The 55,822-nt window shown below is 62.0% G+C and carries 54 protein-coding genes, 4 tRNA genes and 1 pseudogene (2 of these 59 only partly in view); 34 read left to right on the forward strand and 25 right to left on the reverse strand.

Annotated elements, in window-relative coordinates:
• Positions 1-62, forward strand: the final stretch of a protein-coding gene (locus tag SLW75_RS23625; protein WP_410935672.1) for a LysR family transcriptional regulator. The gene continues 838 nt to the left of window position 1, outside the view; 62 of the gene's 900 nt are visible here — the last part of the coding sequence; its start codon lies beyond the left edge, outside the window; its stop codon occupies positions 60-62.
• 32 nt (positions 63-94) lie between these two features.
• Here the strand turns inward: SLW75_RS23625 and SLW75_RS23630 are convergent, their stop codons facing one another.
• On the reverse strand, positions 95-1,000 hold the full coding sequence (locus tag SLW75_RS23630) for a LysR family transcriptional regulator (protein ID WP_410935601.1): 906 nt from the start codon (positions 998-1,000) through the stop codon (positions 95-97).
• Positions 1,001-1,211: 211 nt separating this feature from the next.
• On the opposite strand from SLW75_RS23630, the gene SLW75_RS23635 reads away from it, so the two are divergent.
• From SLW75_RS23635 to SLW75_RS23645, 3 genes are all read left to right on the forward strand, one after another.
• Complete coding sequence (locus SLW75_RS23635) at positions 1,212-1,820, forward strand: cysteine dioxygenase (RefSeq protein ID WP_410935602.1); 609 nt, start codon at positions 1,212-1,214, stop codon at positions 1,818-1,820.
• Positions 1,817-3,397, forward strand: a complete 1,581-nt coding sequence (locus SLW75_RS23640) for a rhodanese-related sulfurtransferase (RefSeq protein WP_410935603.1) — start codon at positions 1,817-1,819, stop codon at positions 3,395-3,397. The genes SLW75_RS23635 and SLW75_RS23640 overlap by 4 nt, the downstream gene beginning before the upstream one ends.
• 305 nt (positions 3,398-3,702) lie before the next feature.
• Entirely contained in the window at positions 3,703-4,725 is a 1,023-nt protein-coding gene (locus SLW75_RS23645) for an ABC transporter substrate-binding protein (RefSeq protein WP_410935604.1), read from the forward strand.
• A 121-nt stretch (positions 4,726-4,846) separates the two neighbouring features.
• Here SLW75_RS23645 and SLW75_RS23650 read toward each other — a convergent pair.
• The 4 genes from SLW75_RS23650 to SLW75_RS23665 form a co-directional block, all read right to left on the reverse strand.
• Positions 4,847-4,922, reverse strand: a tRNA-Gly gene (locus tag SLW75_RS23650).
• Between the two features lie 3 nt (positions 4,923-4,925).
• Positions 4,926-5,001 (reverse strand) — tRNA-Glu (locus SLW75_RS23655).
• A 102-nt stretch (positions 5,002-5,103) separates the two neighbouring features.
• Positions 5,104-5,179, reverse strand: a tRNA-Gly gene (locus tag SLW75_RS23660).
• Positions 5,180-5,181: 2 nt separating this feature from the next.
• Positions 5,182-5,257 (reverse strand) — tRNA-Glu (locus SLW75_RS23665).
• 264 nt (positions 5,258-5,521) lie between these two features.
• Between SLW75_RS23665 and SLW75_RS23670 the strand changes: the two genes are divergently transcribed.
• The gene (locus SLW75_RS23670) at positions 5,522-6,295 is read left to right on the forward strand and encodes a hypothetical protein (RefSeq protein ID WP_065993078.1); all 774 of its coding nucleotides are present in this window, start codon (positions 5,522-5,524) and stop codon (positions 6,293-6,295) included.
• 48 nt (positions 6,296-6,343) lie between these two features.
• On the opposite strand, the gene SLW75_RS23675 is transcribed toward SLW75_RS23670, so the two are convergent.
• On the reverse strand, positions 6,344-6,826 hold the full coding sequence (locus SLW75_RS23675; protein ID WP_065993077.1) for a GAF domain-containing protein: 483 nt from the start codon (positions 6,824-6,826) through the stop codon (positions 6,344-6,346).
• Positions 6,823-7,716, reverse strand: coding sequence for an ATP-binding protein (locus tag SLW75_RS23680; RefSeq protein ID WP_065993074.1), 894 nt, complete (start codon positions 7,714-7,716; stop codon positions 6,823-6,825). Before SLW75_RS23680 ends, SLW75_RS23675 begins: the two co-directional genes overlap by 4 nt.
• 87 nt (positions 7,717-7,803) lie before the next feature.
• Here SLW75_RS23680 and SLW75_RS23685 point away from each other — a divergent pair, with 87 nt between their 5' ends.
• Positions 7,804-10,122 carry a response regulator gene (locus SLW75_RS23685; protein WP_410935673.1) on the forward strand — a complete coding sequence of 773 codons (2,319 nt, stop codon included), beginning with the start codon at positions 7,804-7,806 and terminating at the stop codon, positions 10,120-10,122.
• 12 nt (positions 10,123-10,134) lie between these two features.
• On the opposite strand, the gene SLW75_RS23690 is transcribed toward SLW75_RS23685, so the two are convergent.
• A complete protein-coding gene (locus SLW75_RS23690) occupies positions 10,135-10,635 on the reverse strand; it encodes a glutathione peroxidase (RefSeq protein ID WP_065993071.1) in 501 nt (166 codons plus the stop codon).
• A gap of 84 nt (positions 10,636-10,719) precedes the next feature.
• Positions 10,720-11,118, reverse strand: a complete 399-nt coding sequence (gene msrB, locus SLW75_RS23695) for a peptide-methionine (R)-S-oxide reductase MsrB (RefSeq protein WP_065993070.1) — start codon at positions 11,116-11,118, stop codon at positions 10,720-10,722.
• A gap of 192 nt (positions 11,119-11,310) precedes the next feature.
• On the opposite strand from msrB, the gene SLW75_RS23700 reads away from it, so the two are divergent.
• Positions 11,311-12,522, forward strand: a complete 1,212-nt coding sequence (locus SLW75_RS23700; RefSeq protein WP_065993069.1) for a pyridoxal phosphate-dependent aminotransferase — start codon at positions 11,311-11,313, stop codon at positions 12,520-12,522.
• 268 nt (positions 12,523-12,790) lie between these two features.
• Positions 12,791-13,678: a protease HtpX gene (gene htpX / locus SLW75_RS23705; protein WP_037011815.1), complete on the forward strand. Its 888-nt coding sequence runs from the start codon at positions 12,791-12,793 to the stop codon at positions 13,676-13,678.
• A 74-nt stretch (positions 13,679-13,752) separates the two neighbouring features.
• On the opposite strand, the gene SLW75_RS23710 is transcribed toward htpX, so the two are convergent.
• A complete protein-coding gene (locus tag SLW75_RS23710; RefSeq protein ID WP_410935605.1) occupies positions 13,753-14,409 on the reverse strand; it encodes a thiopurine S-methyltransferase in 657 nt (218 codons plus the stop codon).
• A 105-nt stretch (positions 14,410-14,514) separates the two neighbouring features.
• Here SLW75_RS23710 and SLW75_RS23715 point away from each other — a divergent pair, with 105 nt between their 5' ends.
• Both SLW75_RS23715 and SLW75_RS23720 read left to right on the forward strand, forming a co-directional pair.
• On the forward strand, positions 14,515-15,282 hold the full coding sequence (locus SLW75_RS23715) for a DODA-type extradiol aromatic ring-opening family dioxygenase (protein WP_410935606.1): 768 nt from the start codon (positions 14,515-14,517) through the stop codon (positions 15,280-15,282).
• A gap of 315 nt (positions 15,283-15,597) precedes the next feature.
• Positions 15,598-15,702: pseudogene (locus SLW75_RS23720) on the forward strand (dioxygenase); the annotation flags it as partial.
• Between the two features lie 415 nt (positions 15,703-16,117).
• Here the strand turns inward: SLW75_RS23720 and SLW75_RS23725 are convergent.
• On the reverse strand, positions 16,118-17,794 hold the full coding sequence (locus SLW75_RS23725) for a DEAD/DEAH box helicase (protein ID WP_065993064.1): 1,677 nt from the start codon (positions 17,792-17,794) through the stop codon (positions 16,118-16,120).
• Positions 17,795-18,209: 415 nt separating this feature from the next.
• On the opposite strand from SLW75_RS23725, the gene SLW75_RS23730 reads away from it, so the two are divergent.
• On the forward strand, positions 18,210-19,001 hold the full coding sequence (locus SLW75_RS23730; protein ID WP_410935607.1) for a crotonase/enoyl-CoA hydratase family protein: 792 nt from the start codon (positions 18,210-18,212) through the stop codon (positions 18,999-19,001).
• Between the two features lie 40 nt (positions 19,002-19,041).
• On the opposite strand, the gene SLW75_RS23735 is transcribed toward SLW75_RS23730, so the two are convergent.
• Complete coding sequence (locus SLW75_RS23735; protein WP_065993059.1) at positions 19,042-19,797, reverse strand: spermidine synthase; 756 nt, start codon at positions 19,795-19,797, stop codon at positions 19,042-19,044.
• A gap of 228 nt (positions 19,798-20,025) precedes the next feature.
• Between SLW75_RS23735 and SLW75_RS23740 the strand changes: the two genes are divergently transcribed.
• Positions 20,026-21,372, forward strand: coding sequence for a class II 3-deoxy-7-phosphoheptulonate synthase (locus SLW75_RS23740; RefSeq protein ID WP_065993057.1), 1,347 nt, complete (start codon positions 20,026-20,028; stop codon positions 21,370-21,372).
• Between the two features lie 128 nt (positions 21,373-21,500).
• On the opposite strand, the gene SLW75_RS23745 is transcribed toward SLW75_RS23740, so the two are convergent.
• Together SLW75_RS23745 and SLW75_RS23750 are read right to left on the reverse strand one after the other, a co-directional pair.
• The gene (locus tag SLW75_RS23745) at positions 21,501-22,748 is read right to left on the reverse strand and encodes a winged helix-turn-helix domain-containing protein (RefSeq protein ID WP_410935608.1); all 1,248 of its coding nucleotides are present in this window, start codon (positions 22,746-22,748) and stop codon (positions 21,501-21,503) included.
• Between the two features lie 49 nt (positions 22,749-22,797).
• Positions 22,798-23,031: a DUF1127 domain-containing protein gene (locus SLW75_RS23750; RefSeq protein WP_410935609.1), complete on the reverse strand. Its 234-nt coding sequence runs from the start codon at positions 23,029-23,031 to the stop codon at positions 22,798-22,800.
• A 96-nt stretch (positions 23,032-23,127) separates the two neighbouring features.
• Between SLW75_RS23750 and SLW75_RS23755 the strand changes: the two genes are divergently transcribed.
• The gene (locus SLW75_RS23755) at positions 23,128-23,982 is read left to right on the forward strand and encodes a LysR substrate-binding domain-containing protein (protein WP_065993052.1); all 855 of its coding nucleotides are present in this window, start codon (positions 23,128-23,130) and stop codon (positions 23,980-23,982) included.
• 19 nt (positions 23,983-24,001) lie between these two features.
• Here SLW75_RS23755 and SLW75_RS23760 read toward each other — a convergent pair whose 3' ends face one another.
• Positions 24,002-24,733 carry a sulfite exporter TauE/SafE family protein gene (locus SLW75_RS23760; protein ID WP_141695274.1) on the reverse strand — a complete coding sequence of 244 codons (732 nt, stop codon included), beginning with the start codon at positions 24,731-24,733 and terminating at the stop codon, positions 24,002-24,004.
• Positions 24,734-24,972: 239 nt separating this feature from the next.
• Here SLW75_RS23760 and SLW75_RS23765 point away from each other — a divergent pair, with 239 nt between their 5' ends.
• The 3 genes from SLW75_RS23765 to SLW75_RS23775 all read left to right on the forward strand — a co-directional run bounded on the left by SLW75_RS23765 (position 24,973) and on the right by SLW75_RS23775 (position 27,103).
• On the forward strand, positions 24,973-25,446 hold the full coding sequence (locus SLW75_RS23765) for a MarR family winged helix-turn-helix transcriptional regulator (RefSeq protein ID WP_192133725.1): 474 nt from the start codon (positions 24,973-24,975) through the stop codon (positions 25,444-25,446).
• Positions 25,447-25,612: 166 nt separating this feature from the next.
• A complete protein-coding gene (locus tag SLW75_RS23770; RefSeq protein ID WP_065993050.1) occupies positions 25,613-26,032 on the forward strand; it encodes an organic hydroperoxide resistance protein in 420 nt (139 codons plus the stop codon).
• Positions 26,033-26,083: 51 nt separating this feature from the next.
• Positions 26,084-27,103: an alpha/beta hydrolase gene (locus tag SLW75_RS23775; RefSeq protein ID WP_410935610.1), complete on the forward strand. Its 1,020-nt coding sequence runs from the start codon at positions 26,084-26,086 to the stop codon at positions 27,101-27,103.
• Positions 27,104-27,205: 102 nt separating this feature from the next.
• Here the strand turns inward: SLW75_RS23775 and SLW75_RS23780 are convergent, their stop codons facing one another.
• Together SLW75_RS23780 and earP are read right to left on the reverse strand one after the other, a co-directional pair.
• Entirely contained in the window at positions 27,206-27,775 is a 570-nt protein-coding gene (locus tag SLW75_RS23780; RefSeq protein ID WP_065993048.1) for an elongation factor P, read from the reverse strand.
• Between the two features lie 87 nt (positions 27,776-27,862).
• A complete protein-coding gene (gene earP, locus SLW75_RS23785; protein ID WP_410935611.1) occupies positions 27,863-29,008 on the reverse strand; it encodes an elongation factor P maturation arginine rhamnosyltransferase EarP in 1,146 nt (381 codons plus the stop codon).
• Positions 29,009-29,131: 123 nt separating this feature from the next.
• Between earP and SLW75_RS23790 the strand changes: the two genes are divergently transcribed.
• From SLW75_RS23790 to SLW75_RS23845, 12 genes are all read left to right on the forward strand, one after another.
• Positions 29,132-29,527, forward strand: coding sequence for a hypothetical protein (locus SLW75_RS23790; RefSeq protein WP_065993046.1), 396 nt, complete (start codon positions 29,132-29,134; stop codon positions 29,525-29,527).
• Positions 29,528-29,573: 46 nt separating this feature from the next.
• Positions 29,574-30,056 carry a GreA/GreB family elongation factor gene (locus SLW75_RS23795; RefSeq protein ID WP_410935674.1) on the forward strand — a complete coding sequence of 161 codons (483 nt, stop codon included), beginning with the start codon at positions 29,574-29,576 and terminating at the stop codon, positions 30,054-30,056.
• 123 nt (positions 30,057-30,179) lie between these two features.
• Positions 30,180-30,386, forward strand: coding sequence for a hypothetical protein (locus tag SLW75_RS23800; RefSeq protein ID WP_065993044.1), 207 nt, complete (start codon positions 30,180-30,182; stop codon positions 30,384-30,386).
• Positions 30,387-30,488: 102 nt separating this feature from the next.
• Entirely contained in the window at positions 30,489-31,049 is a 561-nt protein-coding gene (locus SLW75_RS23805; protein WP_065993039.1) for a DUF1003 domain-containing protein, read from the forward strand.
• Positions 31,050-31,272: 223 nt separating this feature from the next.
• Entirely contained in the window at positions 31,273-32,076 is an 804-nt protein-coding gene (gene dkgB / locus SLW75_RS23810) for a 2,5-didehydrogluconate reductase DkgB (RefSeq protein WP_410935612.1), read from the forward strand.
• A gap of 330 nt (positions 32,077-32,406) precedes the next feature.
• Positions 32,407-33,144 (forward strand): FadR/GntR family transcriptional regulator, encoded by a 738-nt coding sequence (locus tag SLW75_RS23815; protein WP_065993032.1) that lies wholly within the window; start codon positions 32,407-32,409, stop codon positions 33,142-33,144.
• Entirely contained in the window at positions 33,141-34,145 is a 1,005-nt protein-coding gene (locus SLW75_RS23820) for an ABC transporter ATP-binding protein (RefSeq protein ID WP_410935613.1), read from the forward strand. The genes SLW75_RS23815 and SLW75_RS23820 overlap by 4 nt, the downstream gene beginning before the upstream one ends.
• Positions 34,142-35,275 carry an ABC transporter ATP-binding protein gene (locus SLW75_RS23825; RefSeq protein WP_410935614.1) on the forward strand — a complete coding sequence of 378 codons (1,134 nt, stop codon included), beginning with the start codon at positions 34,142-34,144 and terminating at the stop codon, positions 35,273-35,275. The genes SLW75_RS23820 and SLW75_RS23825 overlap by 4 nt, the downstream gene beginning before the upstream one ends.
• Positions 35,272-36,771 (forward strand): ABC transporter substrate-binding protein, encoded by a 1,500-nt coding sequence (locus SLW75_RS23830; protein ID WP_192133750.1) that lies wholly within the window; start codon positions 35,272-35,274, stop codon positions 36,769-36,771. Before SLW75_RS23825 ends, SLW75_RS23830 begins: the two co-directional genes overlap by 4 nt.
• A gap of 43 nt (positions 36,772-36,814) precedes the next feature.
• Positions 36,815-37,759, forward strand: coding sequence for an ABC transporter permease (locus tag SLW75_RS23835; protein ID WP_037011865.1), 945 nt, complete (start codon positions 36,815-36,817; stop codon positions 37,757-37,759).
• Positions 37,759-38,667 carry an ABC transporter permease gene (locus tag SLW75_RS23840; protein ID WP_065993026.1) on the forward strand — a complete coding sequence of 303 codons (909 nt, stop codon included), beginning with the start codon at positions 37,759-37,761 and terminating at the stop codon, positions 38,665-38,667. The genes SLW75_RS23835 and SLW75_RS23840 overlap by 1 nt, the downstream gene beginning before the upstream one ends.
• Positions 38,668-38,736: 69 nt before the next feature.
• Positions 38,737-40,332, forward strand: a complete 1,596-nt coding sequence (locus SLW75_RS23845; RefSeq protein WP_410935615.1) for a gamma-glutamyltransferase family protein — start codon at positions 38,737-38,739, stop codon at positions 40,330-40,332.
• A gap of 236 nt (positions 40,333-40,568) precedes the next feature.
• Here SLW75_RS23845 and SLW75_RS23850 read toward each other — a convergent pair whose 3' ends face one another.
• The 3 genes from SLW75_RS23850 to SLW75_RS23860 form a co-directional block, all read right to left on the reverse strand.
• The gene (locus SLW75_RS23850; protein WP_083233268.1) at positions 40,569-40,919 is read right to left on the reverse strand and encodes a DUF202 domain-containing protein; all 351 of its coding nucleotides are present in this window, start codon (positions 40,917-40,919) and stop codon (positions 40,569-40,571) included.
• The gene (locus SLW75_RS23855) at positions 40,916-41,356 is read right to left on the reverse strand and encodes a YidH family protein (protein ID WP_410935616.1); all 441 of its coding nucleotides are present in this window, start codon (positions 41,354-41,356) and stop codon (positions 40,916-40,918) included. The genes SLW75_RS23850 and SLW75_RS23855 overlap by 4 nt, the downstream gene beginning before the upstream one ends.
• A 245-nt stretch (positions 41,357-41,601) precedes the next feature.
• On the reverse strand, positions 41,602-42,912 hold the full coding sequence (locus tag SLW75_RS23860) for an L-fuconate dehydratase (RefSeq protein ID WP_410935617.1): 1,311 nt from the start codon (positions 42,910-42,912) through the stop codon (positions 41,602-41,604).
• Between the two features lie 164 nt (positions 42,913-43,076).
• Between SLW75_RS23860 and SLW75_RS23865 the strand changes: the two genes are divergently transcribed.
• From SLW75_RS23865 to SLW75_RS23880, 4 genes are all read left to right on the forward strand, one after another.
• Positions 43,077-43,979 carry a LysR family transcriptional regulator gene (locus SLW75_RS23865; protein WP_410935618.1) on the forward strand — a complete coding sequence of 301 codons (903 nt, stop codon included), beginning with the start codon at positions 43,077-43,079 and terminating at the stop codon, positions 43,977-43,979.
• 238 nt (positions 43,980-44,217) lie between these two features.
• Positions 44,218-45,771, forward strand: coding sequence for a UxaA family hydrolase (locus SLW75_RS23870; RefSeq protein ID WP_410935675.1), 1,554 nt, complete (start codon positions 44,218-44,220; stop codon positions 45,769-45,771).
• Between the two features lie 324 nt (positions 45,772-46,095).
• Complete coding sequence (locus SLW75_RS23875; protein WP_410935619.1) at positions 46,096-47,421, forward strand: MFS transporter; 1,326 nt, start codon at positions 46,096-46,098, stop codon at positions 47,419-47,421.
• A gap of 359 nt (positions 47,422-47,780) precedes the next feature.
• Positions 47,781-49,292 (forward strand): diguanylate cyclase, encoded by a 1,512-nt coding sequence (locus tag SLW75_RS23880; RefSeq protein WP_065993016.1) that lies wholly within the window; start codon positions 47,781-47,783, stop codon positions 49,290-49,292.
• Here SLW75_RS23880 and SLW75_RS23885 read toward each other — a convergent pair.
• From SLW75_RS23885 to SLW75_RS23895, 3 genes are all read right to left on the reverse strand, one after another.
• Positions 49,270-50,052 carry a DeoR/GlpR family DNA-binding transcription regulator gene (locus SLW75_RS23885; RefSeq protein WP_192133764.1) on the reverse strand — a complete coding sequence of 261 codons (783 nt, stop codon included), beginning with the start codon at positions 50,050-50,052 and terminating at the stop codon, positions 49,270-49,272. The two genes, SLW75_RS23880 and SLW75_RS23885, sit on opposite strands and share 23 nt — an antisense overlap.
• Positions 50,053-50,119: 67 nt before the next feature.
• Positions 50,120-50,683: a GNAT family N-acetyltransferase gene (locus SLW75_RS23890; protein WP_410935620.1), complete on the reverse strand. Its 564-nt coding sequence runs from the start codon at positions 50,681-50,683 to the stop codon at positions 50,120-50,122.
• 30 nt (positions 50,684-50,713) lie between these two features.
• Complete coding sequence (locus tag SLW75_RS23895) at positions 50,714-51,991, reverse strand: serine/threonine transporter (RefSeq protein ID WP_410935621.1); 1,278 nt, start codon at positions 51,989-51,991, stop codon at positions 50,714-50,716.
• Between the two features lie 357 nt (positions 51,992-52,348).
• On the opposite strand from SLW75_RS23895, the gene SLW75_RS23900 reads away from it, so the two are divergent.
• Entirely contained in the window at positions 52,349-52,798 is a 450-nt protein-coding gene (locus tag SLW75_RS23900) for an SgcJ/EcaC family oxidoreductase (RefSeq protein WP_410935622.1), read from the forward strand.
• A gap of 71 nt (positions 52,799-52,869) precedes the next feature.
• Here the strand turns inward: SLW75_RS23900 and SLW75_RS23905 are convergent, their stop codons facing one another.
• Both SLW75_RS23905 and SLW75_RS23910 read right to left on the reverse strand, forming a co-directional pair.
• Positions 52,870-54,204, reverse strand: a complete 1,335-nt coding sequence (locus SLW75_RS23905) for an ATP-binding protein (protein WP_410935623.1) — start codon at positions 54,202-54,204, stop codon at positions 52,870-52,872.
• Complete coding sequence (locus tag SLW75_RS23910) at positions 54,201-54,884, reverse strand: response regulator (protein ID WP_065993005.1); 684 nt, start codon at positions 54,882-54,884, stop codon at positions 54,201-54,203. Before SLW75_RS23910 ends, SLW75_RS23905 begins: the two co-directional genes overlap by 4 nt.
• A 153-nt stretch (positions 54,885-55,037) precedes the next feature.
• Between SLW75_RS23910 and dsbD the strand changes: the two genes are divergently transcribed.
• On the forward strand, positions 55,038-55,822 hold the beginning of the coding sequence (dsbD, locus tag SLW75_RS23915; protein ID WP_410935624.1) for a protein-disulfide reductase DsbD. It continues 1,003 nt past the right edge of the window; only the first 785 of its 1,788 coding nucleotides appear in the window; it begins with the start codon at positions 55,038-55,040; the stop codon falls past the right edge of the window.

Raw genomic sequence — 55,822 nt, forward strand, 5'->3', positions numbered from 1 at the left:
GCCAACACAAACCGGCTTTTCGTTTGCTTCTGGAAGCCCTGCGGGATCGGGCGGACCGCTGACTGTCTCCTTCAGGCCGAAACCGTCACAGCCCTCAAGCCGCATCCCGCTCCTGCTCCAGCGCATGCGCCACCACGCTACCGAAGGACGCCACCGGCGCCTGCAAGTTGCCGAGGAAGCGCGGGTAGATCAGCCACAGATCCATCACCGGCTTGAAATCCTTGAGCGGCATGACCACCAGTGAATCGCGGTGGACGCTGCGCTCCAGCAATGGATGCGGCACAAGACCCAGGCCCATGCCGTCGGCGACCAGCCCCAGTTGCAGCTCGGTGCCGAAGGTTTCCAGATTGACCTTCAGGCTCAACCCCTGGTCAGCCAAGGTGCGTTGCAGCCCGGCACGGAAACCGCAGCCGTCGGGGTTGAGCACCCAGCCCAGCGCGTAGCAGTCGGCCAGTTTCACCGGCTTTTTCGGCAGCGCGCTCTTGGCGCAGACCACCACCAGCTCCATCTTGCCGATGGACTCGCCAACGATGCCTTCGGGGAAGATCTTGCCCGCAGGGAACAGCGCCGCCGCTGCGTCCAGTTCGCCGTTCTCGATTTTGCCAATCAGGTGGCTGCCCCAGCCGGTAATCACTTGGGCGCGCAGGTCGGGAAATTGCCCGCGCAGGTGTTTCAGCGCATCCAGCAGCACGACGTCGCCGATGGTTTGCGGCACGCCCAGTCTGAGCAATCCGGTGGGCGGCGTGTCGCTGGCAACGAGTTCGCGTAACGAGTCCATTTCCCGCAGGATCGCCAGGCATTTCTGATAGACCTGATTGCCCATTGCCGTGGGCTTGAGCGGCTTGGTATTACGGTCGAACAACTCGACGCCCAGTGCCTGCTCGAAATTCTGCACCCGGCGCGTGATGGCCGGCTGGGTCAAGTCCAGGGATTCAGCGGCATGGCTGATTGACTGGCAGCGAATGACCGCCACGAAAGCATCGATGTCATCAATTTTCATTCGGATCGCACATGGAATAAGGGAAATAAGATAGGCAAAAATCATAATCGCCACAGAAGGCTGTAGATAGCCTCTGTTTAGCCACAGAACGGCCAGCAACCTGTGAGTCAGTTATCAGCTACGTTTTGGTTATAACCTAATCATCAATGAATCGCATATTAGGCGGCTCAATTATGCTTATATTGATCATACTTCTTTGTCCGGAGCCGACATGACCCACACCCGACACCCTAAACGACTCAGGGCGTTTATCGGCGCGCTGGCCGAGCTGATCGACAGCCATCCGGGGGAAGGCGACCTGCTCTCCCGGGGTGGCAAGCTGCTGGGGCAACTGGTCCGTTATGACGACTGGCTGCCGGAAGAGTTCGCCACTCCCGATCCGACGCGCTATCAACAGTTTCTGTTGCACGCCGACTCACGGCAGCGGTTTTCGGTCGTCAGCTTTGTGTGGGGACCGGGCCAGAGCACGCCGATTCACGACCACCGCGTCTGGGGCTTGATCGGCATGCTGCGCGGGGCGGAGTATTCCCAGGGGTTCGCCCGCAGCGCCGATGGCCGACTCGAACAGGAAGGCCCGGCGATCCGCCTGGAGCCCGGCCATGTCGAGGCCCTGTCCCCGCGTAGCAACGACATTCATCAGGTCAGGAATGCCTTCGACGATCAGGTGTCGGTCAGCATTCATGTCTACGGTGCCAACATTGGCGCCGTGAAGCGCGCCGTTTACCAGCCCGATGGTAGCGAAAAGCTATTCATCTCGGGTTATTCCAACGCCTTGCTCCCGAACATCTGGGATCTGTCCGAAGAGAACCAAGCCCAATGAGCCATAACACCCGTTCCTGCGCCGACATCCGCCGCGCCCTGCTCGCCCATGAAGAAGTCGCGCTGGTCGATGTCCGCGAAGAAGCTCCCTTCGCCGAAGCTCATCCGCTGTTCGCCGCCAACATCCCTTTGTCGAAGCTGGAACTGGAAGTGCTCGCGCGCATCCCCCGTCGCGACACCGCCGTGACGGTGTACGACAACGGCGAGGGTCTGGCCGAACGCGCCTTACAGCGCTTTCAGGGCCTGGGTTACAGCGACGTCAAGCTGCTTGAAGGCGGATTGCAGGGCTGGCGCGACGCCGGCGGCGAGGTGTTCATCGACGTCAATGTGCCGAGCAAGGCGTTCGGCGAACTGGTGGAGCACCATCGCCACACGCCGTCGCTGGCCGCCGAAGAGGTCAAGCAGTTGCTCGACGCCAAGGCCGACGTGGTGGTACTGGATGCGCGGCGGTTCGATGAATACCAGACGATGAGCATTCCCTCCGGGGTCAGTGTGCCCGGCGCCGAACTGGTGCTGCGCGCGCGCGAACTGGCACCCGATCCCAAGACCCGAATCATCGTCAACTGCGCCGGTCGTACGCGCAGCATCATTGGCACCCAGTCGCTGGTGAATGCAGGCCTGCCCAACCCGATTTCCGCCCTGCGCAATGGCACGATTGGCTGGCTGTTGGCCGGCCAGACCCTGGACCATGGGAAATCCCTGCGCTTCCCGCCGGTCAGTGATGCAACCCGGGAAGTCGCTCGGGCGGATGCGCGCAACGTGGCGGACAAAGCGCGAGTGAAACGCGCCAGCCGCGGGGACTTGCCGGTCTGGCAGGCCGAGACGACTCGCACGACGTACCTGTTCGATGTGCGCACGCCGGAAGAATTCGAAGCCGGCCATGTGCCCGGTGCCCGTTCGACGCCGGGCGGCCAGCTGGTGCAGGAGACTGACCATTACGCCAGCGTGCGCGGCGCGCGGATCGTGTTGCTGGATGACGACGGCGTGCGCGCAAACATGTCTGCTTCGTGGCTCGCGCAACTGGGCTGGGAGGTGTTCGTGGTGGACGACCTGCGCCCAGAGGATTTCAGCGAAGAAGGCGCCTGGAACGCGCCGAGTCCGCCCGCGCCGCAGGTCGAGGAGATCAGCGCGCAGACATTACGCGAGTGGCGCGAACACGGTGGCGCGGCGGTGCTGGATTTCACTGCCAGCGCCCACTACGTCAAGCAGCATATTCCCGGCGCCTGGTGGACACTGCGTGCCGACCTCGCCAACGCGCTGCAAAACACACCGGTGGCCGAGCGTTACGTGCTCACTTGCGGCAGCAGCAAACTCGCGCGGCTGGCCGTGCCGGAGGTCGAAGCGCTGACCGGCAAGCCGGTGTTTGTGCTGAAAGACGGTACCGCCAGTTGGGTGGCTGCAGGCTTTGAGCTTGAGCACGGCGAGAGCCATCTGGCCTCCCCGCGCATTGACCGCTACCGCCGGCCTTATGAAGGCACTGATGCGCCGCGTGAGGCGATGCAGGCGTATCTGGATTGGGAGTATGGACTGGTCGAGCAATTGGGCCGCGACGGGACCCACGGGTTTTATGTGATCTGAGCCACGCTGCATTCCCTCCCCTTGTAGGAGTGAGCTTGCTGACGAAAACGGCGTTCCAGTCGCTGAAAATTCAGCAAGCACGCCCGCCAACTCACGGGCAACCGCTCCTGCAAAAAACGCATTGCCTTAATATATCTATGCAATATATTTATAGAGTCAAGCCAGATAATCACAAAAGTACATAATTAGCATATAACCAAAAGATACTTCTATTCCATTTCTTATCGGCATATGGTCAATCCCCTTGCCAACCCCTTCTCCAGGCGGAGGCCGAGAACCCTTTTTCATGCCTGGAGAGACGCACCATGTCCGCCCCTTTCACTCCCCTGCTCCGCGCCCGACACGTGATACTCGGCGCACTGCTCGCATTATCATTCAGCCAGACCACACAGGCCGCCGAGCAACTCCAGCCGCTGCTCGTCGCCAACCAGAAGTCCGCGCTGAAGGTGCTGCTGGAGGTGTCCGGCGAGCTGAAGGACGTACCCTACGAGATCAAGTTTTCCGAATTTCCCTCGGCGTCGCCATTAGGTGAAGCCCTGAACGCGGGGGCCGTCGACGTCGGCGCGCTGGGCGACGCGCCGTATGTCTTTGCGCTGGGCGCCGGTGCGGCGTTGAAGGTCATCAGCATTACCCACGTCAGTGGGCGCTACACGACTGCGCTGATTGTGCGCAATGACTCGCCGGTCCATTCGGTTGCGGACCTCAAAGGCAAGCGCATCGTCACCGGTCGCGGCTCCATTGGTCATTACCTGGCGATTCGCGCGCTGAACGAAGCCGGCCTGAAGACCAGCGACGTGAACTTCGTTTACCTGTTACCCAGCGAGTCGCGGCTGATCCTCGACAACGGCGACGCTGACGCCTGGGCCACGTGGGCGCCCTACACCACCGTCGCCACGCAGAACGGCGCGCGGATTCTGCCCAACGGGCCGGACCTGCTGACCAACCATTCCTATCTCGCCGCCACCAGCAAGGCCATCGCCGACAAGCGCGTGCAACTGGACGATTTCGTGGTGCGCCTCGACCGCGCCTACCGCTGGGCCAACGCCCACCCGGCCGAATACGCCGCCGCCCAGACCAAGGTCACCGGCCTGCCGTTGGCCGTGCATCTGGCCGTCAACCAGGACACTAAAATGGAACGCGTGAGCATCGATGACGGCGTCATCAAGGGCTTGCAGAATACGGCGGACATCTACCAGCGCGAAGGCATCCTCAACAAACACGTCGACGTGTCCCATGGCTTCGACCCGGATTTCAATGCCATCCGCCTGGCCGCCGAGCCATCAGCCGAGCAAGCTGCCAGTCAGAACAATCCCCAAGCTGCGCGCTAAGGGAGCGGGCTAATTTGGAAGCCTGTGGAATGTGCAGAACAAAATCGATTTGAGGCGCGTGTGCGTTGTAAATCCCGCACACACAAAAACGCCGCTCTGTTGAGCGGCGCTTTTGAGAATTTGGAGCGGGAAACGAGACTCGAACTCGCGACCCCGACCTTGGCAAGGTCGTGCTCTACCAACTGAGCTATTCCCGCAAATGGCGTCCCCTAGGGGACTCGAACCCCTGTTACCGCCGTGAAAGGGCGGTGTCCTAGGCCACTAGACGAAGGGGACACAGCCTGGAACACCATGGTGTTGTGTTCCAGTTCCAGAAACACATCCGAAGACGCTTCCTGGTTTCACTCAACTTCGCCCGAAAGCAAAGCTGCTTAAAAATGGAGCGGGAAACGAGACTCGAACTCGCGACCCCGACCTTGGCAAGGTCGTGCTCTACCAACTGAGCTATTCCCGCAATGGCGTCCCCTAGGGGACTCGAACCCCTGTTACCGCCGTGAAAGGGCGGTGTCCTAGGCCACTAGACGAAGGGGACACGCTACAACATTCACTCCCTGCTACGCTCTGCTGTGTGCTTTACGCTGCAAGTGGCGCGCATTCTATGGATGGATATAGGGGTCGTCAACCCCTCAGTGAAAATATATTCAAATCAATGACTTCGCCCTCTATTTAGGCAAAGGACGGCCGATACACACGTGTCAGCCGCCATGGGCAATATCAGGCGGAGTGACAGGACCACCTTCCCGCGATAGTGGATAGCCACTACACTCGCGCAAATTACTTGATTGAGGCTTGTGCGGTGACACCACTCTTTATCACCTTCTTGGTTGTAGCAGGCATCGTGCTCCTCATTGCGGTGGGCTATCTGAATCATGTCGCAGAAGGCAAAAAGGTCGAGCGCGCGCGCAGCATGGTCGAGCTCAACGACCGGCTACGCCGCTGCAGCGAGCTGTCCGAAACCTTCCCCGGTCAGTTGATGACGCCACAGTTGAAGCTGCTGCTGGTTCGGCTGGAGCTGAACGTGGTCAAGCGCCTGCTCGCTCTGGAAAAAAGGAACAACCCGAATCTTCAGGAGCGCCAGTCTGAACTGGAAGCCCTGGTAGCGCAGGGCGACGCGATCACCGTCAGCAACCCGCCCAGCCCGATTCAAACCGAAGCCAAGGCCAAGGACGTGCGCTTTCTGCTGGAAGCCATGCACGGCCAGGTGACGCGAGCGGCCCACGACGGTTTCCTGCAAACGTCCGAAGCCAAGCAATGGATTCGCGAGATCCGCAACTTGCTGGTGCTGCTGCACATCGAGTTTTTCAACAACCTGGGCCAGCACGCGATGAGTCAGGAACAGCCCGGTCAGGCGCGTCTGGCCTTCGAGCGTGGCGTTCAGTACCTGAAAAACCAGCCTGAACCCGCGCCGTGGAAAAGCCACTTGCAGGCCATGGAGCGGCAATTGGCCAAGGCGAACTCCATGGTGCTGGACACCATTGCACCGACCGAAGACGACAACAACGAGCTGACCGAAGGGTTGCGCGTCGTGGACGCCGAGGCAGAGTGGAAAAAGAAAGCCATCTACGACTGATGGCTCGACACCGACGCACCGCGCCAAGCGGTGCGTCGGGGCTTCACATCAGCAATCGGTCGAATTCAGGAAAATCGCCGCCAGCCGTTCAATCCCCGCCTGATCTTCCTCGTTAAAGCGCCCGACGCTCGGGCTGTCCAGATCCAGAACCCCGATCAGCTGTCCATCCTTCACCAGTGGCACGACCAATTCGCTATTGGAAGCGCTGTCGCAGGCGATGTGGCCAGGAAACTCATGGACATCGACCACGCGCTGGGTTTCGCGGCTTTGTGCCGCCGTACCGCACACGCCCCTGCCGAACGGAATGCGCACGCAGGCGATCTGGCCTTGAAACGGACCCAGCACCAGCTCTTCGTTGCGGTTGAGGTAGAAGCCTGCCCAGTTCAGGTCGTCGAGCTGGGTATAAAGGAAGGCCGAGAACTGCGCGGCGTTGGCGATGAAGTCGCGCTCATCCGCCAGCAAGGATTCCAGTTGTGCAGCGAGCAGGCGGTAGCCATCAAGGCCCTCCCCTGCGGAATTCAAATCGATCATGCGTCTTGCTCCAGCATTTTCAAACCAACCCAGTAACGGGCGAACTGATACGCGCAACGGCCGTTGCGGTTGCCACGGCCGGTTGCCCAGCGCACGGCGTGAATCTCGAGCGCTTCATCGCGCTGCCATTGCAGGCCGGCCCTGATCGCCAGCTCGCCGATCCAGTGCTCCACCACATCCAGAAAATGCTCCTGAGTGAACGGATAGAACGACAGCCAAAGGCCGAAGCGGTCGGACAGCGCGATCTTGTCTTCGACGGCTTCACTCGGGTGAATCTCGCCGTCGTCACCGCGCTGCCAGTGAGCGTTGTCGCTCTCCTTCTCAGGCACCAAATGCCGGCGGTTGGAGGTGGCGTACAGCAGGACATTGTCAGGCGCCTGTTCCAGCGAGCCATCGAGCACGCTCTTGAGCACCCGGTAGTCGCCTTCGCCGGATTCGAACGACAGGTCGTCGCAGAACAATACGAAACGCTGGGGTGACTTCTGCAGTTGCTCGACCACGCGCGGCAGATCGCCCAAGTGGTCGCGCTCGATCTCGATCAGGCGCAGACCGGCCTTCGCGTGCTCGGCCAGCAACGCCCGGACCAGCGACGACTTGCCCGTCCCACGTGAACCCCAGAGCAGCGCGTGGTTGGCGGGCAGGCCGTCGATGAACTGCTGCGTATTGCGGCCCAGTTGCTCACGCTGGCGGTCAACGCCGATGAGGTCGGACAGGCGCATGTCCAGCGTGACGTCCAGTGGCATCAGGTAACCGCCGCGACCTTCGTGGACCCAGCGCGCGGCCAGGGTCGTTTCCCAGTCCACGGGCTGCCGAACGGCAGGCAAGAGAGGTTCGAGACGCGCCAGTACCGACTCGGCGCGCTCCAGAAATGCGTTCAATCGAGAATCCACGGTTTCTCCTTGATTTAACGGGTTAACGCGTGGCCGCGATCAGCTATGCTTGCCACGCGACGGACACAAGAAGTGACAGTGCCTTTTATGGATATAGCGATCACCCACCGGCTGTCATTCAAACAGGCCCGATTGACTGTGCTGATCGGCTTTGTATTGGGCACGCTGCTCAGTCTGTCTCAAATTGCGCTCGATTATGCCAGCGAAGACGCGTCCATCGATCGTGAAATTCGCTCCCTGCTGCAAATCAGTCATAACCCCGCCTCGCGCATTGCCTACAACCTGGATGCAGAACTCGCCCAGGAACTGACCCTCGGCCTGCTGCACTCCCCGGCCGTGGTCGGCGCGCGGCTGACCGATAACAACAACGTTCAGCTCGCTGCGGTATCACGGCCGCTGGCGAAAAGCGCCTACCGCATGGTCAGTGATTTTCTGTTCGGCGGGAGTCGGCAGTTCGAAGACGTGCTGCACCTGGACCATATCCCCGATGAGTCCATCGGCACCTTGCACCTGGACGTCGATACGTTCGCTTTCGGCAACCATTTTCTGCAGCGCGCCGGCATCACTCTGGTCAACGGCTTCGTGCGCAGCCTGGTGCTGGCCGGCCTGCTGCTGGCGCTGTTCTATTTCACGTTGACCAAACCGCTGACGGGCATGATCCGTGCGCTGTCGGAACGTGATCCGCGCAGCCCCGTTCAACCTCCGGTGCCCTGCCCACCCGGCCACGAAGATGACGAAATCGGCGTGTTGGTGGCGGTCACCAATCGGCAGTTCGAGAGCGTTGCCAGTGAGTTTGCGCAGCGGCGGGAGGCTGAGAACCGGCTGACCGATCACCTCAACGAGCTGGAAGACATCGTCTCCGCGCGCACCCAGCAGCTCGAATCCAGCAATGCCCGGCTCAGCCAGTCAAACGAAGAACTGCAGATTGCGCGCAGCACGGCGCTGGACATGGCCCACGCGCGCTCGGCGTTTCTCGCCCACATGAGCCATGAAATCCGCACGCCGCTCAACGGCTTGCTGGGCATGCTGGCGTTGTCCCTCGATGGCCCGCTCAGCGCAGAGCAGCGCCAGCAGCTGTCCATTGCCCACGACTCGGGCAAGGTGCTGGTCGAACTGCTGAATGACATTCTCGACCTGTCGAAATTCGACGCCGGTCAGGTGGAGCTCGAGCGCATTCCGTTCGACCTGGCCGCCTTGATCGAAGACACCGCCAGCCTGCTGTCGCAAAACGCGGCGCCGAACGTCGAGCTGACCTGCCTGATCGACCCGCGCTTTCCGGCGTCCGTGCTGGGTGACCCGACGCGGGTGCGGCAGATCGTCAGCAACCTGCTCTCCAACGCGCTCAAGTTCACCCGCGCCGGGCGTGTGGATGTGCGGCTGGGTCAGTATGGCGACCGCGTGCGCATCGAGGTGTGCGACACCGGCATCGGCATCGCCCAGGACGCCCAGGCGAAGATCTTTCAGCCATTCACCCAAGCCGAAGCCGCGATCACCCGGCAGTACGGCGGCACCGGCTTGGGCCTGACCCTGACCCATAACCTGACCGATGCCATGAACGGGCAATTGAGTATCGAATCCGCCGTGGGCGTCGGCAGCCGCTTCCGTGTGGATCTGCCGCTGCCGGCGCACACGCCGGCGCTGAAATGGCCAATGCTCAAGGGCAAAGTGCTGGTGGCCAGTGACGCGAACAGCGGGTTGCTGGAAATGCTCAGCCGGCTGCTGCCGGAATGGGGCGTGACCTGTCAGCCGCTGGCGGACGGCGCGGCGCCCGATGCCGGTGCGGACTTGCTGATCAGCGATTGCCCGCAATGCCTGGTGGCCATCCGAGAAGCGTGCACGGTGCCGGTCTTGCTGGTGACGGCGTACGGCAACTTCATGCCCGGCGAGCAGGTGGCGGCACTGGCGCCGCTGCAACAGCAGGCGCGGCCACTCTCGCGCACTGTGTTGCATCAAAGCCTGGCGCGCATTCTGGACGCCGACGGTCAGGCAGGTATCCGCCAGGAACAGGGCGACCCTTCACCCACCCATCGGGCGCGTATCCTGCTGGTGGAGGACAACCCGGTGAATCAGCTGGTGGCGAAAGGCATGCTCGGCAAGCTGGGCTGCGATGTGGTCGTCAGCAGCAATGGCGCCGAAGCCCTGCAGCAGCTTGAGCAGGATCACTTCGATCTGGTGCTGATGGACTGCAATATGCCGGTGATGAACGGCTATGACGCGACGCGACGAATCCGGGAGAACGAGCGCTGGTCGGGTCTGCCGATCATCGCGCTGACGGCCAACGCGATGCCGGAAGAGCGTGAACACTGCAAGGCCGCGGGCATGAGCGACTACCTGGCCAAGCCTTTTCGTCGCGAGGAATTGATGGCGTTGCTGGATCAGTGGATCCCGGTAGAACTGCCGCATTAAACGCTGCACCGATCAGCCGGCCGCTTGTTCCTTCAGCAGCGCTTCGATGTCAGCCTTGATGTCTTCCGGCTTGGTCAGTGGGGCGTAACGTTTGACCAGCTTGCCGTCGCGGCCTACCAGGAACTTGGTGAAATTCCACTTGATGCCTTCCGAACCGAGCAAGCCCGGCGCGCGCTTCTTGAGCTGCACGAACAGCGGGTGGGCATGGCTGCCGTTGACGTCGATCTTATTGAACAGCGGAAAACTCACCCCGTAGTTCAGTTCGCAAAAGTCGGAAATCGAACCTTCGTTGCCAGGCTCCTGCTTGCCGAACTGGTTGCACGGAAAGCCCAGCACCACCAGTCCGCGATCCTTGTAGCCCTGCCACAATTCCTCAAGGCCCTTGTATTGCGGCGTGAAACCGCACTTGCTGGCGGTATTCACCACCAGTAGCGCCCTGCCGCCGAAGTCAGCCAGGGTCTTTTGTTCGCCCTTGATCGTTTGCACCGGAATGTTCAGCAATTCGTCGCTCATAGCGATGCCTCGATTGAGTAAACCGCAACGCTAGCGCGCCATTGTCTGGCGCGCTATCCCATTGTTACCGGTGATAGGCCTGCATCAGGCGTTGCGTGGCACCAGGTCCAGGCACACGGAGTTGATGCAGTACCGCAGACCAGTAGGCGGTGGGCCATCCGGAAACACGTGGCCGAGGTGAGCGTCGCACTTGCTGCAGACCACTTCGGTGCGAATCATGCCATGACTGACGTCGCGCACTTCGACCACTGCGCTGCCTTCCAGCGGGGCGTAGAAGCTCGGCCAGCCGCAGCCCGAATCGAACTTGGTCTTGGAGTCGAACAGCGGCTCGTTGCAGCAGATGCAGTGGTAAACGCCGTCGGTCTTGGTCTCGTTGTATTTGCCGCTGAATGGACGCTCCGTGCCCTTCAGCCGGCAGACGTTGAACTGCTCGGGATCGAGCATCGCTTTCCATTCTTCAAGGGTTTTATCCAGCTTAGCCACGGGTAGACCTCCGTAAATGAAAAAGCCCGATCTGTGTCTTTTCCACGGATCGGGTGGCACGTATGATTGCGCCTTCGTTGGACGCCAGTCTGTCACCCGCGTTTCTCGCGTACAAACCCATTTTGATGGCGTCATGCTCAACGGTCCGCGCTTCTTCTTACAGCGGGCCGTCTCTTTTCGGGACCAATCACCATGCAGTTCAGCAAATCGAACAAGCTCGCCAACGTCTGCTACGACATTCGCGGGCCGGTGCTCAAGCACGCCAAGCGCCTGGAAGAGGAAGGCCATCGCATCCTCAAGCTGAACATTGGCAACCCGGCGCCGTTTGGTTTCGAGGCGCCGGACGAAATTCTGCAGGACGTCATCCGCAACCTGCCCATGGCCCAGGGTTACAGCGATTCCAAGGGCCTGTTCAGCGCGCGCAAGGCGGTGATGCAGTACTACCAGCAGAAGCAGGTCGAAGGTGTCGGCATCGAAGACATCTATCTGGGCAACGGCGTCTCGGAACTGATCGTGATGTCGATGCAGGCCCTGCTCAACAACGGCGACGAAGTGCTGGTTCCTGCGCCGGACTACCCGTTGTGGACCGCCGCCGTTGCGCTGTCCGGCGGCAACCCGGTGCATTATCTGTGCGACGAGCAGGCCAACTGGTGGCCTGATCTGGAGGACATGAAGGCCAAGATCACGCCGAACACCAAAGCGATGGTGATCATCAACCCGAACAACCCGACCGGCGCCGTTTATTCCCGCGAAGTGTTGCTGGGGATGCTGGAGATTGCCCGTCAGCACAATCTGGTGGTCTTCTCCGACGAAATCTACGACAAGATTCTCTACGACGACGCCGTGCACATCTGCACCGCCTCGCTGGCACCGGACCTGCTGTGCCTGACTTTCAACGGGCTGTCGAAATCCTATCGCGTGGCGGGCTTCCGTTCGGGCTGGATCGCGATTTCCGGGCCCAAGCACAACGCGGTCAGCTATATCGAAGGCATCGACATCCTGGCAAACATGCGTCTGTGCGCCAATGTGCCGAGCCAGCACGCGATCCAGACCGCGCTGGGTGGTTATCAGAGCATCAATGACCTGATCCTGCCGCCGGGCCGTCTGCTGGAGCAGCGCAACCGGACCTGGGAATTGCTCAATGATATTCCGGGTGTGAGCTGCGTGAAGCCGATGGGCGCGCTGTATGCCTTCCCGCGCATCGACCCGAAAGTCTGCCCGATCCACAACGACGAGAAGTTTGCGCTGGACCTGCTGCTGTCGGAAAAGCTGCTGATCGTTCAGGGCACGGCGTTCAATTGGCCGTGGCCGGACCATTTCCGCGTGGTGACGCTGCCGCGTGTGGATGATCTGGAGCAGGCCATTGGCCGGATCGGCAACTTTTTGAAGACCTACAAGCAGTAACGCAGCGTGCTGCAAGCGCCGGCTTTTGGATGAACGCTGGTGATGATTGACGACGATGTTGTCTGACTCACCGGGTTCGCCCCCAAGCCGGCTGCTGTTGTTCCGGGGGCCAGTCGCACCGCCCTCACCCTCTTGCCGATGAGGCTTTTCGCCAGCGCGACAGCAAACGACACAGTTTGAAATGATCGCCCGGTTGAATACACCCCGACATCACCTTATATACCCCCGCAGTACGTTACATATTCTTCCCGAGGAGAAACTCTTAACCATGATGCGCATTTTGCTGTTTTTGGCCACTAACCTTGCGGTCGTGCTGATTGCCAGCATCACCTTGAGCCTTTTTGGCTTCAACGGGTTCATGGCGGCCAACGGGGTTGATCTGAACCTCAATCAGCTGCTGATCTTCTGCGCTGTGTTCGGTTTCGCCGGTTCGCTGTTCTCGCTGTTCATCTCCAAGTGGATGGCGAAGATGAGCACAGGCACCGAGATCATCACCCAACCCCGCACCCGTCATGAGCAATGGCTGCTGCAGACCGTGGAACAACTGTCCCGCGATGCAGGCATCAAGATGCCGGAAGTGGGTATTTTCCCTGCCTACGAGGCCAATGCCTTTGCCACCGGCTGGAACAAGAACGACGCGCTGGTCGCGGTCAGCCAGGGCCTGCTGGAGCGTTTTTCGCCCGATGAAGTGAAAGCAGTGCTGGCTCACGAGATCGGTCACGTTGCCAACGGCGACATGGTGACGCTGGCGCTGGTCCAGGGCGTGGTCAACACCTTCGTCATGTTCTTCGCCCGAATCATCGGCAACTTCGTCGACAAGGTGATCTTCAAGAACGAAGAAGGCCGTGGCATCGCGTTCTACATCGCGACCATCTTCGCCGAAATCGTGCTGGGTTTCCTCGCCAGCGCCATCGTCATGTGGTTCTCGCGCAAGCGTGAATACCGTGCCGACGACGCCGGTGCCCGCCTGGCCGGCACCGGCGCGATGATCAGCGCGCTGCAGCGTCTGCGTTCGGAACAGGGCGTTCCGGTGCAAATGCCCGAAAGCATGACGGCGTTCGGTATCAACGGTGGTTTGAAGCACGGCCTGGCCGGGCTGTTCATGAGCCACCCGCCGCTGGAAGAGCGCATCGAGGCGCTTCGTCGCCGCGGTTGATTGTGTAGAGGCTGCATCCAGAAAGGGCGACGTGAAGTCGCCCTTTTCTTTTGTGCTGATTTCTTTGCGCTGCGCTATCGGCGATACAGCCGATACGCATATTCCATGAGGGACGTCGCGCCCGCCTGCCTGAACTTCACACCCTCCTCCAGCACGTCCAGATCCGCGACGCGCTTGACTCGCCAGTCCGGGGAGAGCAACTGCAGCACCTCGTCCTCATCCACGGAGAACGGCGGGCCGGCAATCAACGACTGATCGTAATCCAGCGTCACCAGCAAGCCGCAGGCATCGTTCGACAACAGATGATTGAGCTGTTTGACGTAACGCCAGCGCAGGTCCGGCGGCAGCGCGATCAGGGCGGCTCGGTCGTAGAATGCGGTGCAGTCGCCAACGTCTTCCGGCGTGAGGGCAAAGAAGTCGCCGCACCAGATCTCGCAGCCCTCCCCACGATAGACCTTGAGCGCGCCACGCTCTTCAATCGTGGGCTGCCAGCCGTTCTCGCTGAAGAAGCCGGCCACCGCTATCTCAGACAATTCCGCGCCCACCACGTGAAACCCCTGGTTGAGCAGCCAGACCATGTCGATGCTTTTGCCGCACAACGGTACCAGCACGCGCTCCCCTGGCATGGCGGTGAGCTCTGGCCACAGGCGCAACAGGTGCGGATTCACAGACGCCTGATTGAAACCGATCTGATTGATCGCCCAGCGCTCATGCCAAAAACGCGGCTCCATAGACACTCCTGATATCCCGATCAAAACGGACGAAAACTTATATTAGATTTAGATGGATGCACTGCCCGATGATGCCACTCACCTTATACGCTCAGGACACTGCAAATGCTGCCTAGCCTGTTCATTTCCCACGGCTCGCCCATGCTTGCCCTCGAACCGGGCGAGAGCGGGCCGGCGCTCGCGCGTCTGGCCGCCTCCCTGCCGCGCCCCAAGGCCATCGTGATGGTCTCGGCGCACTGGGAAAGCAACGAGCTGCTGGTCAACGGCAATCCGCAGCCGGAGACCTGGCATGACTTCGGTGGCTTCCCCCCTGCACTCTTCGCCGTGCAGTACCCGGCGTCCGGCATGCCGGAGCTGACGCAGCGCGTGCTGGAACTGCTGACAGAGGCTGACCTGCCGGCGCGCATGAACACCGAGCGACCGTTCGACCATGGGGTTTGGGTGCCATTGTCGTTGATGTACCCGCGGGCGGACATTCCCATCGTGCAGGTTTCACTGCCCACGCGGATGGGCCCTGCCCTGCAGACACGCGTTGGGCAGGCGCTGAATCGGTTGCGTGAGGAAAACGTTCTGCTGATCGGCTCTGGCAGCATCACCCATAATTTGCGCGAGCTGGACTGGCAGGCGGGACCTGAGAGCATCACGCCCTGGGCCCTCGCATTCCGCGACTGGATGGTGGAAAAGCTCGCGGCGGACGACCTGGAAGCGCTGCACGACTATCGAAATCAGGCACCCAACGCCGCGCGCAACCACCCGACCGATGAACACCTGCTGCCGCTGTATTTCGCGCGGGCGGCGGGCGGACAGTTCAGCATTGAGCATCAGGGCTTCACCATGGGTGCGTTGGGGATGGACATCTATCGGTTTGGTTGAGGGGGTTGGTTTTGTCCCCGTGGACCGGCTTCAGCCGGGAAGCGCACTTATAGCGCACTTATAGGGGACTGATTTATTTCGACTTATAGGGGACTGATTTATTTACAGCGCTTCATCGTAAATTAATCTGTCCCCGGTCAGTTGTGTGGCAACCGACGCCTTCCCGGCTGAAGCCGGTCCTACCCAACCAAAACCCACTCGGCCTGGTGCCTCCCCCTCCGTCTATGGGATCGGCGCCAAGACAAAACGGGGACAGATTAATTTACGGTGAAGCGTTGTAAATAAATCAGTCCCCTTCAAATAAGTGCCCTTCAAATACTGCCGCTGTATTTCGCGCGGGCGGCGGGCGGACAGTTCAGCATTGAGCATCAGGGCTTCACCATGGGTGCGTTGGGGATGGACATCTATCGGTTTGGTTGAGGGGGCTGGTTTTGTCCCCGTGGAGCGGCTTCAGCCGGGAAGCGCACTTATAGGGGACCACTTATAGGGGACTGATTTATTTACAGCGCTTCATCGTAAATTAATCTGTCCCCGGTCAGTTGTGTGGCATCCGACGCCTTCTCGGCTGAAGCCGGTCCTACCCAACCAAAACCCACTCGGCCTGGTGCCTCCCCCTCCGTCTATGGGATCGGCGCCAGAGACAAAACGGGGACAGATTAATTTACGGTGAAGCGTTGTAAATAAATCAGTCCCCTTCAAATATACAAATAGTTGTAAATAAATCAGTCCCCTTCAAATAGTCATCCAAACGCAGTACTAGCCCCCAAATCCCACGCAAAAAAAATCCCCGAACCAGTCGGGGATTTTTTATTCAGACGATCAGCTCAAGAGCGGATCAGTCCTCACGATAGCGACGCAGCTTCAGCTGCTTGCCGGCAACGCGGGTGTCTTTCAGCTTGGCCAGCAGGCGCTCGAGACCGTCTTCCGGCAGTTCGACGAGGCTGAAGCTGTCACGCACCTGGATGCGACCGATTGCTTCACGAGCCAGGCCACCTTCGTTGAGGATGGCGCCCAACAGGTTTTTCGCAGCGATGCCGTCACGGGCACCCAGCGCGGTACGGCAGCGAGCACGGCCTTCGGCCAACGGCACCGGGGCACGACGTTCGCGGTCGCCACGATCAGGACGGTCGCCAGCTGGACGCTCCGGACGATCACCACGTGGCGCGTTGTTCGGCACCAGTGGGCGTTCTTTCTCGATCGCGCCCAGGGTCAGCGCCTGACCGTTGGTGGCCTTGCGCAGCAGAGCAGCGGCCAGGGCACGCGGGGTGCAACCGATGTCGGCAGTCAGGCGGTCCAGCAGTTCGCCATGGCTTGCTTCGGCATCAGCGACCAGCGGCGACAGGCTGTTGGTCAGTTTCTTGATGCGGGCATCGAGAACGGCCTGGGAGTCCGGCAGGCGGACTTCGGCGATTTTCTGACCGGTCATGCGCTCGATCACTTGCAGCATGCGACGCTCACGCGGGGTGACCAGCAACAGGGCGCGACCTTCGCGACCGGCACGACCAGTACGGCCGATACGGTGAACGTAGGCTTCCGGGTCGTACGGCATATCAACGTTGAACACGTGAGTGATGCGCGGAACGTCCAGACCACGGGCAGCAACGTCAGTCGCAACAACGATGTCCAGACGGCCATCCTTGAGGGAGTCGATGACGCGTTCACGCTGGTTCTGGGCGATGTCGCCGTTCAGCGCAGCAGCCTTGTAGCCTTTGGCTTCAAGGGCGCTGGCCAAATCCAGAGTGGCCTGTTTGGTGCGCACGAACATGATCAGGGCGTCGAAATCTTCGACTTCCAGCAGGCTCAGTACGGCAGAGGTCTTCTGGTCAGCGTGAACCAGCAGGTGAGCCTGCTCGATCGCGGTAACGGTCTGGGTCTTGCTCTGGATCTTGACGTGCTTCGGGTCTTTCAGGTGACGCTCGGCGATCGCGCGGATCGACTGCGGCAGGGTCGCCGAGAACAGCACGGTCTGACGGGTTTCAGGCATGGCCTTGAAGATGACTTCGAGGTCATCCATGAAGCCCAGCTTGAGCATTTCGTCGGCTTCGTCGAGAACCAGGTGGTTCACGGTGGCAAGGACTTTCTCGTCACGACGCAGGTGGTCACACAGACGACCCGGGGTGGCGACGACAATCTGAGCGCCGTTGCGAATGGCTTTCAGCTGTGGGCCCATCGGCGCGCCGCCGTAGACAGCCACAACGGTCACGCCCGGCATTTGCTTGGCGTAGGTTTCGAACGCCGTGGCCACTTGCAGGGCCAGCTCACGAGTCGGCGCGAGGATCAGCGCTTGCGGCTCGCGTTTCGCCGGGTCGATCAGGCTCAGGATGGGCAGAGCGAAGGCGGCGGTTTTACCGGTACCTGTCTGCGCCTGGCCGATCATGTCGTGACCGGCGAGGATGATTGGAATCGATTGCTGCTGGATGGCCGAAGGCTCTTCGTAGCCGGTGGCTACTACAGCTGCAACAATTGTCGGGTGAAGGTTAAGAGCGGCGAAGCCGCCGGTTTCCTGGGTCATGGGTCTGCCTCTGAGTGCATCCGCAAAGACCCATGCTTCAAAGCTGCGCGTGCCGTGTAAGACCCTAGAGTCACCCTGGCTGCTTTGTCGGCGGGGATTTGCGAAAACGTATTGATGAATGGATCGTCATGGGTGGTTCGTGACCGAACCGGTTCGAGAAGATGGCTTCGCGAACCCATACCGTGACGAGGGCCCTATGAAAGGCCGGCGCGCACTATACCGGAAATGCTGAAATAAGTGAGGATTTTTTTCGCTAATCAGCCCCTTGCGGCCAACTGTCACAGGCTTTGCGCAAAGCTGCGTCAGTGTCTACTTTTCATGTGCCCGGTATCGGTAGCGGGCAGAGCTTAAACGATTCACCCAGACAGTGCGACACCCCACCCTCCCTTTCTCCTCATCTGCAGGAAACAGCGACATGACCTCTTCGATCAAAGGCCACGTCAGCCGGGAACAGCGCGGCGCAATCATGCTCATCGGCCTGGACCGCGCCGCAAAACGCAACGCCTTCGACCTGGATATGCTCAACCAGCTGAGCCTGGCCTACGGGGAGTTCGAGCGTAACGACCAGGCGCGGGTCGCGGTGGTGTTTGCCCACGGCGACCATTTCACAGGCGGGCTCGATCTGGCCAAGGCCGGCCCGGCACTGAGAGAAGGCTGGACGCTCCCGCCCGGCGGTTACGATCCCTGGGGTCTGTCGGTCGGTCCGCGGGTCAGCAAGCCGGTGATCGTCGCGGCCCAGGGCTGGTGCCTGACCCTGGGCATCGAGCTGATGCTCGCCGCTGATATCAACCTGTGCGCGAGCAACGCCCGCTTCGCCCATCTGGAAGTGCAGCGCGGCATTTTCGCCTTTGGTGGCGCGACCCTGCGGCTGCACCAGATCGCGGGCTGGGGCAATGCCATGCGCTGGCTGCTGACGGGCGATGAATTCGACGCCCACGAAGCCTGCCGCATGGGCCTGGTGCAGGAGGTGATGGCCCCGGAAGACCTACTGCCCTCGGCGTTGCGCCTGGCCCGGCACATCGCCGACCGGGCACCCCTGGGAGTCCGCACCACCCTGGAGTCCGCGCGTCAGGCTGTGCTCGAGGGTGAAAGCGTCGCGGCGAAGGCGTTGCCGGCGCTGGTCCGGCGGGTGCTCGACAGCGAAGACGCCAAGGAAGGCCTGCAGGCGATGATGGAAAAACGCACCCCGGTGTTCAAAGGCTGCTAATCAGAGTTTGCTGACAGAGCCGGCTGAACGGGGATGCTGATCACGTCGCAGGCCGCAGCGTCTTGATCAGCGGCAACAGCGAATAGCCCAGTTGCGGCGCGAGGCTCTCGGCGCGCTGGGTGAGGGCGTCAATGTCCAGCGTCTGATCGAGGTCAGCGGGGACGATAAGGATGACGTTGCCCTCCTTCACCGGCAATTCCCAGTAATGCCGGTGATAAAGGCCGCGCAGCAGCGCCGCCCCAAGTGGTTTGCCATCGTCCGACGCCCACTGGTTGATGATCAGCCAGCCGCCGGGGTTGAGGCGCTGCTGGCATTTTTCGAGAAACCCCCAGGCCAGATGGCCCACGGCAGGGCCGGTGTCGGTGTAGAGATCGACGAAAATCAGGTCAGCGTCTTCGGCGGTCGGCAGCAGGTCGAGGGCGTCGCCGATGCGCACGTACAGCCGGGGATCGTCCTGCAGGCCCATGTACTCCATGGCCAGACGCGGCACATCGGGGCGCAGTTCGATGGCTTCGACGTCGTCGAGGGGGAGGAACTTCAGGCACGCCTGGGTCAGCGTGCCCGCACCAAGGCCCATGAACAGCGCGCTTTCCGGGGCGGGATGGCACAGGGCGCCAATGAACATGGCGCGGGTGTAGTCGTATTCGAGCCAGGCCGGATCAGCCGTGAACGTGCAACTCTGTTCGATGGCGTCACCGAACTCCAGGAAGCGGTAATCGGCCACTTCAAGTACGCGGATTTTGCCGAATTCGTCGTGAACTTCGGCCAACACGTGCTCTACGCGTTCCTCGGTCATTGCTGTTCTCGTGCCCATGGTCAGAGTGATTCGGGATAGCGCCCGCAGGGATTAGCATCGCCGCGCTCAGCGATCGACGTAGCCGCGCACCGGGCCTGGCGTGCAAAAGGGAGCTGAAAGCGGCCCGCAAAGGCGCGGATTGTCGGCGAATCACTCCCCGCAGGTCACGCAAATTCTCGGAGCGAGCTGCTAACATGCCTGTCCGATCGCACTGACTTCGAGTTCAACATGAGCCAACCCTGGAGCCCCGACAGCTGGCGGAACCTGCCTATCCAGCAGCAACCTCAATACCCGGACGCCGAGCACGTTCGCCGTGTCGAACAGACCCTTGCCAGCTACCCGCCGCTGGTGTTTGCCGGGGAAGCACGCGAGCTGCGCCGACAGTTTGCCGAGGTCACCGAGGGCCGGGCGTTCCTGCTGCAGGGTGGCGATTGCGCGGAGAGTTTCTTCGAATTCTCGGCGGCGAAAATCCGCGACACCTTCAAGGTGCTGCTGCAAATGGCGATCGTCATGACGTTTGCAGCCGGTTGTCCGGTGGTCAAGGTCGGGCGCATGGCCGGGCAATTCGCCAAGCCGCGCTCGTCCAACGACGAGACGATAGATGGCGTGACCTTGCCGGCGTACCGCGGCGACATCGTCAACGGCATCGGTTTCGACGAGAAGAGCCGCGTGCCCGACCCTGATCGCCTGCTGCAGGCGTATCACCAGTCCACCGCGACCCTCAATCTGCTGCGCGCTTTCGCCCAGGGCGGTTTTGCCGACCTGCATCAAGTGCACAAGTGGAACCTGGATTTCATCGCCAACTCGGCGCTGTCGGACAAATACAGCCAGCTCGCCGATCGCATCGACGAGACCCTGGCCTTCATGCGCGCCTGCGGCATGGACACCTCGCCGCAATTGCGCGAAACCAGTTTCTTCACCGCCCACGAAGCGCTGCTGCTGAATTTCGAAGAAGCCTTCGTCCGTCGCGACAGCCTGACGAATGATTTCTACGATTGCTCGGCACACATGCTGTGGATCGGCGACCGCACACGGCAGCTGGACGGCGCCCATGTGGAATTCCTGCGCGGCGTGAAGAACCCGATCGGCGTCAAGGTCGGGCCGAGCATGAACACCGACGACCTGATCCGCCTGATCGACATCCTCAACCCGGACAACGACCCGGGACGCTTGAACCTGATTGCGCGCATGGGCGCCAACAAGGTCGGCGACCATTTGCCGGGGCTGATCCGTGCAGTGGAGCGCGAAGGCAAGAAGGTGCTGTGGAGTTCGGACCCGATGCATGGCAACACCATCAAGGCCAGCAGCGGTTACAAGACCCGCGACTTCGCCCAGATCCTTGCGGAAGTGAAGCAGTTCTTCCAGGTCCATCAGGCCGAAGGGACCTACGCCGGGGGCATCCACATCGAGATGACCGGACAGAACGTCACCGAATGCATCGGCGGCGCGCGTCCGATTACCGAAGATGGCTTGTCGGACCGTTACCACACCCACTGTGATCCGCGGATGAATGCCGATCAGTCGCTGGAGCTGGCGTTTTTGATCGCCGAGACGTTGAAGCAGGTGCGTCGGTAGGGGGGCTGCGTCTGACTGCCATGGCCCCTTCCCGGCTGAAGCCGGTCCTACTAACGGCGCGCCGTTTTCTGTAGGACTGGCTTTAGCCGGGAAAGCGTCGGATGTCAGACCCTAGAATCTACATTTCATTACAGGTGATCGAAGCCGCTGGCCACAAACGCCTCCCGCAAGCGCGCCGCACTGGCGCGCTGGCAGTTGATCAGCACGTGCGGCAGTTCCAGCCAGCTTGCCAGTTGCCGCAGGTGCATCGCCAGGGCGTGCATGCCTTCGTCATCCAGTCCGGGTTGCTCTTCGTGAACCCCATGGACCGCCAGACGCCCTGCCGCCCGTTCAGCACGCAGGTCGATGCGCGCGGCGATGCGTTCGTTGTGCAGAAACGGCAGCACGTAATAGCCGTAAATCCGCTTGTGCGCGGGGGTGTAGATCTCCAGACGGTAGTGGAAATCGAACAGCCGCTCGGTGCGCGCCCGCTCCCAGATCAAGGAATCGAAAGGCGACAGCAACGCGCTGGCCGCCACCTTGCGCGGCACCGTCAGACCAGGAAGCGTATACGCCGGTTGCTTCCAGCCCTGCACCTTAACCCGTTGAACCGCGCCCTCCTCCACCAGCTCTGCCAACCCGCGCTTCGCCGGGGCCGGGTCCTGCCGGAAATAATCGCGCACGTCCTTTTCGGTAGCGACGCCCAGCGCTTTGACCGCATGCAGCAGCAAACCGCGCTGTGCGTCGGATTCGCCAATATCGGGGTGACAGACGATCGCCGAGGGCAGAACGCGCTCGGGCAAATCGTACAACCGCTCGAAACCGCGACGGCCGGCGACCGTGACCTCACCCGCTGCAAAGAGCCACTCCAGCGCATGCTTTTCGGCGCTCCAGTCCCACCACGGCCCGGCGCGATCCTGTCGGGTGCTGATACTGCCCGCACCCAACGCGCCCTGCTCGCGAACGGTCTGTAACACCCGGGCGATGGTGGTTTGCTGCTCGCGGCCGAACTTGGCCAGTTGCTGATAAATGCCCTCTCCCTGGGCCGCGCGCTGCATTCGCCAGCGCATCATCGGATACAGTTCGAGGGGCAGCAACGACGCCTCGTGGCCCCAGTATTCGAACAGCTTGCGCTGCCGACCCTGGCCCCATGCCGCCTGTTCCAGCAACGTGCGCGGGTAAGGGCCGAGCCGGGAAAAGAGCGGCAAGTAGTGCGATCGCACCAGCGCGTTGACCGAATCGATCTGCAGCACGCCGAGCCGTTCGATCAGCTGTGTGACGTGGGCTGCCTTGATCGTCGCAGGCGGCTGGCGACTGCTGAAGCCCTGGGCGGCCAGCGCCAGCCGGCGCGCGTGCTTGAGGGAAAGTGGCGGGTGGATCGGCAGTTCGGCGGGCATTGCAACCTCCATGGCGGTGCCCAACGCTAACCGATCATCCGCTGCCCTGTCAGCGCTTCATCGGGTCATCCCAGAAAGGACGCTGCATTTCTTCGTAGAGATCCGCCCGACTCAGGCCCAGATCCTTCAGCGCATCATCGCTCAGCGTGGCCAGTTCGACGCGCTGCTGATGCAGCCTGCGCCAGCGAGCAACCTGCGCCACAAATCCTTTCCACCAATGTTTCAGCGCGAATGCCCGCGACAGAGGCTTTGCGACCAGTACATAACCTTTTTGACCTTTCATCGTCCTGCCCTCCAGTGGGGATGGGCAGATTCTCTCGCCGGGCCTAAGATCAATCCAACGAATGTTTCTTATGCACTGCATCTGGGAGATTGATGCATGACCACCTACCCGAGTATCGACAGCGAACTGCTGCGCACCTTTGTCGCGATCGCCGACGAGGGCGGTTACACCAAGGCGGGCGAGGTGGTGAATCGCACGCAGTCGGCCGTCAGCATGCAAATGAAACGGCTGGAGGAGGACGTGGTGCGGCGCCCGTTGTTTCTGAAAGACGGCCGCACCATCAGCTTCACGGCGGAAGGCCAAGTGCTGCTGGGCTACGCGCGGCGGATTCTGAAACTGCACAGCGAAGTGTTCAACACCCTGCGCGAGCCGCACATGGTCGGCACGGTGAAGATCGGCACGCCGGACGATTACGTGATGCGCTTTCTGCCGGGGATTTTGCAGCGTTTTGCCCAGGCCTATCCGCTGGTGCAGGTGGAAGTGCATTGCGAGTCTTCGTCGCAGTTGCTGCAACGCCAGGACCTGGACCTGAGCATTGTCACCCGCGAGCCCGGCAAGGAAATCGGCCAGATCCTGCGCCAGGAGCGGTTCGTCTGGGCCGTCGGCGCAGGCTTTTGCCCACAGGAGCAAACGCCGATGCCGCTGGCGATGTTCAACACCGACTGCTTTTGCCGGCAGTGGGCAATCAACGCGCTACAGGCGTCCGGCCGCGAGTTCCGGGTGGCCTACACCAGCGCGAGCCTGTCAGCGATCATGGCGGTGGTCAGCGCCGGGCTGGCGGTGACGGCACAGCTGCAAAGCCTGATCACCTCGGACCTCGAAGTGCTGGGGGAACAGCACGGGCTGCCACAATTGCCGTCGGCGAGCATCGTGCTGCTGCGCAACCCCAACAACCCGTCGCCGATCACCGAGTGCCTGGCCGATCACATTGCCGAGGGGTTCAGGCTGTAAAAAGACTCAGGCTGTTAGATCACAGCTTGAAGCACAGCATGATCGCGCAGATCACCAGAAAGCCGCAGAACAGCGAGCGCAACGTACGCTCCGGCAAACTGTGCGCCAAGGCGACGCCCCAGCTGATGCTGGCCAGCCCGCCGATGGCCAGGGGAATGCCCATCAGCCAGTCGACGTGCCCGTGCAAGGCGTAAGTGGCCAGGGTAATCGTGGTGCTCGGCGCCGCCAGTGCCAGCGCCAGGCCCTGAGCCGCCACCTGCGTTGCGCCAAACAGGCCGGTCAGAATGGGTGTCGCGATCACCCCGCCGCCGACGCCGAACAGCCCGGCGGTGACGCCCGAGCCCACGCCCAGCAGCCACAACCATCGGGTGTGGCGCAATTGGGCGCCTGCAGTGCCCTTGCGCCAGACCATCTGGATCAGGTTGAACAGCGTCAGCACGATGAGAAACCCGACGAAGCCCAGGCGCATGCTTTGCGGGTCAACGCGCACCGCCCACAGCGAGGTCAGCCAGGACATCGTGAAACTGGGCACGATGAGCATCAGCGCATGGCGCACCGACACCCGATTGCGCTGGTTGTAACGCCACAGCGCCAGCAGCACGTTGGGCAGCACCATCAACAACGCCGTGCCCTGGGCCAGTTGCTGATCGAGCCCGAACAACACGCCCAGCGCGGGAATGGCGACCAGCCCGCCGCCAATGCCGAACAGTCCACCCAGTGTGCCCATGGCGGCGCCCAGCAGCAGGTACATCAATACGTCGACAATCACGGGCGTTCCTCTGATCCGATTTCAGCGCGCATGCTACGCAGTCAGCGCCGTCGAGGAAATCCGCGTTGACGATTCCAGGGTGTACCACCGATTCACAGCATTGTCGGCGCCTGCCGCCGATCGATAGAAAGCTACACGCCCAGCCATTACCGAAATTATCTGGTGCATTAAACATCTGGGTACTAAATTACCGACCATTACTGACCGAGCGAGGGACACCCATGAACGCCAACGAGCCATCCCAAAAGGCTGGCGCTGGCAGCTGCGACGCGCTGCTGCTGGACAACCAGCTGTGTTTCGCCCTGTACTCGACGTCGCTGATGATGACCAAGGTGTACAAGCCGCTGCTGCAGGCGCTGAACCTGACCTACCCGCAATACCTGGCGATGCTGGTGTTGTGGGAGCGCGACGGCCTGACCGTCGGAGAAGTGAGCACGCGCCTGCTGACCGATCCGGGCTCGCTGACGCCGCTGCTGAAACGACTGGAAGCCGAAGGCCTGATCCGCCGGACCCGCAGCAAGGAAGATGAACGCGTCGTGCTGCTGACCCTGACCGACCAAGGAAAGGCGTTGCACACAAAGGCCCAGAGCGTTCCGCAATGCATTCTCGCCGCCAGCGGCATCAACCTTGAGCAGCTCAAAGCCCTGCAGAAAGACCTACTGGCCCTGCGCGGGAATCTGCACGAGAGCCTCTGATCGGCCCCCTTCATCGACTCACCTCAAAAATCCCGAAAATTTATCTTGCGCACTAAACATTGGCGCAGTACATTTCACCTCACTTGCTTAGCGCACAAAACTTTAGCGCAAAGCAGACCCTGATTCATTCAACGCTATTCAACCCATCAGCACGTGAGGAATTACCATGCAAGCGCTCTACACTGCAGTCGCAACCGCAACCGGTGGCCGTGATGGCCGCGCTGTTTCCGACAACAAAATTCTCGACGTCAAACTGGCCACCCCGAAAGAACTGGGCGGCGCTGGCGGCGAAGCCACCAACCCAGAGCAACTGTTTGCTGCCGGCTACTCGGCCTGCTTCATCGGCGCACTGAAATTCGTCGCCGGCCAGAGCAAGAAAACCATCCCGGCTGACGCGTCGATCACTGCCCACGTCGGCATCGGCCAGATCCCTGGCGGTTTCGGTCTGGACATCGACCTGCACATCAGCCTGCCGGGCCTTGAACAAGCCGAAGCCCAGGCGCTGGTCGATGCAGCCCACCAGGTCTGCCCTTACTCCAACGCCACACGCGGCAACGTCGACGTTCGTCTGCACGTGACTGTGTAAAAACCTGGCGTAAGGCCTCGCCTCCAACCCTCGTCTGACCGGGAGAAGAACATGAACACGTTTGGCAAGATTCTGGCTGGCTCGCTCCTCGCACTGTCCATCGGCAACGCTTTTGCTGCGACCGATACGGGCGTCGAGCACAACACGCAGGCGTTTCTGGACGCGCTGAATTCCGGAAGCGGCAAGCCGATCGAACAGCTTTCGCCCAAAGATGCCCGCGCCGTCCTGACCGGTGCCCAGGCCGGGGTCAAGTTGACCCTGCCCAAGGCCGATGTCAGCCAGAAGACCATTTCGGTGGATGGCCAAGACATCAGCCTGACGATCGTTCGTCCGGCCGGCGTCAAAGGCACCTTGCCGGTGTTCATGTATTTCCACGGCGGCGGCTGGGTGCTCGGCGATTACCCGACCCACGAACGTCTGGTGCGGGATCTGGTCGAGGGTTCGGGGGCAGTGGCGGTGTTCGTCAACTACACCCCATCACCTGAAGCCCACTACCCGACGGCGATCAACCAGGCCTATGCGGCGACCAAATGGGTCGCCGAGCATGGCAAGGAAATCAACGTCGACGGCAAGCGTCTGGCGGTGGCGGGCAACAGCGTCGGCGGCAACATGGCGACGGTTGTCAGCCTGATGGCCAAAGACAAAGGCACGCCGGCCATCCGTTACCAGGTGCTGTTGTGGCCGGTGACTGACGCCAACTTCGATACCGGTTCGTACGATCAGTTTGCCGAGGGTCACTTCCTCACCCGCAACATGATGAAGTGGTTCTGGGACAACTACACCACCGACCCGAAACAGCGCGCCCAGATCTATGCCTCACCGCTGCGGGCCACGACCGAACAGCTGAAAGGTCTGCCGCCTGCCCTGGTGCAAACCGCAGGGGCTGACGTGCTGCGCGACGAAGGTGAAGCCTACGCCCGCAAGCTGGACCAGGCCGGTGTGCCGGTCACGGCGGTTCGCTACAACGGCATGATTCACGATTACGGGCTTTTGAACGTGATCAGCCAAGTGCCGGAAGTGCGCTCGGCAATGCTGCAGGCTTCGCAAGAACTCAAGGTTCATCTGAAGTAAATGCGTCAGCGGGCGTCAACTCGGCGCCCACAAAAAAGCCCGACTCCATGGTCGGGCTTTCTCGTGTTCGGCGTTACATCACCGGCATTACAAAAACTGTGCTTATTTGGCACGGCCTTTGTAGGAACCGCCTTCGCGGGTATCGATTTCGATCTTGTCACCGATTTCGATGAAGTCAGCCACCTGCAGCTCGGTGCCGTTGGCCAGTTTGGCCGGCTTCATGACCTTGCCCGAGGTGTCGCCGCGAGCCGAACCTTCGGTGTAGTCAACGGTGCGCACGATGGTGGTCGGCAGCTCTACGGAAACCAGACGCTCTTCAAAGAAGATCGCTTCGCAGACGTCGGTCATGCCTTCTTCAACGAATGGCAGAACGGCTTCGATGTCTTCGGCGTTCAGCTCGTACATGGTGTAGTCGGTTGTGTCCATGAACGTGTAAGTGTCGCCGCTGATGAAAGACAGCGTGGCTTCTTTACGGTCCAGGATCACGTCGTCCAGCTTGTCGTCGGCGCTGTAGACGATTTCAGTCTTGTAGCCGGTCAGCAGGTTCTTCAGCTTGGTTTTCATGATCGCGCTGTTACGGCCCGACTTGGTGAATTCAGCTTTCTGAACCAGCCAAGGATCGTTTTCCAGCTTGATCACGGTACCGGGTTTAAGCTCTTTGCCAGTTTTCATTACGAGTATCCGAATTTGGATGAAAGATCTTTCTAAGCCCTGTACGAAAAGCCACTTTTCGTACAGGGCTTAATACAAGGCCGCGTATCATATCCAACTTTGGTAAAACCTTACCAGCGCAGTCGTCAGATCCTCCTGCAAGGCCTGTTCCAGACACCAGCGCCGGGCATGGGCGGCGAGTTCATCGGTGTGCTGCTCCAGCGCATTCCAGCCCTGAGTCATGGCTGTTCCGCCATTCCAGCTGCGCCAGACTTCGGTCAGCGCCTGCCCTGCAGCCTCCGACAACCCCACCCGATACAGCTCCAGAAACGCATCGAGCTTGGCCCAGTGGGCGTCGTCATCCTGCTCGTAGATGTGCCAGATCAGCGGCCGCCCCGCCCATTGCGCGCGGACGAAGGAGTCCTCACCGCGCACCACGTTGAAATCACAGCACCACAACAGCGAATCGTAGTCTTGCTGATGCACGAACGGCAGCACCTGAATGGTCAGGGCATCGCGCGCATGCACGGCGCCCGCCGTCAATTCATCCACGCCCAACCAGCGCTGAACGTCGCCCAGAATGCGGCCCTCAGGCAACAGCAAATGGGTAGTGCAATCAGCCTGGGCCAGGCAATCCAGCCAGCTGCCGACCCCGGCGTGTTCGTAGGCAAACAGTGACATCAGCCGCGCATCGGCGTGGGGCGCGATGTTCAGGCGCTGGAGGAAGGATTGGCGTGCGGCGGGATTGGCCTGAAACGCCTGGCGCTTTTCGATCAAGCCGGCTTCACGCAACAACCCGCCGGTCTTCGCGGTGAATCCGGGGAAAAAGAAGTACTTGCGCAGGCCCGAAGACTGGATCGACGGCAGGCCGTGGCAGCCCGACACCCAGTCTTCGGCGCTCAGGTACTCGAGGTTGAACCACAGCGGCCGTTTCTCTGCCCCGAGCATGGCGTCGATGTAGTCCGGTGGCAGGCGACAGGCAAAGGCCTCGACCACGACGTGCGGCAGCTGCAACGGCTGCCAGGTTTTGGGCCATTCCGCTGGCCAGCGACAGACGATAACGCCATCCTGCATTTGCTGATCAGCCAGGGGATCGGCACCCGGGCACAGCCGGGCGAAGGCGTTCAGGTCATCGATCCAGAGGCGAACCTGCAGGTCGTGTTCGGCGACCAGTTGTCGGGCCAGGCGAAAGGTCACGCCGACGTCGCCGAAATTATCGACAACGCTACAGAAAATATCCCAAGAGGCTTTCATCCGGGCTCCCTGAGGATGTTCAAAAAAACCGATTGTCCGTCATTGCGGCGCAGAATCGCCAGCCCCGCTCGTGCGACAATCGCCGCCACTGCTGGCCACATGCATACAAGTCTGGAGTCTGTCATGTACGTCAACCCACGCGAACTGTCCGTCACGCTGCGCCCGCTCAAGCTGATCCTGTCGATTGCCGCCGGCATCTGGCTGGGGGTTCTCGCTGTCCTGCTAAGCCTGTGGCTGATCTATAAACTGCTCCCCGCCGAGCAGACCCAGGCACTGAACAATGCCGCGGCGCAGATAACTGCCCCGCCCGCGGCCAGACCAAAACCCGAAACTGATAACCCGATGTTCGATCAGTACCGGCAGATTCTGCGCGACAGCGAAACGCGGCAGACCCAGGAGGCTGAGCAGGCGGAGCGGCAACGCAGCTTCAACGGCCCGAAATGTCAGTTCTGGATGCAGCAGAACCAGACCGCGCCCAGCGAGAAAAGCCGTGCGAGCGTCTATCAGTTCTGCGGTTGAATCCCTTTTTGTCGAGCCATTCCATGCCACCGAATACGCCATGCCCGTGAACAAGCAAACCGTCCTGCAGTGCATCGTCGAGAAACTGCAGGTCGACCTCGATGTGGCCGTGCGTGCCGCGCAAACGGCGTACGAAACCGCGACCCACGAAGAGAACATCGCCGAGAACAAGTACGACACGCTCGGGCTGGAGGCGTCCTATCTGGCGGCGGGTCAGGCGCGGCGCGTGGAAGAAATCCGCCAGTCGCTGAACCTCTGCCGCCACCTCGTGCTCAAGCCGTTCGATGACCAGCGCGGCATCCAGACCGGCGACCTCATTGCCCTGCAGGCAGGCAACGGCGCAGGGCAGCTGTTGTTTCTCGGGCCTGACGCGGCGGGGCTGAAAGTCACCGTCGACGAGCAGGTGATTACGGTGATCACCGCACGTTCGCCACTGGGACAAAGCCTGCTTGGCAAGTTCGATGGCGATGAGGTGGAGGTGGTGGTGAACGGCAGCCGTCAATCGTTCGAGATCACGCAAATCCTGTGACCCACTGATCATTTGCAGGGTTGTAGCGTCCGAGTTTTTGTGGGTAAGGTGCGCAGTCGCACCACAAAGGGTGAACCCCGGAACACGGAGCCGGGGACACGGATTTAACCAAGGAGATATTTCATGACGAACGTCATCACTTTCCCTGACGCCCATGAACGTGATCGCCTCAAGTCCAGTGACCACCACGGGTTGAGATACCTGAACAAGAAAGAGCGACAACTGATCGACCGCCTGCGCATGACCAGTCACGCTGGCCGCCAGTACGTTTACGACTACGCCAGCATCATGCAGCGTTCCAAACCGCTGTACCCCGAGCCGGTGGACTGACGCGGCGCAACCGGGACACGCGCCGGTTCAGCAGAGGTTCAGTACGACGCCAATGAGCGCGGGCCTATAGTGGGCAGGTGTTTCTGTCCTCAGGAAAGCATCATGCCCACTGCCACGCCCACGCCCGTCCCCTCGCCCGCCGAACCGAGCGCTGCCGCTGCGCCGGCAGATCATCTGCGCTTTCACAAACGCCACGCCCACCTGGCGCCGACCTTTGGCACCGATGCCTTCGCCCTCAAGGCCGAGGCGTTTGCGCGCTTTTTCGGCACGCCCACCTTTCTCGGCGCCCAGACGTTTCTGGTGGTGCTGTGGGTCGGCGCCAACCTGAGCGGGCTGGTGTCATTCGATCTCTACCCGTTCATCCTGCTCAATCTGGCGTTCAGCCTGCAATCGGCCTACGCCGCACCGCTCATTCTCCTCGCGCAAACACGACAGGCTGCTCGCGACAAGGCCAGCGCCGATGCCGACGCGCTCCACCGCGAGGCGTTGGCGACGGCCAATGAAGAACGCATGGCGCGAGCGGCGCAAAACACCGCACAGATGCTGGAACTGCTGGAACAAAACACCCGGCTCACCGAAATGACCAAAGTGCTGACCGAACGGGTGGAAGCGCTGACGGCGGACATGCACAAGCATTTCGTAAAACGCGATGGGCATGTCTGATCTGGAGCCGGTCGCAGAACCCTGTGGGAGTGACCGCCACAGGCCGTCCGAAATCACATCCCGTTGAACGATCACGATCAAGCGCTGCCCGAAACTTCATGGCATTCATGATCCCCCGTCAAAACTCCCGTGCCCGCGCTGTGGTTTTTCCCTGCCAGCCGGCGCGGGATACTGGGCGTCTGCTTCGTTTATCCCCTTCCCCCTTGAACTCTGGAGTTTTCCCATGACTGTTCCCGCATTTGGCCTTGGCACCTTCCGCCTGAAAGATCAGGTCGTCATCGACTCGGTCAGCAACGGCCTGGAGCTGGGCTATCGCGTCATCGACACCGCGCAGATCTACGGCAATGAAGCCGAGGTCGGTCAGGCCATCGAGCAAAGCGGCGTGTCCCGTGATGAGCTGTACATCACCACCAAGATCTGGACTGACAATTTCGCCGCCGACAAGCTGATTCCGAGCCTTAAGGAAAGCCTGGCCAAGCTGAAAACCGATCACGTCGACCTGACGCTGATCCACTGGCCGTCGCCGAAGGGCCAGGTGCCTGTCGCCGAATTCATGGGCGCACTGCTGGAAGCCAAGCAGCAAGGCCTGACCCGCGAGATCGGCATTTCCAACTTCACTGTGGCGCTGATGGGTGAAGCCATCGCTGCGGTCGGTGCCGAGAACATCGCCACCAACCAGATCGAACTGCACCCGTACCTGCAAAACCGTACCGTGGCCGCTTTCGCTCAACAGCACGGCATCAAGATTACGTCCTACATGACCCTGGCCTACGGGGAAGTGCTGAAAGACCCGGTGATCGAGCAGATCGCCCAGCGCCACAACGCGACGCCTGCGCAAGTGACCCTGGCGTGGGCCATGCAACTAGGCTACGCGGTGATTCCGTCGTCGACCAAACGCGCCAACCTGGAAAGCAACCTGAAAGCCGTCGACCTCACGCTGACCGAGGACGACATGGCGCAGATTGCGCAGCTGGACCGCGGCCATCGCCTGACCAGCCCGGCCAGCCTTGCGCCGCAGTGGGATTGATAAAGCGCTGATTCTGGCTTCGGCCAGAATCACCCCAATCAGCGCCCCCTAATAACGCACCCGAACCATAAACAGGCGCCCTGCCTGGACCCTCCCCCGAAATTGGTTCGCTTCCCGCCTGAACCAATCCCGCTCCTCCTCGCGAACCAGACTTCCGAACCTTTGCCGATTGGCCCGAAGCGGCGGGATCACGCCTGCCCTTGTGCCGGCCATCGGACCTTGCGGGTGAACCATTTTTCATTGGCATCGCTATTGCACTCCTCTTCTGCAGCCAGGCCCTGCTTCACGCAGCCCATGGCCTCCGGTTCACCCCCGTGACGAGAGACGCAGATGGACAGCATCGACACCGACGCAACCCACGACACTTCGTCAAAGATGGCCCTCGACGCGTTGCGCCAACTGGTCGCGCAGCAGGCGGCCTTCCCGCAACGGCCGTTGCCGACCGAGCGCGATCTGGCGGTGGATTTCGGCGTCAGTCGCCGGGCCATTCGCCGCGCGCTGGCGGTGCTCGAAGCCGAGGGGCACATCTGGCGGCGGCAGGGCAAAGGCACTTTCGTCGGCCCTACCCCGCCGAGCGCGGCCATGAGCTTTGCCAAGCTGTCGAGCCGGACCAATTTCAGCGAGGTCATGGAAGCGCGCATCTATCTGGAACCGGCGCTGGCGTCACTGGCCGCCCTGCGCGCCAGCGGCGAACAGATGGCGATCCTGCGCCGGCTCGCCGAGCGCACCACCCACCAGCAACATGCCAGCGAACCCGACGCCGAAGGCATCGAGCTGTGGGACAGCGCGCTGCATCGCGGGATCGCCGAAGCCGCCGGCAACCGCCTGATGCTCGATATCTTCGAAATGCTCGACGCCATTCGTCTTGACCCGGCCTGGCGCGACCTGCGCCAGCGCGCCCGCAACACCGATCGCCTGAGCACCTACAGCCACGACCACCACGACATCATCGGCGCCATCGAGAGCCGCGATCCGGCCAAGGCCGCCACCGCCATGCGCGGGCACCTGCGTGCGCTGCAACAGGCGCTCGATCACGTCATCCAGCAAGACCTCGAGGCCAGCGTATGAGTGCTTCACCCGCGAACACCCCATCGGTATTGAGCGTCAGCGACCTCACCGTGCGCTTCAAGGATGCCCCGGCCAATGTCGTCGACGGCGTGTCGTTCGCCATTCAGCCGGGCAAGACCCTGGCCATCGTCGGCGAGTCCGGCTGCGGCAAAAGCGTGACGTCCATGGCGTTGATGGGCTTGCTGCCCGACACCGCCACCGTCCAGGCCAGCGCCTCGAATCTGCTGGGCGAACCTTTGATCGGTATGTCCGACGAGCGCCTGCTGGACGTGCGCGGAAACCGCATGGCAATGATCTTTCAGGAGCCGATGACCTCGCTCAATCCGGTGTTCACCATCGGCGATCAGATTGCCGAGAGCGTGATTCGCCATCAGGGTCTGTCAGCCAGCGCCGCCCGCCAGCGCGCGCTGGAAATGCTGGAAAAGGTCCGCGTCCCCGATGCCCTCCAACGCCTCGACGCTTACCCCCACGAGCTGTCCGGCGGCATGCGTCAGCGCGCGATGATCGCCATGGCATTGGCCAACGACCCTGCGCTGATCATCGCCGACGAACCCACCACCGCCCTGGACGTGACCATTCAGGCGCAGATTCTTTCGCTGGTCGCCAGCCTCCAGGCCGAAACCGGCACCTCGATGATGCTCATCACCCACGACCTCGGCGTGGTCGCCGAAGTGGCCGACGAGGTCATCGTGATGTACGCCGGGCGCGTCGTCGAAAGCGGTTCGGTGAAGACCCTGTTCGATGATCCGCAGCACCCTTACACCATCGGCCTGATGGGCTCGATGCCCTCGGTCGGTCCTCGCGAAGGGCGTCTGGCAACGATCAATGGCCGTGTGCCGACGCCGGCTGAAATGCCTACGGGCTGCCGCTTTGCCAGCCGGTGCCCATTCGTCATCGCCGCCTGCCGGGAAGCCCGTCCGCCGCTTCTGGAAGTCTCCGCCGGGCATTTCGCCGCCTGCATTCGCGTGCCACTTGAACAGCATCTGGGAGTCAGCGCATGAGCCTGTCAGGCCCACACATCGTGAACAACGGGGCGGCTGAGTCGGCACTGGAAAAGCCGATTCTGGAAAGCATCGCGGTGAGCAAACACTTTCACAGCGAAGCCGGATTGTTCCAGCGCAAAAAGCCGCCCGTGCAGGCGGTCAATGAGGTTTCCCTGGCGGTGCGCCGGGGCGAGACCCTGGCGCTGGTGGGTGAGTCGGGCTCGGGGAAATCGACCCTGGGCCGGGTGCTGCTGAACCTGCTCAAGCCCACCGCTGGCGACGTCATTTATGAAGGCCGCAACCTGGGCAACCTGCCCGCCGACAAGCTGCGTCAGGTACGCCGCGATCTGCAGATCATTTTCCAGGACCCGTTCGCCTCGCTGAACCCGCGCATGAGCGTGGAATCGATCATCGGCGAGCCGATCTGGCTGCATCGCGACGACAGCCGCAGCGCGCGTCAGGACAAAGTCGCCGAGCTGCTGCGCACGGTGGGCCTGGCGCCGGAGCACGGCAGCCGCTTTCCCCACGAATTTTCCGGTGGTCAGCGTCAGCGCATCGGTATCGCCCGGGCGCTGGCCTCGGAACCACGGCTGATCCTCGGCGACGAACCGGTGTCGGCGCTGGACGTCTCGGTGCAGGCCCAGGTGGTGAATCTGCTGGAAGACCTCAAGCACCAGTTCGGCCTGACCCTGCTGATCGTCGCCCACGGCCTCGCGGTGATCCGCCACATGAGCGACCGTGTGGCGGTGATGTACCTCGGTGAGATCGTTGAGCTGGCGCCGGTCAACGCGCTGTTCGAAACGCCGTTTCATCCTTACACGCAAGCGCTGATGGCCGCCGTGCCGGTCAGCCATCCCGATCTGCGCCGTCCGCGACCGTTACTCGGCGGTGACATGCCAAGCCCTAGCATGCCACCGTCCGGTTGCCGCTTTCACACCCGTTGCCCCCACGCCAAGCCGCTGTGCCGCGAGGCGAAGCCGCTCTTCGAAAGCGTCGAGCCGGGGCGTCAGGTGGCCTGCCATTACTGGCGCGAAATCGCCAACGCCGGCGCCGGTTCGCTGATCGTGCCCACGCCCAGCGCCGCCTACAGCCAGCGCCTGAACCTGTTCAAAAGCCATCAAGCCCTTTCTCTGGAGAGTCAGCCATGAAGTTCGCCCACCTGATGACAACCACGTTGTTGCTGCTCGCTGCGAATGCGGCTGTCGCCGAAACCACCCTGCGCATCGGCATTCAGGACGACCCTGACATGCTCGACCCACACCGCTCGCGTACCTACTCGGGGCGTCTGGTCTACACCGCGCTGTGCGACAAGCTGGTGGACGTCAATCCGGACCTGACCTACGCGCCGCAACTGGCCACCGCCTGGAACTGGAGCGAGGACGGCAAGACGCTGACCATGACCCTGCGCGACGGCGTGACCTTCCACGACGGCGAGGTGTTTGATGCCGCCGCCGTGAAGTTCAACCTCGACCGTGCGCGCACCCTGCCCGACTCCCTGCGCAAGAGTGAGCTGGCGTCGGTGGAAAGCGTTGAGGTGATCGACGCGAAAACCGTGGCGATCAAAGTCAAGCAGCCCGACGCGACGCTGATCTCGCAACTGTCCGACCGCGCCGGGATGATGCTCGCACCCAAGGCCTCGGCGACCGACGTGGCCTCCAGGCCGGTGTGTTCCGGGCCCTACAAATTCGTTCAGCGCGTGCAGCAGGACCGCATCGTGCTGGAGCGCTTCGACAACTACTGGAACAAGCAGGCGTACCACTTCGACAAGGTGATTTTCCTGCCGATTCCGGACACCTCGGTGCGCCTGGCAAACCTGCGTTCCGGCGACCTGGACATCATCGAACGCGTCGCGCCCACCGACGTGAAGACCGCCAAGGCCGACAGCCACGTGCAGGTGTTCAGCACGCCGGGCCTGGGCTACATGCAGCTGATGTACAACACCAACAACGGCGACAAAGCCAACACCCCGATGGGCAAGGACAAGCGCGTGCGCAAGGCCTTCGAGCTGGCGATCGACCGTGACGCGATCAATCAGGTGGTGTTCGAAGGCCTGTACGCGCCGAGCGCCCAGCCGTTCCCGAAAAACAGCCCGTATTACGACAAGGACTTGCCGCTCCCGACCCGTGACGTCGAAGCCAGCAAAAAACTGCTCGCGGAAGCCGGGGTCAAGACGCCCCTCGCCGTGGAGCTGAAAGTCGCCAACAACCCCATCGCCCAGCAGGTCGGCCAGATCATTCAGGCGATGGCCGAAGAGGCTGGCTTCAAGGTCAATCTGATCGCCACCGAATACGCCACGCTGCTCAGCGAGCAACAGGCCGGCAACTTCCAGATCGGCATGAGCGCCTGGTCGGGCCGCCCTGATCCGGATGGCGACATCCACCAGTTCGTGACCTGCAAGGGCGGCCAGAACGACGGGCATTTCTGTGACCCGAAACTCGACGAGCTGCTGAACAAGGCGCGCACCGTGAACGATCAGGCCCAGCGTCAGGCCATCTACTTCGAGGCCCTGCGCCTGCTCGCCGAAGACGTGCCGACCAGCTACCTGTACTTCGATCCGCGAATCATCGCCATGCGCAGCAACCTCACCGGTTTCGTGCCCAACCCCGATGGTTTGATTCGCTTGAACAACGTCGCTTTCAAATGACAGCGGCGCCCGTGGACAACCGCTTCGGCCGCGAGGATTCGTCATGCTGACATTCATCCTGCGACGCCTGCTCAGTGCCATTCCGACGCTGATCCTGGTTTCGCTGTTCGTCTTCACCCTGCAAAAGCTGCTGCCCGGTGATCCGGTGCAGGCCATGGCGGGTGAAGAGCGCGACCCCGCGGTGATGGAATACCTGCGCGAGAAATACCGGCTCAACGACCCGCTGCCGCTGCAGTACGTGCACTGGGTCGGCAATGTCCTGCAGGGCGACTTCGGCACCTCGTTGCGCACTGAGCAACCGGTGACCGTGCTGCTGGCCTCAAAGCTGCCGGTGACCATCGAACTGGCGGTGCTGGCGCTGATCATCGCGCTGGTGATCGGCATTCCGACGGGGGTGATCTCGGCGGTGCGCAAGGGCACGTCGGTGGACTACGCGGCCAACGTGTTTGCCCTGTCGGGGATCTCGATTCCGCACTTCTGGCTGGGAATTCTGTTGATCATGATCTTCGCCGTGAAGCTGCAGTGGCTGCCGGCCTCGGGCTTTGTGCCGCTGGGTGAAGACGTCGGGCAGAACCTGAAAACCCTGATCCTGCCGGCCTTCGTGCTGGGCGCCGGGCTCTCTGGCGTGCTGATGCGCCACACCCGCAGCGCGATGCTCGAAGTGCTGCGCGCCGACTACGTGCGCACGGCACGGGCCAAAGGTCTGTTCCCGCGCACGGTGATTCTGAAGCACGCCCTGCGCAACGCGCTGATGCCCATCGTCACCCTGACCACGCTGCTGTTTGGCGAATTGCTTGGCGGCGCGGTGCTGACCGAGCAGGTGTTCAGCATTCCCGGCTTCGGCAAAATGATTGTCGATGCCGTGTTCAACCGTGATTACGCCGTGGTGCAAGGCGTGGTGCTGTGCGTTGCGATCGGATTTCTGCTGCTGAATCTGCTGGCGGACGTGCTCTATCGCCTGATCAATCCGCGTCTGAGGACTGCCTGATGACTTCGATTGCGACCCATCCTTCGGCGCCGCTGAACGCGCCGTCCCAGGCGCCGTCGAGAGAGCCGCTGCGGCCGCGCACCCGCTCGCCGTTCGTGAAGAAATTCCTCGCCAACAAGGGCGCGGTGGTCGGCGCGGTGGTGCTGATCATCTTCATTCTCGCCGCGCTGCTGGCGCCGTGGATTGCGCCCCATGATCCGCTTAAAGCCAACTTCCTCGCCGTGCGCAAGGCGCCGTCGCTGATCTACTGGCTGGGCACCGATGAGCTGGGCCGCGACCTGTTCTCCCGCCTGCTCTGGGGTGCGCGCAGTTCGTTGCTGGCCGGCGGGGTTTCGGTGGCGATTGCCATGGTCATTGGCGTGCCGCTGGGCCTGTTGGCCGGTTACTTCGGCGGCAAGCTCGACGCGGTGATTTCACGCATCATGGAAGCGCTGCTGTCGTGCCCGTTTCTGGTCCTGGCCATTGCCCTGGGCGCGTTTCTCGGCCCGAGCCTGAGCAACGCGATGATTGCCATCGGGCTGTCGGCGATGCCGATTTTCTCGCGCCTGACCCGCGGTCAGGTGCTGGCGATCCGTCACGAAGATTACCTGGAAGGCGCCCGTGCCATCGGCCTGCCGGACCGCTGGATCATCCTGCGCTACGTGCTGCCGAACGTGCTCTCGCCGCTGGTGGTGCAAGCGACGCTGACCATCGCCTCGGCGATTCTGGCGGAAGCGAGCCTGTCGTTCCTCGGTCTGGGCCAGCAACCGCCCTCGCCGTCCTGGGGCTCGATGCTCAACACCGCGAAGAACTTCATGGAACAGGCGCCGTGGATGTCCATCGCCCCCGGCGTGGCAATCTACATCACGGTGCTGTGTTTCAACCTGCTGGGTGACGGGCTGCGTGATGCCCTCGATCCGAAAAGCTGACGGCGGTCGCGCTTAAACGCCGAAGCTGCGCCTCTATAACCGATCAACTGCCAAGAAGAGAACGACTGCATGTTCGATGATCTGGATTACAGCCAACCCTACGCGTCCGCCCGCTCGCCGGTGATGGGCAACAACATGGTCGCCTGCTCGCAACCGCTGGCCGCCCAAGCCGGGCTGGACATGCTGCGTCAGGGCGGCAACGCCGTTGACGCCGCCATCGCCGCCGCCATGGTGCTGACCGTGGTCGAACCCACCGGTTGCGGCATCGGCAGCGACGCGTTCGCCATCGTCTGGGACGGCAAGACGTTGCAGGGCCTCAACGCCTCGGGCCGCTCGCCGCAGGCCTGGACGCCGGAGCACTTTGCCGGTCAGCCGGAAATGCCCCAGCGCGGCTGGGCCTCGGTGACGGTGCCGGGCGCGGTATCGGCCTGGGTCGCGTTGTCCGAGCGCTACGGCAAGCTGCCCTTCGCCACCCTCGCTGCGCCGGCCATCGGCTATGCGCGGGACGGTTATCAGGTGACGCCGATCATTGCCGAACTGTGGCGGCGTGGCGCCGGGCTGTTGAAGGATCAGCCGGGCTTTGCCGAGTGCTTCCTGCAAGGCGGCAAAGCGCCGAAGGCCGGGGAGAAAGTCGTGCTCAAGGATCACGCTAAGACGCTTGAGCTGATTGCCGAAACTAAGGGCGAGGCGTTCTATCGCGGCGAACTGGCCGAAGCGATGATCACTCACGCCAACGCCAATGGCAGCGTCATGAGCCTTGAGGATCTGGCGAACCATCGGGTGGACTGGATCGATACTTTGTCGGTGCCGTACGCCGGCGCCGTGGTCCACGAGCTGCCGCCGAATGGTCAGGGCATCGCCACGCTGGCGGGTCTGGGCATCCTCGAAGCGCTGGGGGTGGGCGAGCAGCCGGTGGACAGCGTCGAGACCGTGCACCCGGTGCTGGAAGCGATGAAGCTGGCGCTGGCCGATCTCAACCAGCACGTCGCCGACAACGACCACATGCGCGTCGCCGCTGAACACATGCTGGACCCGGCCTACCTGCGCGACCGCGCGGCGTTGGTCGGCGAACAGGCACAAGATCCGCTGCACGGTGCGCCCAAGGCCGGCGGCACGGTGTACCTGTCGGCGGCGGACGAGAGCGGCATGATGGTCTCGTTCATCCAGTCGAACTACATGGGTTTTGGTTCCGGTGTGGTGGTGCCGGGCACGGGCATCAGCCTGCAGAATCGTGGGGCGGGTTTTACCCTGGACGCGGATCACGTCAACACCGTGGCACCGGGCAAGCGGCCGTTTCACACCATCATTCCGGGCTTTGTGATGAACGCCGACGGCACGCCGCTGATGTCGTTCGGCTTGATGGGCGGGCCGATGCAGGCGCAGGGGCATTTGCAGATGATGCTGCGCATCCTGCGCTACAAGCAGAACCCCCAGGCCGCCGCCGACGCGCCGCGCTGGCGCATCGAGTCCGGGCTGAAGGTTGCGGTGGAGCGCTCGTTTGATCCGGTGGTGATCGAAGCGCTGCGCGCCAAGGGCCACGACGTGGAAGTGGAAGACCCCAGCGGCGTGTTTGCCTTCGGCGGCGCGCAGATCATCCAGCGCACGGCCCATGGGTATGTGGGCGGGACCGATCCGAGGAAGGATGGGTTAGTGGCGGCGTATTGAGTCACCCGGCATTGTAGGACCGGCTTCAGCCGGGAAGAGGCAGGTCCTGCTGAGCCACAATGTCTTGATCCACCGGGGACAGATTAATTTACGGTGAAGCGCTGTAAATAAATCAGTCCCCTCTACCGGCGAGTCCCCTCTACCGGCGGCGTGTCAGACAACGGACATGTCACAGACAGACCTGATTTTGCGGGCAAGCGGGCTTTTACACGAATTCATTCGATTCACTCCCTGATTCAGCCAGACACCACCGCAACAATCCCCACCAGACTCAACACCATCACTGTGCAACCCAGCACCGCCACTTCACGTAATGGCGGCGGGATGCGCTCGTGGGTGATGCCCCGGGCGCTTTTGCGGTAGCGCGCGTTGAGGCCGATCTGGATCAGGAGGCCCGCCATCAACGAAAAAATGACCGGCAGCAGCGCCACCCACCCAAACGGCGGAATCCAGCGCAAAAACAGAATGCACACCCCGATCAACGTCAGCAGCGTCCGGCGCCAGGCCAGCAGTGTGCGTTCGGGCTGCAGACCGGGATCGTCGTGGCGCAATGGCGTCGACGGCACGGCATGACCGCGCCGGTTCACGACGCGCCGTAAATCAGAAAGACGATCAGCCCCGCCGCCACCAACGCGCCGCCCAACGACAGAATCGGCACCAGCACCGGCAACGGCAGCGGCTTGCGTTGACGCATCGCCCGTTCGACTTTCAGCCAGCGCACACAGGCACTGGCGCTCACCAGCAATGCCAGCACCAGCAACGACAGCGCAACCGTCCGACGCAGGCCGGGGCTGAACACGTCACTGGTGAAGGCTTCGACCGCGATGCCGCCCGCCAGGAACGCCAATGCCGTGCGGATCCACGCAAGAAACGTGCGTTCATTGGCGAGGGTGAAGCGCGGGTCAGGCTCGCAGCCGCCGCCGAGCAGCGAAGCCGACAGCCGATCACGCTCGGGCGGCGTGACGGGGGCGCTTGCTGGAGGAGTGGCGGGAGGAATGACGTTGCCGGGCTCGGGGGAATTCATGTCGCACCGTGGTCGGGTAGATGCGACGGATCATACCGGTCATGCCCGGGAAAGGCCCGTGTCCACAGCGACATGGGGTTGCCTGTTGCCGCACCGTGCATAACCTGTAGGAGCGTGGCTTGCCCCGCGATCGGGGACGCAGTCCCCGTAAATCCTGGCAACGCGCTGTGTCTGGAAAAACGCGTTGGGCGGGTCACGACGGGTTCCCCGTCGATCGCGGGACAAGCCACGCTCCTACAGTCAGATTATCGGTTCGCCAGGTCCACCCACACTGCGCCATCGGGATACTGATAGCGCTCCAGCGTCTCGGCGTGCATTTCGATGCTGTACCCCGGCCGTTGCGGGGGCATGTAGCGGCCGCGGCGGATGACCACCGGATCGAGGAAATGCTCGTGCAGGTGATCGACGTATTCCAGCACGCGTTTGTCCAGGGAGCCGGACACGGCGATGTAATCGAACAGCGAAATGTTCTGCACGTATTCGCACAACCCGACGCCGCCACCGTGGGGGCACACCGGGATGTCGAATTTGGCCGCCATCAGCAACACGATCAGCACCTCGTTCAGCCCACCCAGCCGTGCCGCGTCGAGCTGGCAGAAATCCAGCGCGCCGGCCTGGAACATCTGTTTAAACATCACCCGGTTGTGGCAATGCTCACCGGTGGCCACGCCAATCGGCGCGATGCGCTGGCGGATCGTCGCGTGACCGAGGATGTCGTCGGGGTGGGTCGGTTCTTCGATCCACCAGGGCTCGAACGCCGCCAGACGGCGCATGTTGGTGATCGACTGCTCGACGCTCCAGACCTGATTGGCGTCCATCATCAGGGTGCGTTCCCAGCCCAGTTCGTCCCGCAGGATCGCGGCGCGGCGCAAGTCTTCTTCGATGTCCGCACCGATCTTCTGCTTGATGTGGGTCCAGCCCTCGGCCACGGCTTCGCGGGCCAGCCGGCGCATCTTCTCTTCCGAATAACCCAGCCAGCCCGGCGCGGTGGTGTAGCCCGGATAGCCCTCCTCCCGCATCTGCGCCTCGCGCTTCGTTTTGCCCGGCACTTGGCGACGGAGCAACGCGATGGCTTCTTCGGGGGTGATGGCGTCGGTGACGTAGCTGAAGTCCAGGCACTTGACCAACTGCTCGGGGGTCATGTCGGCCAGCAACTTCCAGACCGGCTTGCCCTCGACCTTGGCCCACAGGTCCCACACCGCATTGACCAGCGCGGCGGTGGCCAGATGGATCACGCCTTTTTCCGGCCCCAACCAGCGCAATTGGCTGTCGCCGGCTGTGATGGTGTGCCAGAACGCGCCCATGTCCGCAGTGATCGATTCCAGGCTCAGCCCCACCACGCAGGGCGCCAGGGAGTGAATCGCGGCGGCGCAGATCTCATTGCCCCGCCCGATGGTGAACGTCAGGCCGTGGCCTTCCAGCCCGTCCGGTGAATCGGTGTGCAGCACGACATAGGCAGCGGAATAGTCCGGCGCGCTGTTCATTGCGTCGGAACCGTCGAGGGACAGGGAGGTGGGAAAGCGGATGTCGCGGACGGAAATGGACGTGATCTGCATGAACGGCCCTTATTTTTTAGAGACGGGCGGCAGCAAGGCAACCCTTGATGAACTCACTGTAGGACGGTTTGCGATACAGGCATAATCGCCAAATCCTAATCATCGATATCAAATCCGATATGTCAGATTCACCACCCTCCCCCGATCTGCCTGGCCCTTTCCCGATGCTGAAAATCTCCAGCCGGCAGATCGCGTTGCTCAACGCGTTGGGCGAACTGGGCAATCTGCGCAAGGCTGCCGCCGCCATTCACACCACCCAGCCCGCCGCCAGCCTCTTGTTGCAACAGCTGGAAGAGCGCCTTGGCGTGCAACTGTTCGAACGCTTGCCGCGCGGCATGCAGCCGACGTTGTTCGGTGAGGTGATGATTCGCTACGCCCAGGGCGCGCTGCATGAGTTCGAATACGCCGAAGCGCAGCTGGCCGAGCTGGCACGCGGGTCCACGGGGATGGTGCGCATCGGCACGGTGATGGGCCCGGTGCCGACGCTGCTGACCCGCGGCGTGCTGGCGTTCAAGGCCGCGCACCCGAAAGTGCGCATCGCCCTGGAAGTCGGCACCAGCGATGAATTGATACCGGCACTGATTCGCGGCGATTTCGATGTGGTGCTGGGCCGGCTGCCCGATCAGCTCGACGGCCAGAGCCTCGATATTCAGCTGTTCGAACAAGGCGAATGCATGCGCATCATCGCCCGGCCGCAGCACCCTCTGGTGAACCACAGCAACCTGACCCTGGCGGAGCTGGCGCCGCTGACCTGGATCCTTCACCCCATCGGCAGCCCCATGCGGCGCCAGGTTGAGAACGCATTGCAGGCAGCGCAATTGATTGAGCCCCTGGACATCATCGAAACCCGTTCGATTCTGGCGACCACCTCGATGCTGGAATCCTCGGACATGATCGCCGTGGTGCCCAATGACGTCGCCCGGCACTACGCCCGCTACGGCATGATCGCCATTCTGCCGGTGGAGTTGCCGTTGAGCATGGCCAATCTTGGCCTGATGACGTCGAAAGCCCGGCCGATGTCGGCAGCGGTGAAGGCACTGCTCGCTTTCCTGAGGTCACGTTTCTAAAGTCGAAGAGGGTCGGACGAATCGATAACCCCGCGTTATCGCTCAATCGAAACCTTTCATTGGGAAATTACCCACCGGCTTCATAGAGTGGCTGAAAATCGGCCAGCAACGTCCGCGTTTATGAGGCGCTGCTTGATAGGTCGTGAATAACAATAACCGGCCAGCCACGGTGCCGATCTCCGACGCAAGCCGTCGTCTCGCCCCGCTGATGCAGGCCGCCACCGTCATGAGAGGCCGCATGGAACTCATCGCCAAAACGCCTGCGTTCGACAGCAGCGCGCTGTTCATCCGCCTGAATCCCCTCGATAACGTGCTGATCGCTCGCCAGGCGCTCAACGAAGGCACGCACCTGGACGAAGAAAACGTCACCGTCTCGCAGCCGATTCCTTCCGGGCACAAGGTCGCGGCGGTTCGGGTCGAGCAGGGTCAGCCGCTGCGGCGTTACGGCCAGATCATCGGCTTCGCTTCACAGCCCATCGAAGCCGGGCAGCATGTGCACGTGCACAACGTCGAGATGGGCGACTTCTCCCGTGACTACGCCTTTGGCGTCGATGCCCACGAAACGCCGAAAACCGAAGCGTTCTTTCAGGGCATCGTGCGCGCCGACGGCCGTGTCGCGACGCGCAATTACATTGGCATTCTCACCTCGGTGAACTGCTCGGCCACCGTGGCACGGGCCATCGCCGACCGCTTTCGTCGCGATATTTTCCCGGAAGCCCTCGCGGACTACCCAAACATCGACGGCGTGGTCGCGCTGACCCACGGTTCGGGCTGCGCCATCGATTCAAAGGGCGAGGCCATCGACCTGCTGCGCCGCACCCTCGCGGGCTACGCCGTGCACCCGAACTTTGCGGCGGTGCTGGTGGTGGGCCTGGGCTGCGAGACCAACCAGATTCAGGACATGCTCGACAGTCAGGGTCTGAAAGCCAGTGACCAACTGCGCGCCTTCACCATTCAGGGCACCGGCGGCACGTCGAAGACCATCGCCAGCGGCATCGCTCAGGTGCAATCGCTGTTGCCCCAGGCCAACGGGGTCACCCGCGAGACCGTCAGCGCCAGGCACCTGATCGTCGGCCTGCAATGCGGCGGCTCCGACGGCTATTCCGGCATCACCGCCAACCCGGCGCTGGGCAATGCGGTGGATCGGCTGGTGGCGGCGGGGGGCACGGCGATTCTGTCGGAGACCCCGGAAATCTATGGTGCCGAGCATTTGCTGACGCGGCGGGCGGCCAGTCAGGCCATCGGCGAAAAGCTCGTTCAGCGCATTCACTGGTGGGAAGACTACTGCCAGCGCATGAACGCCGAGCTGAACAACAACCCGTCTGCCGGGAACAAGGCCGGCGGGCTGACGACCATTCTGGAGAAGTCCCTGGGCGCGGTGGCCAAGGCCGGCTCGACCAACCTGATGGGCGTGTATGAATACGCCGAAGCCGTTCGCGCCCAGGGCCTGGTGTTCATGGACACCCCTGGCTACGACCCGGTCTCTGCCACGGGGCAAGTGGCCGGCGGCGCCAACCTGATTGCATTCACTACCGGTCGCGGTTCCGCCTACGGTTGCGCGCCGACGCCGTCGATCAAGCTGGCGACGAATAACCGCGTGTTCGAATTCCAGCAGGAAGACATGGACGTGAATTGTGGGGGCATCGCCGACGGCACGACGACAATCGAAGAACGCGGCGCGTACGTGTTCCAGATGATGCTGGACATTGCCTCCGGCGCCCGCAGCAAAAGCGAACAACACGGTTATGGGCAAAACGAATTTGTGCCGTGGCACATCGGTGCGGTGACCTGACAGGACAGGCTGCCTTGGTAGGACCGGCTTCAGCCGGGAAGCTTTTCCAGCGTCACACCGCAACACGGATGGTGCCCAAACCGGCCCCTTCCCGGCTGAAGCCGGTCCCACAGGGGAAATGCGTCGCCTGCTGCACCGCGTTTTCCTGGTAGGACCTGCCTTAGCCGGGAAGCTGTCTGGCTGTCAGTGGGACCGGCTTTAGCCGGGAAGCTTTTCCAGCGTCACACCGCAACATGGATGGTGCCCAAACCGGCCCCTTCCCGGCTGAAGCCGGTCCTACACGAACGAAGCCGTTAAGCCCCACAACAATAAAAAAGGTGCGCAATGAAATCCCTAAAGACCTACCAGACGATCACCATCGTCTTCCTGATGCTGTTCGGGATCGTCAATTATCTGGACCGCAGCGCGCTGTCCATCGCCAACACGACGATCCAGAAAGACATGCTCATCAGCCCTTCCGAGATGGGCATTCTGTTGTCGGCGTTCTCGCTGGCTTATGCCTTTGCGCAGTTGCCGATGGGCATGATCATCGACAAGCTCGGCAGCAAGATCGCCTTGGGCGGCGCGCTGATGGTGTGGTCCCTCGCGCAGACGGCATCGGGCTTCGTCAACAGCTTCAGCGGCTTCTTCGCCCTGCGCGTACTGCTGGGGATCGGCGAAGCACCGATGTTTCCGTCAGCCGCCAAAACCCTCAACGAGTGGTTCGAGGAGCACGAGCGCGGCACCCCGACGGGCATCGTCTGGTCGGCGACCTGCATCGGGCCGTGCCTGGCGCCGCCGCTGCTGACGCTGTTCATGGTCAACTTCAGCTGGCGCGGGATGTTCATCATCACCGGCGTGCTCGGCATCGTCCTGTCGCTGTGCTGGCTGGTGTTCTACAAAAGCCGCGCGCAGTACCTGAAGGAGCTGGCGGCTGAGGGCCGTGAACCGGCCGTTCAGGTGGTTCAGGCCGATGCTGCGCCAAAGGCTTCGTTCTTCGCCGGCTGGCTGGACCTGTTCAAGCACCGCAGCACCTGGGGCACGTTCCTCGGTTTCATGGGCGTCATCTACATGCTCTGGTTGCACCTGACCTGGCTGCCCGGCTACTTCCAGCGCGAACACGGCCTTGACCCCTATCAAACCGCCTGGGTGGTGTCGTTCGCCTATGTATTCGGCGCGATTGGCACCATCGCCGCCGGACGCATCTGCGATCGGCTGGTCAGGCGCGGCGTCGGTGTGCTCAACAGCCGCAAATACACAGTGATCGGCGGGCTGGTGTTCGCTGCGGTCTTCACCCTGCCATTGACCTTCGTTACCGGCCTGAGCGGTTGCGTCGCCCTGCTCTGCCTGGCGCTGTTCGGCATCAACCTGTCCAGCGCCACGGCGTGGATGGTGGTCAACACCGTAGTCGACACCAAACGCGTGGCGTCACTGGGTTCTATCCAGAATTTCGGCGGCTACATCGCAGGCTCCATCGCGCCGATCGTCACCGGGTTCAGCGTGCAATATTCCGGCACCTTCGCCACGGCCTTTGCGGTCAGCGCCATCGTGGCGTTGCTCTCGGCGGTCGCCTACTTTGTGCTGCTCAAGGCGCCGATACCCGAACACACCAACGCGGCGCAGAAGGACTGGCAGGCGAATCTGGATGAGGTGCAAGGGCGTCGGGTTTGATCGGTGCTCCTTCAGCGGATTCCCGGGACCTCGCACCCGGTCCCAGGAATGCTGCAGTAGCCCGCCGAACGCAACGCCGGTGTCAACATCAGCCAAACTCGCACACGGCTCTATAACCACGTCACGCCCACACCGCAGCACATCTCCCGCAGATGATTTATACGCCACAAATTTCCCTTCAAAATCCCGCACTTGTCCTACGCTGTGATTCAGACGGGTCGCTGTTGCGATGCTGCGTGTCCGAACGAGTGGATTGTTCGTCACAGTGGCGGGTCTGAAATCGTGACAGTCAGCGAGGGTGGGGTTTGAGACAGGTAGAAGGATCGGAGTTCGGCGTCAGAAACCGACGACTCAAACGCATGCCCGTATTGTGGCTGGCGGGGCTGTTTACCTTGTTGGTGTGCATCTCCATCACGAGCATCACCGTCTGGCAATTGCGACAGACGCGCATTCACGAGCTGGAGATCGCCAACACCAACGTCGCCAACCTTTCGCGCTCGATGGCGCAGCACGCCGATGACGCCTTCGATCAGGCGCACATCGCAGTGTCCGCGGTGGTCGAGCGGCTTTCATTCGACGGTTTCGGCGCCGCCAGCGGTTCGCGGATGCACGATTATCTGCGCGCCACTGCCGCCAGCGTCGAACAGCTCCAGGGCCTGTTCATCTACGACAAGGACGGCAACTGGGCGGCCACCTCCCTCAACCACATGCCGGCCAGCGCCAACAATGCCGACCGTGAGTATTTTCGGTTCCATCAATCCATCGCCAGCAGCCTGCCCCACGTCGGTCCCGCCATTCAGAGCCGCACCACGGGTGACTGGATCATCCCGGTGTCGCGACGGGTGGACGATGAAATGGGCAACTTCGCCGGTGTGGTGCTGGCCACCGTCGAACTGAATTACTTCGAACGGTTCTTCGAGCGCTTCGACATCGGCAAGCATGGCGTCATCACACTGACCATGGCCGACGGGACCGTGTTGGCACGACGTCCGCTCATTCAAAACGTGCGCGGTACCTCCATTGGCGACGGCGAATTGTTCCGCCTTTACGTCCGCGAACACTACGAAGGCACGGCGAACGTCGTCTCGATGCTCGACCACGAACAGCGCCTGTACGGCTACAAGAAACTGGACCGCTACCCGATGGTGGTGCTCGCCGGTCTGTCCCAGCGCGAAGTGCTCGACGAGTGGCGGCAATACGCCTGGCGCTCGCTGGCGATCATCATCTGCGTGGTGGTCGCCAACCTGCTGTTTGGCGTGTTGCTGTTCCAGCAGATCCGTTTCGGCCTCAACGCCGAATCACAGCTGCGCATTGCCAGCCACTCGCTGGAAAAGCTCGCGCTGCAGGACAGCCTGACCGGCCTGGCCAATCGTCGGCATTTTCAGGAGATTCTCGGTCTGGAGTTTCTCAACGGGCAGCCGAACTTGCATCCGCTGAGCCTGATCATGATCGACATCGATTTTTTCAAGAGCTACAACGACAACTACGGACACGTCGCGGGCGACAAATGCATCGTTGCCGTGGCCGAGTGCATTCGCAGCAACATCAATCGCACCGGCGACCTGGCGGTGCGTTACGGCGGGGAAGAAATGGCCGTTTTCCTGCCCTACAGCGATATGCAGGGCGCGGTGAGCCTGGCGGAGAAAATCCGGCTGGCCGTGCTCACTCGAGCCCTGGAACACCACGGCAACCCGATCGGCATCGTTAGCATCAGTCTGGGGGTGTATGGCTGTAAAGCGCAGGAATGCGAGACCCTGGAAGACTTCGTCAAACGGGCGGATGCGGCGCTGTACGCCGCCAAACACCAAGGTCGCAATCGCACTGTGGCCTGGCAGGAGACGAAGCTGCTCAGTGCGCTGCCCGCGCCGTAACCATCTGCGCGACCTTGCCGCGAAACAGCTCCAGACGGTCGGCCGGCGCGTCGTATTCAACCACCAGCGCGCCCACCTCCTCACACTGCGCGACCTGGTAATGCGCAATGCTGGAGAGCTTCTCGTTAATCACCGCCACCGCCACCTGACCGCTGCGCGCCACCACGGCGCGCTTGAACTCGGCGACGTCCATGTCGAACGCGGTCACGCCTTTCAGCGCGTCCAGCGCACAGGCGCCGAGAAAGCACAGATCGAAATTGAAGTGGGCCAGTTGCTGAATGGTGGTGAAGCCGTAGGTGCTACCGGCGACGGGACTCAAGCGCCCGCCCAGCAAAATCACCTCCACCGACGGCAGCTTCATCAGCTCGACGGCGATCAGCGGCGCGTTCGTGGTGACGGTCAACGGCATGTGAGGATCAAGGGCTTTGGCGATGGCCAGATTGGTCGAGCCGCCGTCGATAAACACGTGCTGCCCGGCGCTGATCAATCCCGCCGCCGCGATACCCAACTGACGCTTGCGCCCGGGCTCATGCTCGACACGCATGGCCAGCGGCCCGTCCGACGCCAACGAAATCGCCCCTCCGTACACGCGTTTGCACAATCCGGCAGCCGCCAGCGCGCCCAGATCACGACGAATGGAATGCTCGGACACATTGAATTCGGCCGCCAGGTCCGCGGCGATCACCCGACCGTGCACGGCCAGACGCTCGGAGATCAAACGCTGGCGCTCGCCGGGAAATGCTTCAGGGTTGGCAGACATGAGGCCTCGGTAAAGGGCTGAATCGATCAGAAACGAGCAGGATCATGCGGTGCACTCGAGCGCCGTGTCAAACCTCGGCTGTGCCGCGTTCCACGGGCCCGAGCGATTTGCAGAACAGAATATTTCGATGGGTTTCAGCTTGCAGGTGATGCACCGTCGACCCGAGGTTTTCATAGCTCTGACGAGGGTAGAAGAGCAAGGCACGGGAATTACCCACCCACACGGTTGCCCATAGCTTGGAAGCGCCTCGGGTCGATGCTTCAATTTCGGCTCGGCGGAGCAACTGCCAACCCACGCCACGCCCGGCAAAGGGCTCCTGCACGTAAAGGCGCTTCAGCTCGGCGGCGTGCTGATCGCCGACCAGGGAGTGATCGGTTTGCAGTGAGACCTGAGCAAAGCCGACCAAGTGCTGATTGGATTCCGCCAACAGGAACACGGTGTCCGGCCGCGCGAGAAGCGCGGCGATGGTTTCGGGCGCAAAAGATGCAAGCGCCTCGCGAGCGATGGCGTCGCGAACGCCCTCGGTTGCATAGGTGTCCATGAACACTTGCAGGCCCAACACCGCGATGGTCAGGACATCCGATTGCGTGGCAGGCCGAAGGCTCAAATCGCGGTGGTTGCTGTGGGTCATATTCGCCGCCTCCTTGATTGCAATTGTTGATCACTGCAACAACGAATAAACCAATGCCGAAATCGAGATCAACCCGATCACCACCACAAATACGTTCGACAGTTTGCCCGCATACCGGCGCATGGCCGGCACTTTGCGCACGGCGTACATCGGCATGAGGAACAGCAGTGCGGCAATGACCGGGCCGCCGAGGGTTTCGATCATCCCCAGAATGCTTGGGTTGAGCGTCGCCACCAGCCAGCAGACCACCAGCATGAAGCCTGCGGTCAGGCGATCGAGCAGACGTGGCGAAGGACGGCGGCCGGTCTTCATTACCAGACCTTTGAGGCCTTCACTCGCGCCGATGTAGTGGCCCAGAAACGACTTGGTGATCGCGACGAAAGCAATCAGCGGCGCGGCAAACGCGATGGTCGGGTTGCTGAAGTGGTTGGCCAGATAAGACAGGATCGACAGGTTTTGCGCCTTGGCTTCCGCCAGTTGCTCGGGGGCCAGGGTCAGCACGCAGCTGAAGACGAAGAACAGCACCATGACCACCATCAGCAGGTGGGCGCGGGCCAGGATTTGCGAGCTGCGCGGTTCGGCCTGCTCGCCGTATTGACGCTTCTGGTCGACGGCAAATGCGGAAATGATGGGCGAATGGTTGAACGAGAAGACCATCACCGGAATCGCCAGCCACAGGGTGTGCAGCAACGACGAGGGTGCCGGAAAGCTGCTGGCCGTGGTGAGAATGCCGCCGTTCCAGTGGGGAATCAGAAACACCGCGAGGAACAGCAAAGCCACGATAAACGGGTACACCATCAGGCTCATGGCCTTGACGATGATCTGCTCACCGCAACGCACCACCGCCAGCAAGCCAAGGATCAGCACAAACGCCAGCAGCGCCCGGGGCGGCGGCTGCACATGGAGTTGGTGCTCCATGAAACTGCCCACGGTGTTGGTCAGCGCCACGCTGTAGATCAGCAGGATCGGAAACACGGCGAAGAAATACAGCAGCGTGATCAAGGCACCGGCTTTCCTGCCGAAATGCTGCTCGACCACTTGGGTGATGTCCGCGCCATCGCGCCCCGACAGCACGAAACGGGTCAGCCCGCGGTGCGCGTAGAAAGTCATCGGAAAGGCCAGCACGGCCAGAATTACCAGCGGCCAGAACCCGCCGATACCTGCGTTGATCGGCAGAAACAACGTGCCTGCGCCGATGGCGGTGCCGAACAGCCCGAGCATCCAGGTGGTGTCGTTGCGGTTCCAGGTCGTTACGCTCGCGGGGGCGGCGTCGACGGTGTGTTCGACGCTGTTGGCCTGATCATTCATCCGGTCGATTCTCCGTTGCCGGTGATAGCTACATGGTCAAAAGCGCGTCGAAAAACGTGGCAGTCGGCGCCCCTGACCGGTTCTCTACAGGGAAAGGGGCGCGATTGTCCGGGATTGGAGAGCAGAATCAAAGGCTTGTCGGACCAAAAGCGTGCGGAACCGGAGGATGAAAGTTTCAAACCGGCTTAACTTCCGGCGCAAATCAGTAACTCTTCTTACTTATAAAAGCGGAAACTTCCCACGCCGGATATACACAAATTAGTTCGCGAAACGAATTGTAAATCCACGGCAGTACACGTTTACGTCCTCCTGCACTAGGCTCTCGATCTACATTCAACCGCCCATGGAAGGCAACTCATGTTCAAGACTTTCGCTGTTATCACATTACTCACTGCCAGCTCGTTCGCCAGTGCAAACACTACCTCCGATCAATGCGCAACACTTGACAAGCAGCAGGCCGCAATGCTGTTCGACCGCTGGAATAACGCCCTGAAAACCGGCGATTCGAGCAAGGTGGCGGCGAACTACACCGCCGATGCCGTGCTGCTGCCCACCCTCTCCAACCAGCCCAGAACAGACCTTGCGGGCAAATTTGATTACTTCAATCACTTCCTTAAAAACAAACCGGTGGGCACTGTCGACAGCAGCACTGTGATGACAAGTTGCAATACCGCAATCGACACAGGCCTTTACACCTTTCGTTTTAACGACCACTCAAGCGTCAAAGCGCGTTACACCTTCACTTATGCACACGTGGATAACCAGTGGCTGATTACATCCCACCATTCCTCAGCCATGCCCGAGTAACGCACATTCAGTAAACAGCCGGCCTGACGTCCAACGCCAGGCCGACTCACATTTCAGACCCTTCCCACACATCACTCGCCTGCGACGTCGCGCCGCAACGGCATGCTCAGCTCCACCCGCAAACCGTCCTGACGGCTGTCAAAGCGCAGCGAACACGCACAGCGTTGAACGATGGCCTGGACAATCGCCAGGCCCAGGCCAGCGCCGGGGCTTTTGCCGTTGCGCCAGAAGCGCTGGGTGAGCTTGTCCAGGTCCGGTTCGGGAATCCCCGGGCCATGGTCGCGAACGCGGAAATGCGCCTGCCCGTCGAAGGTTTCAACACTCAGTTCCACCTGCGCCGCGGCCTGGCTGTGGCGCAGCGCGTTGTCCAGCAGATTGCGCAGCGCGGCCACCGCCAGCGCCGCCGGCATCTGTACGGCGGCGCTGGACAACTGCGACGGCAGTATCAGGTCGATGCGCTGCTCGTCGCCGTGACTGGCGTCGTGAATGGCCAGCCGAGCGACCTGTTCGGCGTCGCACTGCACACCGTCATCAAACGACAGGCTGCCCTCGACCCGCGCCAACAGCAGCAGCTGTTCGAGGGTGCGGTGCATGCGATCGGCGCCCTCCTCCGCATGGGCCAGCGCTTTATCGCGTTTTTCGCCCTCGGTCATGCGCGCCACTTGCAGATGGGTTTTGATGGCAGTAAGCGGGCTGCGCAGTTCATGGGCGGCGTCGCCGGTCAGCCGACGCTCGCGCTCAAGGGTCTGGGCAATGCGCTGAAACAGCTGGTTCTGGCTGACCAGCAGCGGCTGCAACTCGCTGGGCAGGTTGGGCACGTCCAGCGGCTCGACCGAGTCGGCGCTGTGCCGATTCAAGGCATCGCGCATGCGGTTGAGCGGCGCCAGCCCCCGGCCGATGCCGAACCAGACCAGCGCCAGGCTGCCGAACAGCGCGACGAGCACCGGCACAGACGCCGCCAGCAGCACCGAGTGCCCCAGCACGTCGCGCTCGATCTGCCGGTCGGCGGTGCTCACCCGTACATTGCCATGCATCATCGTGTACACGCGCCAATGGTCGCCGTTGATCATCTGGTCATGGAAGCCGCTGGCGTCGGCCTTCAGCGGTTCGCTCGGCGAGCTGTCGGTGCGCGCCAGCACCTGCCCGCGCAGGGAGCTCAACTGACACGCCATGCCGTTGGGCAACGCCAGATCGTCGGCCCGCAGCGAGCGGGTGTCGCTGCCGGTGGGCATCTGCATCTGCTCGAGCAGCCCGGCGACCATGCGCGCCGAGGCCTCAAGGCGTTGATCGAGGGACTGCATCATCTGCGTGCGCAAGTCGCGCAGCATCCACGCCGCCGCCAGCACCCAGATCAGAATGAACGCCGAGCCCAGAATCAGACTTAGCCGCGTGCGCAGGCTCATCATGGCGTGGGCTCCGAATCATGGCCGGCCGGGCCGAGGCGATAACCGAGCCCGCGGACGGTTTCGATAATGCGGCCGCCCAGCTTGCGCCGCAGGTGATGGATATGAACATTGAGGGCGTTGCTCTCGACCTCGTCGCCGAAGCCGTACACGCAGTCCTTCAACTGTTCGCCCGAAAGCACGCGACCGCTGTTGTTGAGCAACGCTTGCAGCAGGGCCTGTTCCCGGCGGGACAGATCGACCGGCTGACCGGCAAGGCGGGTTTCCCGGCTGCTCGGGTCATAGCTGAGCACGCCATGTTCGATCACATTGACGCTGCGCCCGGCCATGCGTCGCACCAGGGTGTGCAGGCGCGCGCTGAGTTCACGCAGGTCGAAGGGCTTGAGCAGGTAATCGTCCGCGCCGGCCTGCAAGCCGTCGACACGGTCGGTGACGGTATCGCGAGCGGTAAGAATCAGCACCGGGATTTCCACGCCCTGCTGGCGAATCTGGCGCAACAGCTTCAGGCCATCTTCATCGGGCAGGCCGAGGTCGAGGATCATCACGTCGAAATGTGCGGCCGACAGCATCGCCCGCGCCGATGAGGCCGTGGCCACGCGGTCCACTGTCAGGCCCTGGGCATCGAGGCCTGCGACGATGCCGCTGGCAATCAGGTCGTCGTCTTCACAAAGCAGTACGTGCATGGTCGGCCCCGAAAAAAAGGCGATTGAAGCGCAGAGGGATTAACGGCGGATTATGCACGAGCCGCCGCAGACACGACGCGCCGCACAGCGTTAATCGACTGTTAATCGCCACTGCGCAGGCTGCGCCCCATTCATAAGGATTGGAAGGTGAGCATGCGTAGGTTGTGGTTGATGATTCTGATGCTGATCCCGTTACTGGCGCAGGCAGTGCCGGGCGGGGATCCCTTCCCGGCGAAATCCGGTCCTTCACTCTTCAGCGAGAAGCCTGATTTTCTATCGGCGAAGGACGCCTTCATTTTTACCTCGGAGCGACTGGCGTCCGGGCAAACCCGCCTGTACTGGCAGATTGCGGACGGTTATTACCTGTATCAGCAACGGCTCAAGTTCGACGGACTGAGCCAGGAACAGCAGCCCGGCCTGCCGACCGGCGAGGACCATCACGACGAGTATTTCGGCCAGCAGCAGGTCTATCGGCAGGCCCTTGAACTGACAATCCCGGCCTCGGCCAACGGTCAGATCAAAGTGAGCTGGCAGGGCTGCGCCGATGCCGGGTTGTGCTATCCACCGCAAAGCCAGCTCGTTGATGTGGGCAGCGGCAACGCGCAACCGGCCAGCACTGAAAAAGGCAACAACGTCGGCAATCAGGCAGAGGACGAGGCACTGGCGAGTGGCCTGGCGCAGCGTTCACTGGCCCTGAGCCTGCTGGCGTTTTTCGGGTTGGGTCTGCTGCTGGCGTTCACGCCGTGTTCACTGCCGATGCTGCCGATCCTGGCCGGCGTGGTGGTCGGCAGCGGCGCAAGACCCGCCCGGGGCTTAGCGCTGGCCAGCGTTTACGTGCTGAGCATGGCGATGATCTACGCCGGGCTGGGCGTGGTCGCCGCGCTGCTGGGCAGCAACCTGCAATCGACCCTGCAACAGCCGTGGCTGCTGGGCAGTTT

This window comes from Pseudomonas sp. W5-01, from assembly GCF_046540435.1.
GTDB lineage: Bacteria > Pseudomonadota > Gammaproteobacteria > Pseudomonadales > Pseudomonadaceae > Aquipseudomonas > Aquipseudomonas graminis_B.

Bases quoted from the DNA above. Each gene is read 5' to 3' on its own strand.
- SLW75_RS23730 (WP_410935607.1), top strand. From the start codon at position 18,210: ATGACCTCTTCGATCAAAGGCCACGTCAGCCGGGAACAGCGCGGCGCA.
- htpX (WP_037011815.1), top strand. From the start codon at position 12,791: ATGATGCGCATTTTGCTGTTTTTGGCCACTAACCTTGCGGTCGTGCTG.
- SLW75_RS23890 (WP_410935620.1), bottom strand. From the start codon at position 50,683: ATGACCCACAGCAACCACCGCGATTTGAGCCTTCGGCCTGCCACGCAA.
- SLW75_RS23755 (WP_065993052.1), top strand. From the start codon at position 23,128: ATGACCACCTACCCGAGTATCGACAGCGAACTGCTGCGCACCTTTGTC.
- SLW75_RS23640 (WP_410935603.1), top strand. From the start codon at position 1,817: ATGAGCCATAACACCCGTTCCTGCGCCGACATCCGCCGCGCCCTGCTC.
- SLW75_RS23900 (WP_410935622.1), top strand. From the start codon at position 52,349: ATGTTCAAGACTTTCGCTGTTATCACATTACTCACTGCCAGCTCGTTC.
- SLW75_RS23685 (WP_410935673.1), top strand. From the start codon at position 7,804: ATGGATATAGCGATCACCCACCGGCTGTCATTCAAACAGGCCCGATTG.
- SLW75_RS23870 (WP_410935675.1), top strand. From the start codon at position 44,218: ATGGAACTCATCGCCAAAACGCCTGCGTTCGACAGCAGCGCGCTGTTC.
- SLW75_RS23905 (WP_410935623.1), bottom strand. From the start codon at position 54,204: ATGATGAGCCTGCGCACGCGGCTAAGTCTGATTCTGGGCTCGGCGTTC.
- SLW75_RS23710 (WP_410935605.1), bottom strand. From the start codon at position 14,409: ATGGAGCCGCGTTTTTGGCATGAGCGCTGGGCGATCAATCAGATCGGT.
- SLW75_RS23895 (WP_410935621.1), bottom strand. From the start codon at position 51,991: ATGAATGATCAGGCCAACAGCGTCGAACACACCGTCGACGCCGCCCCC.
- SLW75_RS23735 (WP_065993059.1), bottom strand. From the start codon at position 19,797: ATGACCGAGGAACGCGTAGAGCACGTGTTGGCCGAAGTTCACGACGAA.
- SLW75_RS23770 (WP_065993050.1), top strand. From the start codon at position 25,613: ATGCAAGCGCTCTACACTGCAGTCGCAACCGCAACCGGTGGCCGTGAT.
- SLW75_RS23790 (WP_065993046.1), top strand. From the start codon at position 29,132: ATGTACGTCAACCCACGCGAACTGTCCGTCACGCTGCGCCCGCTCAAG.
- SLW75_RS23805 (WP_065993039.1), top strand. From the start codon at position 30,489: ATGCCCACTGCCACGCCCACGCCCGTCCCCTCGCCCGCCGAACCGAGC.
- SLW75_RS23865 (WP_410935618.1), top strand. From the start codon at position 43,077: ATGCTGAAAATCTCCAGCCGGCAGATCGCGTTGCTCAACGCGTTGGGC.
- SLW75_RS23630 (WP_410935601.1), bottom strand. From the start codon at position 1,000: ATGAAAATTGATGACATCGATGCTTTCGTGGCGGTCATTCGCTGCCAG.
- SLW75_RS23845 (WP_410935615.1), top strand. From the start codon at position 38,737: ATGTTCGATGATCTGGATTACAGCCAACCCTACGCGTCCGCCCGCTCG.
- SLW75_RS23860 (WP_410935617.1), bottom strand. From the start codon at position 42,912: ATGCAGATCACGTCCATTTCCGTCCGCGACATCCGCTTTCCCACCTCC.
- SLW75_RS23690 (WP_065993071.1), bottom strand. From the start codon at position 10,635: ATGAGCGACGAATTGCTGAACATTCCGGTGCAAACGATCAAGGGCGAA.
- SLW75_RS23875 (WP_410935619.1), top strand. From the start codon at position 46,096: ATGAAATCCCTAAAGACCTACCAGACGATCACCATCGTCTTCCTGATG.
- SLW75_RS23675 (WP_065993077.1), bottom strand. From the start codon at position 6,826: ATGATCGATTTGAATTCCGCAGGGGAGGGCCTTGATGGCTACCGCCTG.
- SLW75_RS23910 (WP_065993005.1), bottom strand. From the start codon at position 54,884: ATGCACGTACTGCTTTGTGAAGACGACGACCTGATTGCCAGCGGCATC.
- SLW75_RS23835 (WP_037011865.1), top strand. From the start codon at position 36,815: ATGCTGACATTCATCCTGCGACGCCTGCTCAGTGCCATTCCGACGCTG.
- SLW75_RS23780 (WP_065993048.1), bottom strand. From the start codon at position 27,775: ATGAAAACTGGCAAAGAGCTTAAACCCGGTACCGTGATCAAGCTGGAA.
- dkgB (WP_410935612.1), top strand. From the start codon at position 31,273: ATGACTGTTCCCGCATTTGGCCTTGGCACCTTCCGCCTGAAAGATCAG.
- SLW75_RS23745 (WP_410935608.1), bottom strand. From the start codon at position 22,748: ATGCCCGCCGAACTGCCGATCCACCCGCCACTTTCCCTCAAGCACGCG.
- SLW75_RS23840 (WP_065993026.1), top strand. From the start codon at position 37,759: ATGACTTCGATTGCGACCCATCCTTCGGCGCCGCTGAACGCGCCGTCC.
- SLW75_RS23635 (WP_410935602.1), top strand. From the start codon at position 1,212: ATGACCCACACCCGACACCCTAAACGACTCAGGGCGTTTATCGGCGCG.
- SLW75_RS23825 (WP_410935614.1), top strand. From the start codon at position 34,142: ATGAGCCTGTCAGGCCCACACATCGTGAACAACGGGGCGGCTGAGTCG.
- SLW75_RS23775 (WP_410935610.1), top strand. From the start codon at position 26,084: ATGAACACGTTTGGCAAGATTCTGGCTGGCTCGCTCCTCGCACTGTCC.
- SLW75_RS23700 (WP_065993069.1), top strand. From the start codon at position 11,311: ATGCAGTTCAGCAAATCGAACAAGCTCGCCAACGTCTGCTACGACATT.
- SLW75_RS23765 (WP_192133725.1), top strand. From the start codon at position 24,973: ATGAACGCCAACGAGCCATCCCAAAAGGCTGGCGCTGGCAGCTGCGAC.
- SLW75_RS23885 (WP_192133764.1), bottom strand. From the start codon at position 50,052: ATGTCTGCCAACCCTGAAGCATTTCCCGGCGAGCGCCAGCGTTTGATC.
- SLW75_RS23715 (WP_410935606.1), top strand. From the start codon at position 14,515: ATGCTGCCTAGCCTGTTCATTTCCCACGGCTCGCCCATGCTTGCCCTC.
- SLW75_RS23855 (WP_410935616.1), bottom strand. From the start codon at position 41,356: ATGAATTCCCCCGAGCCCGGCAACGTCATTCCTCCCGCCACTCCTCCA.
- SLW75_RS23830 (WP_192133750.1), top strand. From the start codon at position 35,272: ATGAAGTTCGCCCACCTGATGACAACCACGTTGTTGCTGCTCGCTGCG.
- SLW75_RS23725 (WP_065993064.1), bottom strand. From the start codon at position 17,794: ATGACCCAGGAAACCGGCGGCTTCGCCGCTCTTAACCTTCACCCGACA.
- SLW75_RS23820 (WP_410935613.1), top strand. From the start codon at position 33,141: ATGAGTGCTTCACCCGCGAACACCCCATCGGTATTGAGCGTCAGCGAC.
- SLW75_RS23740 (WP_065993057.1), top strand. From the start codon at position 20,026: ATGAGCCAACCCTGGAGCCCCGACAGCTGGCGGAACCTGCCTATCCAG.
- SLW75_RS23880 (WP_065993016.1), top strand. From the start codon at position 47,781: ATGCCCGTATTGTGGCTGGCGGGGCTGTTTACCTTGTTGGTGTGCATC.
- SLW75_RS23800 (WP_065993044.1), top strand. From the start codon at position 30,180: ATGACGAACGTCATCACTTTCCCTGACGCCCATGAACGTGATCGCCTC.
- SLW75_RS23760 (WP_141695274.1), bottom strand. From the start codon at position 24,733: ATGTACCTGCTGCTGGGCGCCGCCATGGGCACACTGGGTGGACTGTTC.
- SLW75_RS23750 (WP_410935609.1), bottom strand. From the start codon at position 23,031: ATGAAAGGTCAAAAAGGTTATGTACTGGTCGCAAAGCCTCTGTCGCGG.
- SLW75_RS23815 (WP_065993032.1), top strand. From the start codon at position 32,407: ATGGACAGCATCGACACCGACGCAACCCACGACACTTCGTCAAAGATG.
- earP (WP_410935611.1), bottom strand. From the start codon at position 29,008: ATGAAAGCCTCTTGGGATATTTTCTGTAGCGTTGTCGATAATTTCGGC.
- SLW75_RS23645 (WP_410935604.1), top strand. From the start codon at position 3,703: ATGTCCGCCCCTTTCACTCCCCTGCTCCGCGCCCGACACGTGATACTC.